We start from the raw sequence: 57671 nt of genomic DNA, 5'->3' as shown, positions 1-57671 counted from the left end.
TATATTATTTCTGAATAGTTATTATTTCTTTATATCTAACAGCCAAATCAATTAAATCAAAACGCAAAGCTCCAAAATTTTTTGCTTGTAAATCCTGAGCAATCTTAGAATTTTCAGAAGCATAAACGATAAAACCATCTAAATAATTATCTGGTATTTTTAAAATGTCCCGATAAAATTCTTGTGAAAAAACAGATTTAAGACGGTTCTTATTTATCTCACTCTGCTCTACCTTTAATTCTTTCTTCAACATAGCTGTTCTTCCTGATATTTGATTAATCAAACCTGTCATACTCATACCTCCTACAGGAATTAATAAAAAACTATACCACTTAAAACTACCTGCTTCTAAAAGCTTTCTTTCAGCTGGCGTATAACTTTTTACATTTTCAGTTATAATTCCTAATTTTTTAGCCGAAATAGTTTTAACAACCACCTCTTCCATTTCAACAACTTTTACTTTTACTTTTACAACAAAAGGGTTTTGTTTAAAAGAATTTGAGTTAAGTCGAATTTCTAATGGTTCTATTTTAGAAGAAGTAAAAACTAACAAATTATCAGAATTTGCTTGTATTTTAAATTTACCCTCTGAACTTGTAGTTGTTGTTTCTTTAGTAGTTCTATTTATTACGATAATTTGATCTAAAGGACCTAAATCAGATTGCACTATTCCATCTAATAGAATTTTATTCTGTGCAAATCCAAATTGAGAAATAGCAAATAAAACCCATAGTACAATTTTACTTTTCATTTTTATTCAATTCATTAAATTTAAAAACGAGTTCCACTAATCGAAGTTTTAAATTTGTAAGATCTTTTTCTTGTAAAATTTTATCTATCAAAAAATCCTCAGAAGCCAAAACTAGAAAACCTTCTAAATATTCTTTTTCTATCTTTAATGTAAAAAGAAAAAAATCTTCTGTTAATTTATTAAGAAGCTTAACTGTATTTGATTCATATTTTTCATTTTCGAGTGCTTTTTCAAACATTTTAGTCTTTCCTGAAAATGTATTCAAAACACGATCAAAAGACACTTTAGAGCTCAACCCATAAAAATTTTGATCACCACCTCTTGCGGCATATAATTTCCGTTCTATTGAAGTATATGTCTTCTGATCTTTATTTACAATTCCTAACGATTTAGCTGAAAACCTTTTAATATAAACTTCTTGTAATTCTTTTATTTTGGGAGAAACAGACAATAAAAGAATATTTGTTTTAAATGAATTTAAATTTAACCGTATTTCAAGAGGTTCTATTGTAGGAGAAGCAATAAGTAAAACATCTTCTGGACAAGCCGCTAATTCAAACTCTCCAATAGGATTTGTATAAACCCATTGACCTGTAACCCTATTAACAACCATGAGACTATCTTTCTTAATCAAATCTACTTCAACTTTTCCTTTTATATTTTCTTGAGCAAAGATATTTTGTATACCAAAAAGCAAAAGTACAATCTTTTTATACATATTTTTTTTGTAAAAATAGTTTCTCTACTAGCTAATAAAGTACTAATAGAATAGTAAAATTTTGTTAATTCTGTATATTTGAATCAAATTATAAAAAATGAAAAAAGTTATTTTAGCAAGTACATCCACTTTATATAGTGGTGGTTATTTAGAATATTTACTTCCTACTTTATGTAATCATTTTAACAAAGTAAAAACTTTGCTTTTCATACCGTATGCACAACCAAGCGGAATAAGTTATGAAGCATATACAGCAAAAGTAGAAGAGGCTTTTGCTAAAATTGACATTTCAGTAAAAGGAATACATGAATTTAAAAATCCAATAGAAGCAGTACAAAATGCTGAAGGTATTTTTACAGGAGGTGGCAATACTTTTTTATTAGTATCTAAACTTTACGAAAAAGGTCTCGTATCAGTTTTAAAAGAAGTAATTGAAAAAGGGACTCCTTATTTAGGTACAAGTGCAGGAAGTAATATTGGAGGAAAAACAATGAACACTACTAATGATATGCCTATCATTCTTCCTCCAAGTTTTGAGACATTAGGCTTAATTTCATTCAACTTAAATCCGCATTATTTAGATCCTGTTGAAGGTTCTACTCATATGGGAGAAACCCGAGAAACACGTATTAATGAATTTCACAAATTAAATACAACACCAGTTTTAGGACTACGTGAAGGAAGTTGGTTAGAAGTATATAATTCAGATGTTTTTTTAAGAGGTGATCTCACAGCGAGACTTTTTAGACCAAATGAATTTGCTGTAGAAATGGCTCCTGGAGAAAATTTAAATTTCTTAAGTTAATTTTAAAATATTAAGACCTTCTAAAAAGAATAAAAAATAATTTTCTAATAAATATTAGAAAAAATGAATAAACTAAATTCATATAACACATTCGATCATTTTTTAGACGGTCTTATACCTTTAAATATAAAACGAAAGACTTCATAAGATTTATGAATTCTATTATATAATTAATTTCATAATAACCAACTGGTTATAAAGAAAAACATAATTTATTTGTATCTATAAACTTTGATTAAGAAATCATTAAGATTTAACAGACGAAATATAACGTAAAAAAGTTTTAAAAAGAAAAAGCCCAAATTTTCATTTGGGCTTTTAACTAGAGCGGAAGACGAGGCTCGAACTCGCGACAACCAGCTTGGAAGGCTGGAGCTCTACCAACTGAGCTACTTCCGCATTGCGAGTGCAAATATAAGCATGTTTTTTGTTTCTCCAAATTTTTAAAAATCTTTTTTTAAAAAAAATCCGATCAATAACCCATTTACCCGATAAAAACCCATTTCCGAAATAAATCTCTTTCTAATAAAACCGTACTTTTGTGTAACATAACTAACTATTAAAAGAATTTTAAAAAGAGAACATACATCATTATAAACGATGTACTTAGAGCTGGAAAACTACTAGCTGATTATTCTTTTAAAGGTGATTAATTAGATATTCATTGATTTGAAAAGGCAGTCTAAAAGCAGTTATTTCAGTCTTTCTTCATCAAAATAATTTATGTAATTTTATTAGTCAATATCAAACAAGAAGAATGGCTATTTTAAAAAATGATGGAACTAAAGACTATGAAGTATTATTAAAGCATTTGGAACAATTTTTGAAAAGAGAATCCATAGCGTCAATTTCATTTAATGCAATAGGTTTTATAAAAAATCAAACACCAAAGAATAGGTGAAGTATTTAATACAATAATATAGGCTTACACTGTCTTATGTACAAAGAAATTAATATATGAAAAAAATTTACCCATTATTCATTTCTATCTTAATTTATTTAGGTTGTGCTAATAACACTAACCCTAAATTTTTTTCAACAGAAGAAAGCATTAAAAATGCTTTACAAAATGAAAGTCTATTAGAAAATTGGGATATAGACGAAAATAGAATAGCTCTATTGGAAGCCATAAGAAAATCAATAGAAGAAGGATTGTTTCCTGAAGATTATCATTATTCAGAATTATTAAAATACGAAGATTCAATAGTACTAACACCTGATCAAAAAGAAAACTATCATAAATTACTAACGATTGCCTTAATTAAATATAGTTCTCATTTAAAAAATGGAAAACTTGATGCTAACGAAATTTATTCAGATTGGGAAATAACCCCTAAACCTATTGTTACAGATTCTATATTAACTACCATTTTAGCAAAAAAACAAGTAGACAGCTTAATTAATAATAGCAAACCTCAACATTATATTTACAAAGGACTTAAAAAGGCTTTATTAAAAATTAATACTATGCCTAACGAAATCTTTGATACAATAAAACCTAAACTGAATGAAAAATTATATTTTGGATTAAAAAACAGCAATACAATAGCCAAAATAAAAAAAAGATTAAGACTATGGGGTGATTTAAAACCTAATGATACTCTTTCTAACAAAACCTTTGATGAAAATTTAAAAAAAAGCAATCATTCAATTCCAAAACCGTCATGGTTTACAAACAGATGGACGAATAGGCTTAGGTACTCTAAAAGCTTTAAACCATAGCAAAGAATATCGCAAACAACAAATCATGGTAAATCTTGAAAGATGGAGATGGTTTCCTTCTGATTTAGGAACCAATTATTTAGCTGTTAATCTTACTGATTTTCAATTACAAGTTGTAGAAAATAATGATACTACAAAAACTTATCGAGTAGTCATTGGTCAACCTAAACGTAAAACCCCTATTCTTTCTTCAAAGGTTGACAATATCATTTTCAACCCTACTTGGACAGTTCCTCCTACGATTATTAAAGAGGATTTGATTCCTGCTGCTACAAAAAATAGAAGTTATTTTTACAAGAGCAAAATCAAAATTTTTAATTCTAAAAATAAGGAAATAGCGCCATATGAATGGAAACCTGAAGATGCTTTAAGTTATAAATATGTACAAAATCCTGGTTATAATAATTCTTTAGGCTTAGTAAAAATAAATTTTAGCAACAAGCATTTAGTGTTTATGCATGACACAAATCATAGAGACCTTTTTGAGAATCAATATCGAGCTTTAAGCTCTGGATGTGTTAGAATAGAAAAGCCACTACCTTTGGCTGAATATTTACTAAAGGATAAATTGAAAAAACAATATATAAAAGAAGAAATTATTCAAAAAAATAAACCTAAAGGCTCTACTCCTATATTCAAGAAAAAACTCATAGAAGTTCCTACTTATTCACTGGCTGAAATAGACACTATCATTCAAAAAAAAGAGACAAAAGCTGTAAAAGTAAGTCAGAATTTTGGAATTCATTTTCTATATTTTACAGCTTGGTCTGATAAGGGAATTTTGCAATTTAGAAACGATATTTATCAATATGATTCTGAATTATACACACGATTAAGCAGTCAATTTACTAGCGATATCATAAGCTCTAGTCGGATGATAAATAAATAAACACGTTTTTCCTTTTACTGTATTAATGACATCATATTTTATCGCTTCAGGTATAGCAGGACATCCTTGACTTCTACCTAAGTAACCTTGCATTTTTATTACACCTGGATTAGCATATTCTGCTCCGTGCATTACAACTGAACGATTTCTAGCATTATCATTAATACCTCTTTCTTGACCATCTAATTTAAGAGATAATCCATGTTTTCCTACATAGGTTTCTCCTGTTATATAAAACCCTAAACTACTCTTACTAGAATTTAATTCGTTTGAAAAACTATTAGCAAACTCTCCTCCTGATTTCATTCCGTGTGAAACCAAATTATTAAATAAGATTTTATTCGAAACCAAATCAATAACCCACATCCTTTTTTTAGTTGATGATAAACTAAAATCAATTACAGTCAATACTTCTTTTTCTATTAAACCTTTTTCTTTTAATGAATAATATCCTAACATGGCTCTCTTAAAACACTCCATAGGCGGTAATGCCAAATGGTTTGTATTTAAAGAAAAATAGATCATCTCAATTTTGGCTAACTTAGCATTAGCGCTTTCATTCGTTACCAAATCACAATTCACGTTATCAGTAGCCTTTAGGGAAAAAGACATTAAGAATAACAAAACAAGGGGCAAAAATCTGTAAACCATTGACAATCTTTTAATTACATTGTTATTACTACAATACAAATATTATAAAAAAAAACAGATAGAACAAATTATTTTTGCATTTTATCGGTTTTTTTTGCTTTTCATCGATTTATTAGATTAAAATATCCCCTCTTAATTTTAAACAATGTCCATTATAAAATATCATTATGAAACTATAATATTATAATCAAATTAGATAAAATTCTGTGTTATTCAAGATATGTATTTCGTTAAATCATTAAAAAAATAATTATTTTATATCAACAAAGTTATTTTTAATAATTTCTTTTCTCTACAACATTATTAAGATATTAAAGCTAAAAATATGTTATTGAATTAGTTTACCTAAGAGTAATTTATTGAATCCGCTATTTAAAAATATTTTTAAATTAATCGAATATTGTTTTAGCATTTCCCTTTTTCTAAGATAAAAGATATCTTGAATTAGAGTTCTTAATTTAGTTCATATTTTTTTCAACTTAGTCACAAGATTAATTCTATCGGTAAAAAGTTATTTACGCCAATCTCCTTTATTCCCCAATAATCATTCGTTATAGGGTGTACTCATAATTCTATCTGCTTAACAAACGGTATAGTAATTATTAATAATTCAAATACGTTTTTTATAATACATACAGGGGGAACAAATGTTTTAACATCTGATTTACATAAAAAACAATCTATAATAGTCTTATTTTATAATCCATTAGAATTAAAGATCATATTTGATTTCAAATTCCTATTTTTGATATTTCAAATAACATTTCTAACAAGATGAATAAAAAAGTAATTTTAATGATTCTTGACGGCTGGGGAAAATCGCCAGACCCTAAAGTATCAGCTATTGATCAAGCACATACCCCTTTTATAGATAATCTTTACACAAATTTCCCCAATGCCACATTACGAACTGACGGACTTAATGTAGGATTACCAGAGGGACAAATGGGAAATAGCGAAGTAGGCCATATGAATCTTGGAGCAGGAAGAATAGTATATCAAGATTTAGCAAAAATTAACTTAGCTGTTCAAAACAAAACATTAAACAATGAAAAAGTATTAATAGAAGCTTTTGAATATGCCAAAAATAACAATAAACCTATACATTTCTTAGGCTTAGTATCAGATGGAGGAGTTCACTCCCACACAGATCATTTAAAAGGGTTATTGGATGCTACAAAAGATCATAATGTAGAAAAAGTTTTCATTCATGCCTTTACAGATGGTCGTGATGTAGATCCTAAATCAGGAATAAAACACATAGAAGAATTAGCTGAATACTGTACTCATTCAAGTGCTAAAATTGCTACTATTACAGGACGCTATTTTGCTATGGATCGTGACAAACGATGGGAACGTGTAAAAAAAGCGTATGATGTTATGGTACATGGAATTGGTAAAAAAGCAACAGATCCTACAGCTGCTATAAAAGAAAGTTATCTCAATAACATTACAGACGAATTTATTGAACCCATTGTATTAGTAGATAAAAATGAAGAGCCTTTAACAACAATACAAAATGGGGATGTTGTTATCTTCTTTAATTTCAGAACTGATAGAGGCCGTGAATTAACGGAAGTACTTTCTCAAAAAAATCTTGATGAACACAATATGCGTCATTTAGATTTATATTATGTTACCATGACTAACTATGACGATACTTATAAAAATGTACACGTTATTTATGACAAAGATAACATTACAGAAACCTTAGGGGAAGTAGTAGCGAAAGCTGGCAAAAAACAAATCAGAATAGCTGAAACAGAAAAATACCCACATGTTACTTTTTTCTTTTCTGGAGGACGAGAAGAACCTTTTGAAGGAGAAAGTCGCATTTTATGTCCATCTCCTAAAGTTGCAACATATGACTTACAACCAGAAATGAGTGCTTTTGATTTAAAAAACGCATTAATTCCTGAATTACAAAAAGAAGCTGTAGACTTTGTGTGTCTTAATTTTGCAAACGGAGATATGGTAGGACATACAGGAGATATGAAGGCAGCTATTAAAGCCTGTGAAGCAGTAGATCAATGCGTAAAAGATGTTATTTCAACTGCTTTAGAACATAATTATACAACCATATTAATTGCTGATCACGGTAATTGTGACACTATGATAAATCCTGATGGAAGTCCTAATACAGCTCACACAACAAACCCTGTTCCTATTATACTAATAGATAAAGAATTAAACAATATAAACAGTGGGGTTCTAGGTGATATAGCTCCTACTATTTTAGAATTAATGGGGATTCCGAAACCATTAGTTATGACTAGCAACTCACTTTTATAAATTAATAAAAACGGTAAAAGAAAATTTGACTTTAATCAATTAAATACAAAAGGAGTCTATCATTGAATATTATATGATTAGACTCCTTTTTTTAATCAGTTAAAAAGCTTTAGTCTTTTTATTAAATTATTCCTTTTTATTATTTTCTAATCTTTTGTTCCCACTCCCAAGCACTTGTCAATGCTTCTTCTAGAGTAGATTTAGATTTCCAGCCTAAAACTTCATTAGCCTTTGCTGTATGTGCGTAAGCTTCTGTAATATCACCTTCTCTTCTTCCTACAATTTTGTACGGTAATTTTTGACCTGATACTTTTTCAAAAGTAGAAATTACTTCTAATACAGAACTTCCTGTTCCAGTCCCTACATTAAAAATTTCAACTTTTTCTTGATTCTCTTTACCTAATAAACGTTCTAATGCTACTACGTGTGCTTTAGCTAAATCTACCACATGAATATAGTCACGAATGGCTGTTCCATCTTCTGTAGGATAATCATCTCCAAAAACTGATAATTCTTTTCTTAGACCTATTGCAGTTTGTGTAATAAAAGGAATTAAATTTTGAGGAACTCCCAGTGGTAATTCTCCTATTTCTGTAGAGGGATGTGCCCCAATTGGATTAAAATAACGTAATAAAACAGCATTAATATTAGAAACTTTAGCAACATCTGTAATTATTTCCTCTCCTATTTGCTTAGTATTCCCATAAGGAGATATTGCTGATTGAACAGGAGCATCTTCTGTTATAGGCATTTTTTCTGCTTGACCATAAACTGTACACGAAGAACTAAAAATAAAATGCGCTTCTGGCTTTTGTTCTAACTCTTGTAAAAGATATACTAAAGCATTAATATTATTTTCATAATATAACAATGGATTTTCAACACTTTCTCCAACTGCTTTGCTAGCAGCAAAATGAATAACACCATTTACATCTGAATATTTTTGAAAAAAGTCTTGAACTGATTTTTTATCGCGCAAATCAATTTTTTTCAAAAATAGGCTTCTTGCCTGTAATATTTTGAATTCCTTCTAAAACATCTATAGATGAATTTGATAAATTATCTATTACTATAACTTCAAATCCTTTATTTTGTAATTCTACTACAGTATGAGATCCTATAAACCCCAAACCTCCAGTCACTAATATTTTCATATGATTTAATAATTTGTTTATTGTTTATTGTTTATTGTTCTAAAATTAAATTGTATAGGCGATATTATCCCACAAAATCTAAAACTACATCAGTAATAAATTTTATCTGTTCATCATCTAACTCCGTATGCATTGGTAAAGCTATCACCTCTTTTACTAACTGATTTGTTACAGGAAAATCGGTTTCATTATAACGCGAATCTAAATACGCTTTTTGGCTATGTAAAGGAATTGGATAATAGATTGCACATGGTATTTGTTTTGACTGTAGATATTCTAATAAGGCATCACGTTTTCCATTTGTTACCCTAAATACATATTGATGAAATACATGATCATCATTATTAATATCAAATTGAGGTGTAACTATGTTAAGATTTGAAGCTAAAGCTTGATTGTATTTATAAGCAGCCTCTCTACGTGCATTATTATAAGTATCTAAATGTGGTAATTTTGCTTTTAAAACAGCTGCTTGAATAGTATCTAATCGAGAATTTACTCCTACAACATCATGGTGATAACGTATATACATTCCATGATTCACAATACCTCTAATAACATGAGCTAGTTCATCATCATTAGTAAAAATAGCTCCACCATCACCATAACACCCTAAATTTTTAGAGGGAAAAAAGGAAGTTGCTCCTACATGACCTATTGCTCCTACTTTCGCTTTAGATCCATTTTTAAAAGTATAATTAGCACCTATAGCCTGTGCATTATCTTCAATAACATATAAATTATTTTCACTAGCTATTTCCATTATTTCATCCATGTTTGCAGCACGACCAAACAAATGTACAGGGACAATGGCTTTTGTTTTAGGGGTTATTACTTTTTTAATTGCTTCAATAGAAATATTCATTGTATCCATATCTACATCAACTAACACAGGGGTTAACTGTAACAATGCAATAACTTCTACGGTAGCTGCAAAAGTAAAATCAGCTGTTATTACTTCGTCTCCTGGTTTTAACCCTAATCCCATCATAGCAATTTGTAGAGCATCTGTTCCATTAGCGCATGGTATTACATGTTTAACTCCTAAATATTTTTCTAAATCTGCTTGAAATTGATGAACTAAAGGTCCATTGATATAGGTTGTAGTATCTAAAACTTCCTGAATGGAAGTATTAACTTCTTCTTTTATTTTATCATATTGGCTTTTTAAATCAACCATTTGTATCTTTCTCATCTAATAAAATTTAGGTTACAAATCTACTAATTTAATAGCTTTTCTACTAAATTTTAGAAAACTAATGTATTTTAGCATCATTAAATTATGACTATGCTTTTTCTATACAATATAATTATCTATTTAGTACAGTTTCTTGTAAATATTATTGCTTTATTTAATCCAAAAATTAAATTATTTACTGAAGGACGAAAAAATGTTTTTAAAACCTTATCTTCTACGATTAATCCCACAGACAAAACAATTTGGTTTCATGCTGCATCTTTAGGAGAATATGAACAAGGACTACCTGTCATAGAAGAAATAAAAGAAAAATTTCCTTCTCATAAAATAATATTAACTTTTTTTTCTCCTTCAGGTTATGAGGTTAAGAAGAACAGCTCTATTGCTGACATTACAATATACTTACCTTTAGACACTAAAGCAAATGCCAGCCATTTTTTAGAATTAGTACATCCTGAAAAAGTTTTTTTATTAAATATGAGTATTGGCCTAATTACTTGAATGAATTAGGAAAAAGAAAAATTGAAACTTATTTAATTTCTGGTATTTTTAGAAAAAATCAATTATTTTTCAAATGGTATGGTGGTTTTTATCGAAATGCTTTAAAAAATTTCAATCATTTTTTTGTCCAAAACAGTTCTTCTAAAGAGTTACTACAAACAATCATGTTTCAAAATTGTACTGTTTCAGGTGACACTCGTTTTGACCGAGTACTTACTATTTTAGAAAGAGATAATTCATTAGATTTTATTAAGCAATTCAAAAATAATAAAACAACAATTGTTATAGGTAGTTCTTGGCCAAAAGATGAGGAATTACTAACTGAATATATCAATCAATCTCCAAACGATATAAAATTTATTATTGCTCCACATAATATTAAAACAGCACAGATAGCACTTCTTAAATCTCAAATAAAAAAATCAGTCGTATTATATTCTGAAATGAATAATCAAAATCTTACTGATTTCAATGTTTTTATTATTGACACTATTGGAATTCTAACTAAAATTTATTCTTATGCTGATATAGCATATGTAGGTGGTGGTTTTGGCAATCCAGGTGTACATAATATTTTAGAACCTGCTACTTTTGGAATTCCGATTATAATTGGCCCTAACTATTCCCATTTTGCAGAGGCTACCGCTTTAGTTCATCAAAAAGGTTGTATTTCAATTTCTAATCAAGCTGAATTAAACCAAGCTTTTGAGCTATTATTTCAAAACGAAGACGAAAGACATGAAAAAGGCCATATTTGTCAAACTTTTGTACAAATGAATGCTGGAGCTACTAAAACCATTATATACGCTATTTCTAAATGACTCATTTTAAACTTATAGAAAAAAATCAAATTAACGTAGCAGTTAAAATGATGCAGGATTTTTATGCTATTGATAATTATCCTATTAACCCTTTAATTTCCTCTACCTTATTTGATCAATTTATTTCCAATAAAAACTTAGGAAGATGCTGGTTTATATATGACGATAATGAAATTATAGGATATATTATTCTGACTTTCATTTTTAGCTTTGAATACCAAGGCATTTTAGCTTTTATAGATGAATTATATCTAGCACAACACTCAAGAGGAAAGGGTATTGGAAAAAAAGCATTAGATTTTATAAAAAAGGAAGCATTAATACTCAATGTAAAAATGATCTATTTAGAAGTAGAAGAACACAATATGAATGCTCAAAAACTATACATTTCAAATGATTTCATGATTCATAAAAGAAAAATAATGAAATATAAACTGTAATTTAAAAAATCACTAAACACATTTTAGGATAGTGTCGGATAGTGTCAAAATCTAAATTATAAACTCATCTTTTCTTTAAATAAAATAGATTGCCTTCTTGATATTTCTATTTTTTGATCATCAAAAAGCTGTATTAATAAATTACCACTAAACCATAAATCAATATTTTTAATGTAATTTACATTAATTATTTGATTACGATTAGCTCGAAAAAATCTTCTGGAAGTTTTTTCTCAATTTGGTTAAGAGATTTATTTAATATAGCTTTTTGATTATTAAAAAAACTTTGGTATAATTCCCCTCTACTTCGAAAAGATAAATATCCGCCACTTTTAACAACCAACATTTTTCACCCTCTTTTATAAAAATTTGATTCGAAACATCTATTTTTTGTTGATTTTTAATTGCTTTATTTTCTATTTTTTGCCTAACCTTATCTATTGCTTTTGAAAATCGATTAGGACTTATAGGTTTCATTAAATAATCTAATGCGTTATATTCAAATGATTTTAAAGCATACTCATCAAATGCCGTGGTAAAAACTGTAACAGGAACGTTATCGAGCATTTCTAATAGTTGAAAACCGTCCTTTTCAGGCATATTTATATCTAAAAAAAGTAAATCAGGATTCAAAGAATTAATCAATTCATATCCTTTATCTACATTCTCTGCTTCTGCTAAAACTTCTATTTCAGGGAAGCTTTTAATCAATTCTTTTAATTCATTCCGAGCTAATCGAGAATCTTCAACTATAACTGCTTTAATTTTCATGATCTTACACATCAAATAGGAATTACAACTTTAGCTTTTACAATGTTATTTTTTTCTATAATTTCAAAAGTAGCTCTATTACCATATAAAAGAAAAAGCCTTTCTTTTATATTTTTAACGCCTATTTGAGTAGAAGTACTATTTTTTTTTAGAAAACCTGTATTTTCAACAATTAAATGAAGCTCATTTTTTATAATACTTGAAATTAATTTTACAATCCCTCCCTCTTTTATATTTGAGACACCATGTTTTACCGCATTTTCAACTAACATTTGCACGATCATAGGTGGAATAGAAAACTGTAAAGTATCAGATTCTATTTCTGTTATATATTCTAACCTATCTTCTAATTGTATTTTAGAAAGAGCTATATAATTACCAACCATTTCTATTTCTTCTTCTAATACAATTTTATTGATATCATTTTTAGTTAAAGAATAACGTAACATTTCTGACAACCTAGTTAACATTTCTCTAGATTTCGAAGGGTTTTCAAGAATTAGTCCACGAATATTATTTAAACTATTAAACATGAAATGGGGATTTATTTGACCTTTAAGGGTATTTAATCGTATTTCCCTCAGATTCGTTTCTAACTCTAATTGTTTAATTCTAATTTCTTTTAAATATTTAACCGTCTTATAGGTCATAACAATAAAAAACCAAATTAAAAAGATACAGCAAATACAGGAATATTTGCTAATTTCATAAGAAAAGTCAATGTGTTTTCTCTATGTAAAAAATATTCTAAAGGCACAGATAATACAGGCCATAGTAAAAGATGGTAAAATATTTGAGATAATACAAAAACAGAAACAATTCCTAAAAAAGATTTCTTTGTAATTTTTCCAATCTGAACTTTGTAGTCTATATATACCAGAATAATATTAGATAAGAAAAAACCTAATAACCCACATAAAAAACCTTCTGCGATAAAATAATACAACGTATTCCATTGAGAATCATTCCACTTTTCAACTTCAGAAAGTCTGTAGGATAGTTTTTCAAACGTTAAGATAGATAGTAAATAAACTTGCCATCCAATAAAATTCAAAATATGGTATTTCCAATTTTTTATTAGTTTCATTTAAAATAAAATTGACATAATTAAATCTATCAACTTTGTTATCAGATGTAATATAAATTGTATCATGTTATTATTTTTAATCTCTAGTAAAAATTATTTAAACTAAAGATAGCTTAATCAATATTTCTTATATTCAAACTGCGATAATACAAAAGTTATCACATTATAAATATTTTTTAAAAACTCATTTTTTAACTAATAGGGATTCAATAGCATAACTAATAATACCTAATTCCCTATATCATTTGTAATAAACATACTGTTTAGAATATCTTAGCTTTATGAAAATATTATTTTTCAAAAGCTGTCACGAGAGGTTCTTTCCTAAAAATAGTAACAAACCCAAACTCGATATACAAACATTTTCTATTCTATAGAAAATAAAAAAATAAGCTACAGTCTAAATCAACTATGATGTCTTTTCATTTTATAACCCTATTAAAATAAATAATGATCTCTATTCGTTTTTTGATTGATGATTGACGACTAGTATTTGCTTTTTGACTAATTTTTAATATTATTTATATTAAGACTAGCCATAGACTTAAGTTTAATTAATTTAAAATTAGAAAACAGTCCACATAAAGAGCCAATACAAATTACAACATATGTTCATTAATAATCTTATATGTTCTATACTGTAAAGATAAAACAATACTATTTCATTTTTTATGAAAAAATGATAAACGGTAAATATAAAACGACAAGAGGTATTTCTTAATCAAAATATAAAAAAAGTACATAATTCCTTAAAAATTGTAACTTGCACGCGCTATAAATATATATTATGAAATTTTTACGACTACTTCTTATTTTAGTGGTTTCTCCCATTTTTGCCCAACAAGGTGGAATGTGGATACCTTCCTTATTAAAAGGAATGAATGAAACCGAAATGAAAAATCTTGGAATTAAGATATCAGCAGAAGAAATTTATTCAGCAAACAAATCAAGTTTAAAAGATGCAGTACCTCATTTCGATGGAGGCTGTACAGCTGAAGTTATTTCTCCTAAAGGATTAATTCTAACCAATCACCACTGTGGATATGACAACATACAAAGTCATTCAACAGTAGAACATGACTATTTAAGTAATGGCTTTTGGGCTTATAAAATGGATGAAGAACTTCCTAACAAAGACTTATTCGTAACCTTTATTGTTCGTATTGAAGATGTAACTTCTAAAGTTTTAGAAGGAACAGGATCTATATCATCTGAAATAGAGAAACAAAAAAAAATTCAGGAAAATATCTCTATCTTATCGAAAACATTACCTAAAGAATCTTGGCAGGAAAACCAAATTAAAACTTTTTATGATGGGAACCAATATATTCTATTCGTAACAGAAACTTTTCGCGATATACGTTTAGTAGGTGCCCCTCCAAGCTCAATAGGTAAATTTGGTTCTGATACAGATAACTGGGTTTGGCCTCGTCATACAGGAGATTTCTCATTATTTCGCATTTATGCTGATAAAAACAATCATCCTGCTGAATACTCAAAAGAAAACATTCCTTATAAACCAAAACATTTCTTTCCTATCTCTATAAAAGGAGTACAAGAAAACGATTTTACTATGGTTATGGGTTATCCAGGTCGTACCCAAGAATATTTACCTAGCTATGCTGTTGAACAAATCATAAACGATTTGAATCCTGCCCGTATAGAACTTCGCGATGCAACTTTAAAAACTCAAAATTCTTTTATGCGTAAAGATCCAGCAATCAAAATACAATATGCTGCAAAAAATGCTTCAATTGCTAACGCTTGGAAGAAATGGATGGGAGAAATTAAAGGACTAAAAAAAGCAAATGCTCTTGAAGCTAAACAAAAATTTGAAAATGAGTTAACTGAAAAAAATCAACAAAGCAGGTAAACAAATAGAATACGGAAATTTACTAAATGAGTTTAAAACAAATTATAACAACATACGTGAATATGCTATTGCTCGTGATTATTTTTCTGAAGTAGTATTGCGCAATTGTGAACTTTTAACTTTAGGCTATCGTTTATATCAATTAGAACAAGTTTTAAACACGAAAGGAGAACAAGCTTTTAACGATAAAAAAAACAGTTTTATAACAAATTCAGAAAGCATCTATAAAGATTTTAATGCAAATGTAGATGAAAAGGTTTTTGAGCAATTAATTAATATTTATGCAACAAAATCACCTAAACAATTCTTACCTAGTTCACTAAACAACATCAATGCTTCCCAACTAGCATCTGATATTTTTCAAAATTCAAAACTAACAAGTTATACAGGTTTAAAAGAACTATTAAACGGAGATACTAAATCAGTTATCTCAAAAATCAATCAAGATAAAGGCTTTATTTTAGCAAAATCAATAGCAGAAGCATATGATAAAAATGTAGCTCCTAAATTTAATGAAATCAACCTAAAAAATATTGCATTACAACGTACTTATATGAAAGCAATATTAGAATTAAGCCCTAAATCTGCTCGTATATTCCCAGATGCTAATAGCACGCTACGTATTACTTATGGAAAAATAAAAGGATACAAACCATCTGATGCCGTAACTTATTCCCCTTTCACAACTTTAGATGGTGTCATGGAAAAATATGTACCTGGAGATTATGAATTTGACGTACCTAAAAAACTAATTGAATTATACAACTCTAAAAACTTTGGTCAATACGCAGACAAAAATGGCAAAATGCCTGTTGCATTTATTGCTACTAATCACACGACAGGAGGTAATTCAGGTTCCCCCGCATTAGATGCTAACGGAAATCTAATTGGATGCAACTTTGATCGTGTATGGGAAGGCACTATGAGTGATATTTTTTATAGTCCTGAAATCTGTAGAAATATTATGGTAGATGCTCGCTATATTCTTTTTATAATAGACAAATTTGCAGGTGCACAAAACCTGATTGAAGAAATAAAAATCATTCAGCCAACAGCAACCTCTAAAAACAAATAAACATACTGATTATAAAGCCTTTTTCTTACAAGAAAAAGGCCTATAAATTTTGGCACATATATTGTAATAATTCCTTATGCTGACAAAGATTATTTTTTTTAAAAAAAAGTTTACAAAAAAGTTTTACGTAATAAAAAATTTATATCTTTGCGACACGAATTAATAATTAACCTTTTATAATTAAGTAAGATGAAAAAAGTTGTTTTAACTATGGCTTTAGTTGCTATGATGAGTGTTTCTTGTAAAGATCAAGCTGCTGCTACTGAAGAAACTGCTGTAGAAGCTGTTGATACTGCTGCTGTTGAGGCTGTTGACTCTGCTGCTGCTGTTGACTCTGCTGCTGCTGCTGTTAAAGAAGAAGTAAAAAAATAATTAGATAAAATCTAATATTTTTCAAAAGCTCCGATTTTCGGGGCTTTTTTATTTTACAACAAAAACCCCATCCTGAACATTCATCCAAAACAGAGTTTCCCCAAAAAAACTCTCAAACCTCAACAGCAAAAACCTCCAACTCCGGAAACACAAACTCATTAGCTGCAAAATCTAACACCTCTGCAAAAACAGCAGACCGCATCATCTCATCTACCCCACGCTGCATCAACAACTGAGTAGTATACTTACGACTCGTAGCCATCTCTCGCTTATCCACAATCAAACGAAAATAAAACTTTCCACTAGGCGTCTTAAAACGCATTATCGTTGCTTGTTCCAAAGACAATTTTAATCGATCTATATCCTCCTCACACTCAAAACGCAGCTCATAACTATCACTAGTCATTATCGTCTTACCTTTTCTAGAAACAAATTCAAATTTATAATAACCATCCAAACGCTTACTAATCACAAAAGTTGCCATACAACACCAAAAAACTTAACCCAAAATTAAAACCCAAGAAAACAAACTAGATCATCCCAAAAAGAAAACCCACTTGTTTTCTTTTCAAAAAACAAGCAAATCAACTTTATCAAAATTCACAAACTAAAACTTTAAATAAAAAAACAATCAACACCCTTCACACATCCTTAAAAACAATAAAGAAACAATATTCACCAAAACAAAAAACAACTTTAAGAAGCCAGAATCAAAAACAATAAAACCATTCCCTTTAAATTAGCCCCCAAGTCAAAACCCTCTCATTTCAAATATCTACAAAATAAAAAAGCCCTGATTTCTCAGAGCTTTCTTGTTGGTCTACAAGGATTCGAACCTTGAATGACTGAACCAAAATCAGTAGTGTTACCGTTACACCATAGACCATTAAACCTACAATACTTCCGTTTTGCGAGTGCAAATATACAAACTTTTTTTAATTATTTCCAACTTTTTTTCCCAAAAAAACAACACTAAATCAACACCAAACACAATATGCTTAAAACCAAATATTTACAAAAAAAAAAAAAAAAAACATAAACTTCATTTTCTCCAAACCAATCGAAGTACATGGTTAATTTCCAAAATTACACAAAAACACAACCCAACATTTCAAAGGATCAAAACAAAAAAAGCCCTGATCACTCAGGGCTTTTCTGTTGGTCTACAAGGATTCGAACCTTGAATGACTGAACCAAAATCAGTAGTGTTACCGTTACACCATAGACCATTAAACTCACAAGACTTCCGTTTTGCGAGTGCAAATATACATCCTTTTTTCAGTTCTACAAAAGTTTTAATGAAAAAAATTAAAAATTTTATTTTTAACCTTTTCTTTACACAAAAAATAGTTTCTTTGTGTTAAAATTTAAAAACACTTAACTATTTATATGTCATTCAACTTCAAAAAATGGAACACCCTACTAGGTTGGGTTACTTTTTTTATTGCACTGGTTGTTTATTCACTAACCGTTGAACCTACAATGAGTTTTTGGGATTGTGGAGAATACATCTCTACTTCTGCTAAACTAGAAGTAGGACACCCACCAGGAGCTCCTTTATATCAAATGCTCGGAGCTTTCTTTTCCATGTTTGCAATTAACAAAGAAAATATTGCTTTAATGGTAAACATGATGTCAGTGGTATCAAGTGCATTTACTATCTTATTTCTATTCTGGTCCGCAACAATTCTTTTAAGAAAATTTATTAGTTCTGAGAAAGAATTAAACAAAACCAATAGCATTGCTATTTTAGGAAGTGCTTTTGTAGGAGCATTAGCTTTCACTTTTTCCGATAGTTTTTGGTTTAATGCTGTAGAGGCAGAAGTATATGCAATGGCTACCTTCTTGATTTCTATTTTATTTTGGCTTGGACTACGCTGGGAAGCAGACATGGATCAACCAAAAGGAAATCGCTGGTTATTACTAATAGCATTAGTAGTAGGATTATCGTTTGGTGTTCACTTTATGGCTTTATTAACCATTCCTTCTATTGGGTTTTTATATTATTTCAAACACTATAAAAACGTAACAATAAAAGGCTTTATAATTGCTAATATTGTAGTAATTTCTGTATTATTATTCATATTCAAATTACTATTACCTTGGACAATGACTTTCTTTGGAGCCACCGAAGTCTTCATTGTAAATAACATAGGACTCCCTTTTAATTCAGGAACTATCCTAGCTACTGTAATTTTAATTGCTTTTTTCTACTTTGGATTAAAATATACTCAACAAAAAGGAAAGGTTCTTTTTAACACTATTCTTCTAGCCATCTTATTCATATTCGTAGGTTTTTCAACTTGGTTAATGCTTCCTATTCGTGCTAATGCAGATACTCCTATCAACGAAAACAAACCATCAGACGCTCGGGAGCTTTTAGCATACTATAACCGCGAACAATATGGAGAACAAAAACTCTTCTATGGCCCTCAGTTTTCAGACACTTATGCCGGATTAGATGAAAACAACCCGTATTTAGATGAAAAACCTAATTATGAACGTGATTATAAGACTGGTAAATATGTAATTGTAAATGACTACAAAAATGCTATTCAAAATACAGATGATAATCATAAAGCAATATTACCTCGTCTATGGAGTAGTGAACATAATGTAAATTATATGAAATTCACTTCACCTCTTGAATTTTCAGTAAAAGAAGAATACAATCAAGAACAAGAATTACTACAAGTTGTATCTGAGTTCAGAAATGCTTTTAGAGCTGGAAAATTAGATTTAGAAGATTACGATAAATTCTTAAAGTCATATGGAGAATACTTAAATATCGAAAAACCTAGCACTTTTGACAATCTTAGATTTATGATTGAATATCAGTTTGGGTATATGTATTGGAGGTATTTAATGTGGAATTTTACAGGACGCCAAAATGACGAACAAGGAAATTATGACCTGAAAGATGGAAATTGGTTAAGTGGTATATCATTACTTGATAATGCACGCCTTACAAAACAAGATAATTTACCTGCTGATTGGAAAAATAATAAAGGACGAAATGTATATTATTTTATTCCATTTATCTTAGGATTGATGGGGTTCTATTTCCATGCTAAAAAAGATTTAAAATCTTTTTACGTTTTACTCTCTTTATTCTTATTCACAGGTTTAGCACTTAAAATATATTTGAATGAGCGTCCTTTTGAAGTTCGTGAACGTGATTATGCCTTAGTGGGTTCTTTTTATGTATTTGCAATTTGGATAGGTCTAGGTGTTTATGCTCTTTTTGAATCTATCAAACAATACATACAACCTAAAATTGCACTACCTATAAGCCTAACAGTTTCTTTATTAGGAGCACCTGTTTTAATGGCCTCCGAAAACTGGGATGATCATGACCGCTCAAACAAATACACCGCTGTAACAGATGCTAAAGCATATTTAGATTCTTGTGATAAAAATGCAATCTTATTTACTATTGGTGATAATGACACTTTCCCTTTATGGTATGTACAAGAAATAGAAGGCTATAGAACAGATGTAAGAATTGTAAATACTAGTCTATTAATGACCGATTGGTATATTGATTCTATGCGTAAAAAAGCATATGAATCAGACCCTATTCCTTTATCTTTTGAACACAAAGATTATGTTGATGGCAAACGTGATTACCTAATTTATGAAGAAAGAACAAAAGATCGAATCAGTATTGATGAATTTATGGAATTCGCCCATAGTGATGACCCTAGAACGTTAATTGAATTAAGAAACGGTCAGAAAGTACAGTTTTATCCAACTAATAAAATTAGAATCCCTGTAGACAAAAAATCAGTAATTTCTAATAAAATAGTAAATCCAAAAGACAATGATTCTATTGTTCCATATATTGATATTGATATTAAAGGAGGAGCTTTATACAAAAATCGTCTTATGATGTTAGATATTGTCAGAAAGAATAACTGGAAACGTCCTATTTATTTCTCAACAGGAGCTTTTGGTGATGATGACTATATATGGATGAAAGAGTATTTACAGTTAGATGGTATGATCTACAAATTAGTTCCTATTAAAACACCTCTTCCTAAAGAAGCATATAATTTTGATATGGGACAAATGGATACTGATAAAACATACAATATTTTTACTAAATTACAATGGGGCAATGGAGATAGCCCTTCTATCTATCACGATCCACAAACACGTAAAAATTGTATTTCATATCGTACCCATATGGCACGTCTAATGACGAACTTAATTAATGAAGGAAAAACAGCTAAGGCTGAAAAGATAATTGACTTGGCTTTATCAAAAACACCTATCGAATATTATGGATTTTATAGCTTAATCGATCCTTTTGCGGAAGGTTATTACAAACTGGGAAAAAAGAAAAAGCACACGAAATAATAAAGAAAATAGCGTTAAAATATCAAGATGAATTACGCTATTATAGCGAATTGCCTCAAAGTGATCAACGTCAATTCTTTGCTAGTGACATTTATACGGATTTAATGCGTTACAAAGGATTACTAGAAATCACTAGAACATACAAAGACAAAGAATTTCATAATCAAGAAAAAGAAGCTTTCAACAATCTTAATAAACGCTTCCCTTTCTTTGAAGTAGAAATGGAATAAAATCAGTAAGGGCATCTCAGTGTTCTAAAAACAAAAAATGTATATTGAACACTGAGTTCTCCTTACCAAAAACTAAAAAGCAAAATGTTTTATTGGATAAAAACACATCGTTTGATTAAATGGCTATTTAATAATCAAATATGGTCTATTCCTAATAAATCTAAAACCATTTACCTCACTTTTGATGACGGTCCTACTCCTGACGTTACAGAATGGGTTTTAAACCTTCTAAAAGAAAACAATATCAAGGCAACTTTTTTTCTGTATTGGAAAAAACATAATACTTTACCCAGGAATTTTTAAAAGAATCTTAAAGGAAGGCCATACGGTAAGCAATCATACTTATAATCATAAGAACGGATGGAAAACTAATTTTCAAGACTATATCGAAGAGGTTTATTTATGTGAAAGAGCAATCTCTGATTTTCAAAACAATAAACAGAATTTTGCATACCCAAAACTATTTCGTCCTCCTTATGGAAAAATCACACCTAAACAATCTAAATTTCTTCGTAGTAAAGGTTATAAAATTATAATGTGGGATATATTAACAGCTGATTTTGATCCATCTATTAGCAATGGTGAATGTATAAAAAATGCTACCCAAAAAGTAGAACCAGGTAGCATTATTGTCTTTCATGATAGCCAAAAAGCTTATCATCATTTAAAAAATTGTCTTCCAAAAGCTTTAGCTTTTTATAAGAAAAAAGGCTTTACTTTTGATGTTATAAGAAATTAAAACTGTTCTTGGACAAGATTAATAATAGTATTAGCATCTAATTCACCTGACTGACGCCATTTCATTTGCCCATCTTTATAAATCATCAAGGTCGGTAATCCTTTTATACGAAGTGCTTCTGCTAATTCTTGATTTTTATCCACGTCAATCTTTATCACTTTGGCCTTATCTCCTAATGCTGCTGCTACATCTTTTATAACAGGGTGCATAGACTGAGAAGCTTCGTTCCAATCAGTATAAAAATCAATTAAAACAGGAACATGAGCACCTATTAACTCACCAAATTTTGACATATACGTACTTTTTAAATACAATTTGCATTACAAATATACTATTTTTAGTGATTTATGCTAATTTTTGAGACTTTTTTAACTGAATGACTGTTATTTCTGGCATAATACCTACTCTTCCTGGATATGCATGAAATCCAAACCCTCTATTTACATAAATATAACGACCTAAATATTCATAACAACCCGCCCATTGTTTATACATATACTGTGCTAAACTCCATTTAAAATAACCTGGAATTTCTATTCCAAATTGCATTCCGTGTGTATGTCCACTTAATGTTAAATGAAATTTCTTATCATGGTGCTTCACTACTTCTTCCCAATGACTTGGATCATGACTCATCAAAATTTTAAAATCCGCTTCTGTTAATCCTTCTGATGCTTTATCTATATCACCTATCATCCCAAAATGTTTCCCCCAATTTTCAACTCCGACTAAAGCGAACTCTTGATCTCCTTTACGAATCTTAATATGTTCATTTAATAACAATTTAAAATCTATTTGTTTATGCAATCCTTTTATTGCTTCAAAATTTTGAACTTTTGCCTCTTGTGAATCCCACTCTACATAAGCTCCATAATCATGATTTCCTAAAACAGAAAATTTACCAAAACGATGTTCTTTAATACCCTTAAAAGTAGAAATCCAAGGGTACATTTCTTCTGCTTTTGCATTTACTATATCACCTGTAAACAATAAAATATCAGAATCTTGCCTATTAATCAAGTCAATTGCATGCTGTATTTTTTCTGGATCATCAAAACTACCAGAATGAATATCTGAAATATGGGTAATTGTAAACCCATCAAAAGCATCTGGCAAATCATCAAAAAATAAATTTTGCTTAAAAACTTTAAAATTATATTTCCCTTTTGTAACGCCATAAATCAATGATAAAAAGGAATTGCAGCCATTCCTAAAGCTACTTGGCTAACAAATTTTCTTCTTTCAGGTAAAAAAGTATTTCGGCTATCATATTCAATAAAGTAATTAGTAACCCCTGAAATAAAACGAAAAACATCTTCGCCAAACATAAAAAGAGCTAAAACAATTTTTGGCAAATAAACTGTAAGCAACAAACCAAGCGCAAACAAACTTTGCTTTGTTTGTCCTACCTTACGATCAAAATTAAAAACGGTATAAAATATAAATATATAAATTAATACACTTATGCCTACTCCTCCCCAAAATATCCATTTTGAACGAATTAAAGTTCGAAAGGCTTGCAATGAATAAATTTCTACAAGTAACAATAAAACCGCAACCACTATAAATCGAAACAACATCTTAAATCATTTTCAAGCAAAGTAACAAAATCATGTTTAAGTTTCTATTACCTTTTAACAGAACTTTCATATTTTAAAACTAAAATAAACTTCTGCTAATTCACAAAACACTCATTACCAGAAACATGTATTCTAATCAAAACTACACAAATCAAAACTAAAGCTATTGTTTAGGAGAGATAACCAGATGAGATCTAAAAAATAAATTGTAAACCTAGGTTAATATCTAACAATATTTCATTATTTAATTTCTATTGAAAACAAATTTAGAAGTAAGTTTGTTTTCTATTTCTTTTAGAAATAAACTCACTTCTAAACATGTTTACACCCATCAAAAAATAAAAACCTACTAATTCACGAACAAAGATCCTTCTTTCAAAAAAATAACAATTAGATTATTACAATTTATGCAATAGAAAAATTATAGTAAATGAACTAAAATAATTTATATGTCATTAATCTCTATTATTAAGTAAAAAAATAAAATTATTAAGGTAAAATATTTTTAATCATAAATTCTCTATTTAACAATTAAGGTCATATTAGGAGTTATTATTGCATCCGTTGTACCTCCTGTGTAACGTTGACCATAAACTTCTATATAATCATTATTAGAGAGTTCTACAGAAGCATTTAAAGGCAAAACAACTATATCATTAGTCGCCAATCCTCTTCCATATATCTTATACTGAGAAATAACGGTACCATTCTTAGCAATATAAATTATATAGGTTCCAACAGCTGGCACTTGAAAAGAAATTGAGCCACTTACTTGAAAGATTCTTTTCTTTTTCCCTGAGTATCGCAATCTATTACTTACTCCACTATCTGTAGTAAATCGGAATAAATTAGTAGAAGTTGAGACTCCTTGAATCTTCACAATATTACTAGGATTAGAAGTATTAAATGATGTAGAGGCACCACTCCCTACAGGATAATCAACTGCAAAATCACCAACTGCTGAAGCATCAGTTTCGGTTGGAATACCAGGACAACGAACATTCCAATTATTGTTAAAATTATAGCCTGTATAACCTCCCACCGTATAAGAATTAACATACTTACCTGTTGTAAGAGTTCCTGTAAAAACAGTGGATTCTAATGTTGCATCACCTGTAATAACGGGATTTGAAGAGACATCAAATCCTATACTCGCTCCTGTAACTTCACTAAACCCTCCTTGTTTTGCAGCTAATGAAAATGTACCATTTAATTTTTCATATATTCCTCCATTATTACTAAACCAGCCTGTATTACTAAGTAGTAATCTTGCTACATTTTCATAAACTACTCCATTTGCATTTCCATAATATTGAACAATGCTCAAAAAAACGATTGAAAAATTCTTTAACACACCAACAGATGTAGAACTTGCTACTATACAATCTCTAAAAATAAGACTTGCCGTTCCTCCTCCATCTATATTAAAAACATTTCCAGAAGGAGCTGATAAAGTTAAAATCCTAATACTTCCTCCTGTAGTACCTACAAAAAGATCCCCTGAAGACCTTATTAACTTATCCTCTCCTGAATCTTGACCACTGACATAAGCATTATTTATTTCTATTGGAAAATTTAGATTGATTGTACCATTTATTTCATATAAAGTTGCTGAATCTAAAAGATATTTAGAACCTCCACCAGCACTAAGTTCATCTGCTAAAACAGTAGCTAAAACATCTGTAGACTTTATTAATTTATATTTTAGACGACCATCTGAATTTGTATTAATTCTGACCCAACTTACAGATGTTGTATCATAAAAGTAAAGTGATTTTAAATCCGTATCATAGACAAACAATCCGTTTGCAGGACTGACAATTGCCAACCTTTGAGCTGTTGTCATTCTAGGGGTTAGCATTCCTTTATCACTAGATACTATATCTAAAATAGAACTAGCATCAGGTGTCATTGTACCAATTCCTACTTGAGCTAAAAAATTAGTGCTTACAAATAGGAAAAACAACAAGTAGGTAATCAATGGTTTCTTTAGGGCTTTTATTTTTTCCATTATTACATAAATTAATTTCAAATATTTAGAACTACTTATAAAATTAACTCTTTTTTTTTATAGAATAAAATAATCATCCTAAAAAAACAAAAACTTAACACACCATTTATAGCCATATCACAAAAAAATCAAATAAGATTTATAAAATCTTATTTTGTAATTAAGTTCAGTATGTAACAAGTTTTGTATTTTTGAATGCTTACAAAATAATAATCATGTCAACACAAAAACGTTTATTTCTTCTTGACGCTTACGCGCTTATTTTTAGAGGTTATTATGCTTTCATTAAGAACCCTAGAATTAACTCTAAAGGATTAGACACTTCAGCCATTATAGGCTTTATGAACTCCTTAATGGATGTTATCAAACGAGAAAAACCTGATCATTTAGCAGTAGCATTTGATAAAGGAGGTAGTAATTATCGTTTAGAAATGTTTACCGAATACAAAGCTAATAGAGATGAAACTCCTGAAGCAATAAAAATTGCAGTACCTTATATACAAGAAATCCTAAACGCCATGCACATACCTATTATAGAGGTTAACGGATATGAAGCTGATGATTTAATAGGAACTTTAGCAAAAAAAGCAGAAAAGGAGGGGTATCAGGTATTTATGGTTACACCTGATAAAGACTTTGGACAATTAGTTTCTGAAAACATTTTTATGTACCGTCCTTCACGCGCTGGAAACGATATTGAAATCTGGGGAATAGAAGAAGTAAAAGCAAAATTTGAAGTACAAGATCCTTTACAAGTTATTGACTTTTTAGGAATGATGGGAGATGCTGTAGATAATATTCCTGGCTTACCTGGAGTAGGAGAAAAAACAGCCAAAAAATTATTAGCTGAATATGGCTCTATGGAAAACCTTTTAGCCAACACAGATCAGTTAAAAGGAAAAATGAAAGAAAACATTGAGAACAATAAAGAAAAGGGAATTCTTTCTAAAAAATTAGCCACCATCCTACTAGATTGCCCTGTAGAATTTGACGAAGAAAGTTTTGAACTTTCTAAACCCGATATTGAAAAAACAGATGCTCTATTTCAAGAATTAGAGTTTCGCCAGATGAAAGCTCAGTTTGACAAGCTTTTTGGAGGAGGAAAAGAATATGACGAAATAGACACTAATGATTCTTCTACTAAAAAAGTTCAAAAAAAACGCCTGAAAATCAAATGGATTTATTTGGTTTTTCCGACCAAGAAAACAATGAACCTACTTCAGGTTTTCAATACACAAATCTAGAAAACACACCTCATTTTTACCAAATAGTAAATGGCAATTTACCTACGAACTTACTACTACAAAATCTATTACAACAAACGGCTGTATGTTTTGACACTGAAACAACAGGAATAGACACAACAAATGCTGAATTAGTTGGTCTAGCTCTTTCATGGGAAAAAGGAAAAGGTTTTTATATTCCTTTCCCGGAAAATCAGGATGAAGCCAAAGAATTAATTCATAAATTCAAACCTTTTTTCGAAAATGAATCTATTACTAAAATAGGACAAAACATTAAATACGATTTAAAAATTTTAGCTAATTACGAAATTGAAATAAAAGGGCCTTTATTTGACACAATGATAGCCCATTACTTAATCAATCCTGATATGCGTCATAATATGGATGTATTATCAGAAACATACTTACAATACAGTCCTAAACCCATCGAGGCTTTAATTGGAAAAAAAGGAAAAAATCAACTATCAATGCGTCAAGTAACACTGGAAAACATTAAAGAATACGCTGTAGAAGATGCTGATATTACATACCAATTAAAGGATCATTTTCAACCTATTTTAGAACGAGTGGGCACTAAAAAACTATTTGATGAAATAGAAATTCCCCTTGTACAAGTTTTAGCCGATATGGAACGAGAAGGCATTAACCTAGATCAAGAGTTCCTAAAACTAATGTCTTTAGACATGCTAAAAGAAATTGAAACAATTGAAAATAATATATACGAACAAGCTGGTCAAAAATTTAATTTAGCTTCACCTAAACAATTAGGAGATATCCTTTTTGAAAAACTTCAAATTGGAGGAACAAAACAAAAAAAAACAAAAACAGGACAATATGCAACAGGCGAAGAAGTACTAAGCTATCTTGCTAATGAACACAAAATAGTACAAGACATCCTAGAATGGCGTCAGCTTGTAAAATTAAAAAGTACTTACGTAGATGCTCTCCCCCAACAAGTTAACCACAAAACAGCGCGTGTACACACTGATTACATGCAAACAGTGGCAGCCACAGGAAGATTAAGCTCAAACAATCCTAACCTACAAAATATCCCTATAAGAACAGAAAGAGGTCGTCAAATTCGAAAAGCTTTTATTGCACGTAACGAAAACTACACTTTACTTTCTGCCGATTATTCACAAATTGAGTTACGCATTATAGCGGCACTTTCTGGTGAAGACACTATGATTAATGCTTTTCAAAACAATGAAGACATTCATAAAAGTACTGCCGCAAAAGTTTTTAACGTTACGTTAGATGAAGTAACAAAAGAACAACGTAGTAACGCGAAAACCGTAAACTTTGGAATCATCTATGGCGTTTCTGCATTTGGCTTAAGCAACCAAACTTCATTATCAAGAAAAGAAAGTGCTGAGCTAATTGATGCTTATTACAAGACCTACCCTAAACTAAAATCATACATTACAAATCAAATTGATTTTGCACGCGAAAATGGATACGTTGAAACCATCTCAGGTCGTCGTCGTTACTTAAAAGATATTAATTCAGCGAATGCTGTAGTACGTGGTGCAGCAGAGCGTAATGCCGTAAATGCTCCTATACAAGGAAGTGCCGCTGATATCATTAAGATTGCAATGATCAATATTCACAAACGTTTGAAGGAAGAAAACTATCAATCAAAAATGTTACTACAAGTTCATGACGAATTAGTATTTGATGTACATAATTCAGAATTAGAAAAAATTCAACCTATGATCAAAGAAGAAATGGAAAATGCTTTTAAACTTACAGTTCCATTAGAAGTAGAAATTGGATTAGGAAAAGACTGGTTGGAAGCCCATTAAAAAGTATCGTTTAATGTGAATTTGTGTAAGTCTAAAGTCACAAATTATAAAGTTTGAAAGTGTAAAGTTTTGCGTCCGTAAAGAAAGAGTCTCTTCAGAAAAACAAAGAACCAACACTCAGTTTATGACTTTAAAGCTAGGGGAATCTCAGAATCAAAATTATGTGATTTGCTTCACAACCGATACACTAATCTGTTTCGTGTGCCTTCTAGATAAAACAAAACCAGCAATTTTAAAAGAGTTGCTGGTTTTATTATGTAAGAGAGGATTCTAATAAAAAAGCAAGAGCCATTCATAGTTAAATTACAGTTGGTTGTTAGAAAGCTTATGGATTAAATTTGTTTACTTGATCCACGCGAAAGAATTTGGGGAGCCTTTAGATTTGCTCTTTGAAAAATTATATATGTTATAATTTTAAATTTCTATTTTTGAAATGAGAAACAATACGAAAAGCGAACTTCGTTTTTAGTATGGTTTCAATAAAATCAATAAACAAAGAAATAAATAAGATTCATCTATTTATGAGTTAGCAGATATTTTTTAAAAACCTATATGAGAAAAAACATTTACTTACTATTTTTAATTTTCACTTTTACAACATTTATTGCGCAAGTAAATCCGAATTACAATAGTGTTAGAGGTTACTATAAAAGTAACGGAACTTATGTTGAGCCATATAACCGAACTAATCCTAATAACACAAATACCGACAATTACTCAACTCGTCCTAATATCAATCCTTGGACTGGCAAACGCGGAACCATAACGCCAGATTATGAATATAATACAAAAACAAATTATAATTATTCTAATAACAACAATTCGAACACAAATACATACAAAGAATTAAATTCTTCTGTTAGTGTGTATTCAAATTACGGTGAATCTGGTTATATAAAAATTTGGATTGATGGAGTTTATGCAGGTTATTTAGAAAGCCATTTCAAAACAGGAACTCCTAATTGTGGACAAGACGGCACAATAAAACTTCCTATAACAAGCGGAAGTCATAGTTATATTGCGAAGGACAATGCAGGATTTAAGTGGTCTGGTAATTTTAATACCTCACCAAATAGTTGTTTTTCACTTGGTTTAAACACATCTGCCGAAAGAAGATTTGAATTAGGAAAAATTAACGCAAAAGAAAATTATCAAATACCCTTCCTAAATTATGTTGTACCATTTACTATGACTGCTTTAGATTTGCAACTTGGTGCAGTTACAACACTAACAATTGATTTGTTTCCGCCAAGTATTAATAAATCAGGCGATAAAAACTTTGATAAAGGATACCGTAGAATTGCAAGGAAAAAGAAAATAATCACTACGCTGATAAGTTTCGGTTTAGGTGCTTTAACAAATATTGGACTAAAAGAAGCCACTAAAAGACCAAACCAATGAAAAATAAAAAACTGGTGCTAACACTAAGGTTTCGTTGCGTGCTAAGCACGAACGATGAAACCGATGTTGAATGAAACCGATTGAAACAAGAACTTCTTCTTGTAAGGTGATTTCCAAGCCTTACATTTGGCTATCAAATCGGGAACTCCTAATATATTAATTGTTCGTTTGATGCTGTAAACCAACATAATCAGGCTGTGTATCCTTTTCATTATTATTTTCTTGGTCAGGTTGAGCTACAATCGTGGTGATGTTGTTATTTGTGCAGGTTTCTATCTCTCTTCCTGTGTGATAGCCTTTGTCGTCTAAAACGGTAAAAGGTAACTGCTTCTAGGTTTTCTTTGGCTTCCAAAGCTATGGTTAAAAGTGTATTTTTGTCCTTTCGATTAATGGTGTGAGTGGCAACTACTAAGTTATGTATGCTATCAACCGCTGTTTGTATCGAAAAGCCACTGCATTTCGATATTGCGAATATATTCTTTTCTAACTTTCTTGAGCTACGCATGTTGTTTAAATATCCATATAAATAGATTTTAAGAAACACTTCGGTTTTTTAAAGTAACGGGCGTAAATCCAATTTTTTCAAGATCAATAAACTCTACAAATGCTTCTATAAAACATACAGGATTATCAAAGCTTATTTTGTCTTCTAAGCTGAACAAATGTAACTGATTACGGGAGATTCCTTGGATGTGTTGCCTATTTAAAAATGCTAAAACTTAATTTTTTCAACAAACTATTTTAGCTATATTTGACAGAGTTTGTGAAGTTTTTTCACAGACTGACGTTAGAAGTAATGTTAAAAAAACGAAGTCTATAAGTATCAGGAACAAAAAATATTGAGTTAATGAAAATAAAACTTAAACTTTTAGTCCTCACATTATTTGCTATTATAATTACAAGTTGTGACCCACCCCACTACATTGATTTTATTAATAATAGTGATTCAATAGCTAAAGTGAGATTAAATTTAAAATCAAAAGTTGAAAGTTTTGATTTAGAAGAAATAGCAACTGGTGATTCAATCGTTTTTAATTTAAAGTCAAAAGATACAGCTAACATTCATTTTGGAATTGGAGAGTGGTCTGATATTAGTATTGAAGAAGTAACTAAATCAGTAAAAAGTATTGAAATTGAAACTCAAGAAATTAAAACCATATATAAAACTGAAAACTCAATAAAAAATCTTTTGAAAAAAAAACAAACACGGTTTTTTCTTTAAAACTAAAATCAAAATCGAGATAGAATAAACACTACTACTAACCGCAGTAACTGTTGTACAACTACCATTTTTAAAATAAAACTTCAAAAAAGCATATCTTAAAACCTCTTTTAAAAGGTTTTAAAAGAGGTTTTATTTTTAGGCACTCAAAGTAACTTGCTATATTCTTGGCATAATCAGCATTTCGGGTCAGTTTTTGATGCGTTTTATGGTAGTATTCCTTGTGTATGCTGTCGTCTATCTTTTGAACTTGGTGGTTTTTCCACAACATTAAGCTCTTAAGGGACAGTTTTTACAGTCGGGTTCACTGCTTCGATAGGTGGGCTAATGGTACTGTGACAAGGTAATTCTTTATCAATATCGTAGCCTAAAAATAATCGGATAGACAAACTATCTGAGTAATAAGGAAATCAGTCCTGTATCACTATCAATATTGTTTAAATAACCAATCAATAAAATCTTGAAAACACCACAGGATCAATGCTTTCCTGACCTTCTGTACCATAATAGCCTTACGTGGCTTTTCGTAAAAAATGAAAATCTATGGATTCTTCTAAAGTTCTGTAAAAATTATCCTTTGCCTAAATTGACTGTGGTAAATAACTTGGGGGTAAATCTCTTTGTGACTTGTATAATTAAATATACAAAAAATAGTATATTTGAGTTGTGCAACAGGCACAGTGGTTTAGCAATATGACGGCCGAAATGCTTCTAAGACAATTTGGTGTTTAAAGTGAAGATTACACTTTCTACTCGTACTCTACTTGAAAAGCTGCCACATCGCCAAGCAGCAAAACGTTAGGCGATATTGAAAAAAAAACGGAAAAGATTGACTAAATTTTACAAAAAAATATTTAAATTGAAAAAAATAATTATATATTCAAAATAACACTTATAATCTCAATAATATTTATTGGCATTTTAATTATTCTTCTTAATTCTACTTTTGGAAACTATACTGCAACTGTTTATGATTTATTTTTAAACCCTTTCTTGTTTTTCATTTACTTTACTCTATCATTGATTTTTATTAATTGGACAAAAAAACATCTACAAAACAAATACATTTACTTATTATTTATTCCACTTATTTTTACATTATCAGCATATTTATGGAAACAAAACTTCCATAAGAATATATATTTGAAAGCTATTATGGAAGAATCAAAAGGTTCATTAATAACCTTATTTGACGATAATACTTTTGAAATAAAAATTCAATATCAGCATGGTGCTGATTACAAAAAAGGAAATTATAAGAAAAAGGCAAGGAAATATTTTTAAAAGAAAACGACATCACTAATATTACAGATAGTCTTTTCACACAAAAATATTACATTCTGAAAAACGAAAACCTAATTGCTTTGGATAATAAAAATTTTAAACCGTTAACTATACTAAAGCCTTAAAGAATATTATGTTCATTACAGAGTTAGTAGAACAATATTACCTATTTGAGTAGACTACCCTGCACGTTAAGAACAAGGAGAGCCTCTCACACCACCGACCAGATCGCGCAGTAATAACACAAAGTTATTCTCAACACAAACGTTAGCGCGATTTTGTAAATCGTGGCACAACAGTTAGGCGCACTGTATATGAAAACAAGCCAAAACAGATGGCGCAGGTTTATACTCTCAGTTCCCGTGTAACGGATGTCATTAAGTTGATAAATATCCTAATCCCAGTTTAGTGAGATCTAACAGCTTTTAAAAACCTGTTAGGTCTGAAATAGAAATAACTAGTTGAATTAAGTTCCTTTAAGGTAAGGACGTTGCGCACGAATCTCTAGGATGCATAACTAAACAAATTAAGTCAACAAGCCTTCTAAAATAGCACAATATTTTTTGTCTGTAAGCCAAGTATTTATTTTAAAAATGTAAATAAATTCATATTTTTAAATCCTAATATGCAAAACTTAAAAACTAAAACTATGGCATCCACATCAGAAACAGGACACGCAAAAAATGTTGCAAATTTTCAAGATTTAATTTCATTTTGTCAAGGCTACGGCGCCACTTACAATCCAACCAAAGACAGCCTTAAAATTCCACAATTGCAAAGTCTGTATCAAACCGCAAACGAAAAAATAGCATCGGTCAAAACCGCAAAAACCAGTTTTGATAATGCGACTAACGACCGAAAAACCAGTTTTTCAGACCTCAAACCCTTGGCTACAAAAATTATCAATGCTTTTGCCGTTTCAGGTGCCGATAATTTAGCCCTAGCCGATGCAAAAGCAGTCAACAAAAAAATACAGGGTTCCAATAGTAAAAGTACCAATAGCGCAAAAGCCAATACTGAAAATCCACCAACGACCACCAGTATTTCTACATCACAACAATCTTACGACCGCCTGATAGACCATTTCGCTAATCTAATTCAGGTTTTAGAACAAAACACCGCATACAATCCAAACGAAACGGAATTACAAGTGGCTTCGCTACAAACCAAATTAGGGGCTTTGCAAACCAAAAACACCAATTTAATCAATAGCTATACGCAATATAGCAATGCAATGATTGATAGAAACCAAACACTTTATAGTCCTTTAGCAGGGTTAATACAAACTGCCAAAGAAGTAAAACTGTATATAAAAAGTATTTTTGGTGCCAACAGTCCGCAATACAAACAAGTAAGCGCCATCGAGTTTTCTAAAGTAAGATAAAGCCATACAGCCCCTAAAGTAGTTTTTAAAATTGCAGTAGGGGTTTTCTTTTTTACAACCGTGAAGTATAAAATTTGTAACAGGGTTTTCAAAATAGATACAGCGGTTTATACTTTTAGCACAGCGGTTTATACTTTTCGTACATCGGTTAATACTTTTAGTGCATTGGTTTATAGTTTTAGTACAGCGGTAATTGTAAAAGGTTCAAAGATCTTTTATGATTGCAAAGCTATCAAATCGGTGGAAATCTGTGATATTTGCACCAATTCTTTTGGTTTGCCTTTTAAGCTAATTATTTCGAACAGTGATGTAAGTGTGTACTAAAATCATCCGCTTCTTAAAAATGAAAGACTGTAACAGACGTTTATAGTTGATGTTAAGTGGTTAGTTTAGGGTGTTTTTTTAAAATAAGGATCTTCTGATCTCAAAGTATTGTGTTTGTGTTACAATGCAAATTAGTCTCTGAATTAAGGTAGTCAATAGTAAAAAACTGCAACTATTTGATAAGCAGTAAAAAAGAAAATTACCAATCCTATTTGCTTTATAAATAAATAATTGTACTTTTGCGCTCCCTTAATTGGGAATGGAATGTTTAATTAAAAAGTAATTATTGTGAACACATTAAGCTACAAGACAGTATCAGCAAACAAAGCCACTGCAGATAAACAGTGGATTGTTGTAGACGCTGAAGGTCATAACTTAGGTCGTCTTGCATCAAAAGTTGCTATGCTTTTAAGAGGTAAGTACAAACCAAGTTATACGCCACACGTGGACTGTGGAGATAATGTAATTATTATCAACGCGGAAAAAATTAACCTTACTGGTAACAAACTAGACGATAAAGTATACGTTCGTCACACTGGTTACCCAGGAGGACAAAGAACATTAACAGCAAAAGTAATGCAACAAAAAAACCCTGCATTATTAGTAGAAAAAGCTGTAAAAGGAATGTTACCTAAAAATAAATTAGGTGCTCAATTATTCCGTAATTTGAGTGTAAATGTAGGTCCAGGGCACAAACATGCTGCTCAAACACCTAAAACCGTTAACCTAAACGATCTTAAGTAATGGGAGTTATTCACAAAATCGGTAGAAGAAAATGTGCTGTGGCACGTGTTTATGTATCAGAAGGTACAGGAAACATCACTGTAAACAAAAAAGCATTTGAAACTTACTTCCCTACTGCGACTTTACAGTATAAAGTTATGCAACCATTAGCAATGACTGACAACGCTTCAAACTTTGACGTAAAAATCAACGTTTATGGTGGTGGTACAACAGGTCAAGCAGAAGCTGTACGTATGGCTATTGCTCGTGCTATGTGTGAAGTAGGAGAAGGTAACAGAGCTATCTTAAAGCCTGAAGGATTATTAACTCGTGATCCTCGTATGGTTGAACGTAAAAAATTCGGTCAGAAGAAAGCTCGTAAGAGATTCCAATTCTCTAAACGTTAATATTTATTATTATTTATTAAAAAAACTAAGTTATGTTGCTTTTCCGTGCTGAGGCCGGAGATTAGTTTAGCATCTAAATGGGTTAAGATTACAGAATATATTCTAATCTAAATTTAAAACACATTGCTAATTCAACAGAACGTAAACTATTTCTAAAATGGCAAATAAAGTAGAAGTTAAAGAATTACTAGAAGCAGGTGTTCACTTTGGACACATGACTAGAAAGTGGGACCCAAACATGGCTCCTTACATCTACATGGAGCGTAATGGTATCCACATTATCAACCTATATAAAACTGCAGCTAAAATTGAAGAAGCGAATGAAGCTTTAAAGAAAATCGCTGCATCTGGTAGAAAAAATTTTATTCGTTGCTACCAAAAAACAAGCAAAAGATATCGTAGCTGAGAAAGCTAAAGCGGCTAACATGCCTTACATCACTGAAAGATGGCCAGGTGGTATGTTAACTAACTTCGTTACGATCCGTAAAGCTGTTAAAAAAATGGCTTCTATCGACAGAATGAAGAAAGACGGTACATTTGACACTTTATCTAAAAAGAAAAGTTACAAATCGAGCGTTTACGTGCTAAGTTAGAAAAAAACTTAGGATCTATCGCTGATATGTCAAGATTACCAGCTGCATTATTTGTAGTTGATATCAAAGCTGAACACATCGCAGTAAAAGAAGCTCAAAAATTAAACATTCCTGTATTTGCAATGGTAGATACTAACTCTGACCCTCGTCAAGTTGATTATGTTATCCCTGCAAATGATGACGCTTCAAAATCTATTGATAAAGTTTTATCATTAGTAACTGCTGCTATCACTGAAGGTTTATCTAACAGAACTTCAGAAAAAGAAGTAGAAGCAACTGAAGAAGTAAAAGCAGCTCCTGCAGCTACAACTTCTGAAGAATAATATTTCCAATTCCAATCGCAGTTCCAAATTCCACAGAATTATTTAATTTAATAATTTATTAAAATTGGAATTTGGGGTTAGCCGGTTGGAATTTTTTACTTTTTAAAAATTATTAAATTTATTAAAATAAAATAGTATGTCAACAATCACTGCTGCAGACGTAAATAAATTAAGACAAATTACAGGTGCCGGAATGATGGACTGTAAAAAAGCATTGACTGAAGCTAATGGAGACTTCGATTTAGCTATCGAAAACTTACGCAAAAAGGTCAAAAAGTAGCCGCTAACCGTTCTGACAGAGAATCTACTGAAGGAGCTGCTATTGCTGCTGTAAACGCAGATAAAACAGTTGGTGTAGTTATTACATTAAACTGCGAAACTGACTTCGTAGGAAAAAATGAAGGTTTCGTAAAATTAGCTACTGATTTAGCAAACCAAGCTTTAGTATACGCTACTAAAGAAGAATTATTAGCTTCTGATTTTGGAGGTATCACTGTAGCTGACAAATTAATTGAACAAACAGGTGTAATCGGTGAAAAAATTGAAATCGGTTCTTTCGAAAGATTAGAAGGCGCATTCATTGGTTCTTATATCCACGCTGGAAATAAAATTGCTACTTTAACAGCTTTATCTGCAAATGTAGACGGTGCTGAAGAAGCTGCAAAAAGCGTTTCTATGCAAGCTGCTGCAATGAATCCAATTGCTTTAAATGAAGAAGGTGTTGACGCTGCTTTAATTGAAAAAGAAATTGAAATTGCAAAAGACCAATTAAGAGCAGAAGGAAAACCAGAAGCAATGTTAGACAATATTGCCAAAGGTAAATTAAACCGTTTCTTTAAAGACAATACTTTAATAAACCAAGACTTCATTAAAGACAGCTCTATGAGCGTTGCTCAGTATGTTAAAACAGTTGATGCTAACTTAACTGTTACTGGTTTCAAAAGAGTTGCATTAGGATAATCTCCTAAAAAACACTATAACTTAAAAGCCCCTCAAATAGGGGCTTTTTTTATTACTTTTCATGAAAAACAAAATACATTTTTTTAACTGTTTCCCCTACAAAAACACACTCTTTTAACAACTTAAGCAGAATTATTATTAAATAAAAAATAAATATTGTTTAATTATTACTTTTAAATATCTGTTTTTTTGATTAAATTTAACAGTATATTAACCAAAAACACACGCTTATGTCAGATTTTTTACAACAATTCGGTGAGGATTTAAAAAGTAATGTACCAGGTTTTATTGCAGTAGCAATAGCAGAAATTAAAAGCGGTATATCGTATTACACACTATCAACAAATCCAGATTTTGACCCTGAATTAGCTTCGGCCTTTAATCTAGAAGTCGTAAAAGCTAAGTTAAATGCTATAAATGCCCTTGGTCTTAATGAAGAGATAGAAGATATTATGATCAATCTAAAAAGTCAGATTCACATCATAGACATATCCGATAATAATGAATACTTCATATACTTAGCGGTTGACTCAAGAAAAGCCAACCTAGGAATGACCAAAGCTTTATTAAACAAATATAAAAAGGACATCACAAAAAAAATGTAACACTCTTGTTTCAACTAGGCATTCAACAATAACTGAATGCCTAGTCTTAATCAAATCAGATTTTCTCAAAAACAATCTTAACTAAAGCTATAAAAAACACTTCATTTCAATTTTATTATTAAAAACAAAAACTCTGACAATCATTTTATAATTAAAAGCCCTTTTCTTTTTGTTCATAAAAATAAACTTTCAAAACCACTGGTACTACAATCTAAAATCTATTAAATTATAATTATTGTTTCTTAAACAAAGTACAAACATAACTTACAAGTAATATTCTACGCTAATTTTAAACATAATAAAACCTTTTCAGTATGTTTAAAGGAAATAGTCTAAAAAACTAAAAAAAACATTATTTTCCACAACTTACATCTTAAAAACAGTCTTTTTACAAATAAATCTTATTTAGAAATAGTAAAAATTAACAAAAGTAGAATTTTTTCTACAGGTTTAAAAAAACAAAAAATCAGATTACTAATTAATTTTACTTTGAAATTTAACCCTTAATACTTATTTATATGTCAGATTTTTTAAAACAATTTGGAGAAGATCTTAAAAACAATGTACCAGGATTTTTAGCTGTTGCAGTCGCAGAAATCAAAAGTGGAATTTCATATTACACATTATCTTCTAATCCGGATTTTGACCCTGAATTAGCTTCTGCTTTTAACTTAGAAGTAGTAAAAGCTAAATTAAATGCCATTAGTGCTTTAGGTCTAAACGAAACGATTGAAGATATTATGATCAACCTAAAATCCCAAATCCACATTATTGATATTTCTGAGAATAATGAATATTTTATTTATTTAGCTGTAGATTCAAATAGAGCCAACTTAGGAATGACGAAGGCTCTACTAAATAAATACAAAAAGATATTACTAAAAAAATGTAATATACCGCTATCAAATCAACTCCCATAAACCATCTTCCTACAGATGGTTTTTTTTATTTTTAAAAATCAAAAAAAACACATAGAAAGCTTTCTACAATTAATATTTGAATACCCGCTCATATTATCGTATATTTGAAGGCATAAACTATACTCTTAAAATACTCATATATGTCTGATTTTTTAAAACAATTTGGAGAAGACCTTAAAAAAAACGTACCTGGTTTTATTGCAGTAGCAATTTCAGAAATTAAAAGCGGAATTTCATACTATACATTATCAGCAGATCCAAATTTTGATCCTGAATTAGCTTCTGCTTTTAACTTAGAAGTAGTAAAGGCTCAATTAAATGCGATTAATGCACTAGGGTTAAATGAAACGATCGATGACATTATGATCAATTTAAAATCTCAAATTCATATTATTGATATTTCTGAAAATAATGAGTATTTTATTTACCTAGCTGTAGACTCTAACAGAGCGAATCTAGGGATGACAAAAGCTTTATTAAACAAATACAAAAAAGATATTACTAAAAAAATGTAATAATATTCTCCCAATCTAAACCATCTCAAAGAGATGGTTTTTTATTTCTGAAAAACTCTTACAAAAGATATCCACTTATCTTCATAAAAACAATAAAACCTCCGTATGTATCTAAATAACAATACATTATAAAATACACACAAAGTCTAATATTTAAATACATCACTTTTGGGGATAAAAAAGTCAATCTAAAGTAAATTACAAAGCAAAACTTATTTAGAAAAAATAAAAATTAAGACCAAAAAATCTTTTTTCATTTATTGTTTTCAAAAAAAAGATTTTATTATATAACTTTGTGTTATAAACTTAACCCCTATATTTATTTAAAATGTCTGATTTTTTAAAACAATTTGGAGAAGATCTTAAAAGTAATGTCCCTGGATTTTTAGCTGTCGCTATTGCAGAAATTAAAAGCGGAATTTCATATTACACATTATCTGCTGATGCTGATTTTGACCCTGAATTAGCATCTGCTTTTAATTTAGAAGTAGTAAAAGCCAAATTAAATGCAATTGAGGCTTTAGGACTAAATGAAACCATAGAAGATATCATGATTAACTTAAAATCTCAAATTCATATCATAGATATTTCTGAGAATAGCGAATATTTCATTTATTTAGCCGTAAATTCAACAAAAGCAAATCTAGGAATGACCAAAGCTTTGCTAAATAAATACAAAAAGATATTACTAAAAAAATGTAAAACATTTAATACTTAATTTCTTTAAATAATAGGCTGTAAAGGATCTTTTACAGCCTATTTTATTTAAAATGCTATAAAGCAAACGATTCTGCTTAGACTACTCTAGAAAAATAAAGTTTAACAAAAACAGAAAGTCTAGACTGTAATATAATTATTTACACTTAATTGATATGAACCTCAGAAAAAGCAGATTCTTTAGAATCTAATTACTAAGTATTTATCTTTTTTAGTATCTTTGACTTACCCCTTTCTTCCCCAATATTTACTATTCAATCTACTTACTGTAGTAAAACTAAACTTTTAATAATATTTATTGAAAGATCAATTTTATAAAATCAAATAGCCGCATGAAAAAAAACATTTTCCTTTTGTCAACACTCATTATTATTGGATGTAAAACAAATAATAAATCCGATGAAAAAAGCGAAGTATCAAAATCTTCTCCTTCAAAAGAAGTAGCAACTACAACTGATGAGACTAATAATGAAAAAGACGCTTCATATTTAGTTCCTTCTGAAAAAGAAAAATTTCCTTTCATCATCGACCAAAAAGTTTATGATGAATTAAACGATTCTGAAAGTCAATACATTGCTATTAAAGACACTAATGTTATCAATAAACTATTAATTCCAGTTTATAAAAAGGAGCTTATTTCACTAAATAATAATCCAGATTTACTAACAGACTATACCTTTGCTAAGATTGGAGAAAGAAAAATTAAAGATTTTAAAATCACATTCTTTACAGCTAGCTATCATGGAGATGGTGATTTTGTTACAACTTTTGCTAATGTAACAAAAGAGGGCTCTAATAAGATTATAGATTCAAAAAAAAGTATGTGATTACCATTCTTATCTAGGAGGAGACCAACTAATGACTCTAGTAATGGATAAAACAGGTAAAATGGAGGTAACTACTATAATTGACAAAAACAAACCTACTATAAAACATTTAATAATTGAAAATAACGGAAAAATAGTGAGTAAAAAATAACACTAAATCTATAGCTTACTATTCCGGAAAATAAATATATCAGGAATAGTAAGCTTTAATGTTTATAGTTTTATCTCCACTAAAATTGATATGAAATATAAAAAAACTCCTTTAGTATAAAAACAATTCTGTATTTTACATTTAGATTATATAATATAAAAACTAAATATTTAGTAAAATTAAATTATAATCTATTAAAATAGATTATAAAAACGCAATATCTTCATTAATATTATCAATTAATTGTCTTCAATCAATATTTATTTTTTTTAAAACAAACACAATTCATCGATATTTCAAAAACAAAACAAGCCCGATAATAATCGGGCTTGTTTTGTTTTAATATTAGCTTTAAGCTATCATTTCTGTCTAAAATAAAGTTTAGAATCTATACTGAACTGCAAAATTCCAAGTTCTTCCAAAACCAAAGAAAGCAGTATTAGCACCGTTAACTCCTCTAAAATTAGCAGGGTAACGATCACCGTAAGTTGAATTTGTATTTGGAATTATTTGTTTGTTTCCAAAACTTCTTGTTGATTCGTTAATGTAAAGGGTATCAAAGATATTATTCATGGATAAACCTACATTCACTAAATCATCATTATTAAGTCTAATTTTATATTTTAAACTAGTATCAAATAATAAAAATGATGGTAGTTTTAAATCATATTTAGCATATGAATCAGGATACCATACTGGATCATATTGTTCAGCTGGTGTGTTACTATAAAAATTATCATGATATTTCCCTGTAACAGTAAAAGATAATCTTCTAACAGGTTCTACCATTAACGACAAACTACTCATCCATTCAGGAACACCTCCAATTTTTAGATCTTTTACGAACAAATCTGTGGTTTTATTATTATCATACTCCGTATATTTGGCATCCTTACCATATGTCCCTTCTCCATAAGTATGGCTACTATAAATAGTAAATCTATCAAAAGGTTTGTATGTAAAATCTAATTCAAGCCCTGAATTTCTCTTGCTTAAATCATGTGTAAATCCTGTAACACCATAACCTGTTTCAAACAACTGTTCTGTAGAATTATCTAAATAATTAGTATAAGCAATAAAATTTAAGTTAAAATTCTTACTTAAAAAAGTATATCCTGCTTCAATTGATTTAAAATCTTCATTCTTATAACCTGGCTTTATTTTGTTTGTACTAAAATCAAAAACATAGTTTAAAATAGGAACTCTAGATACTAAACCAGCATTTAACCAAATATTATTTTTAGTATTAATATTCCAGTTAGCACCAAATTTTACGTTATAAGAATCTAATTTAACATGTTCTGAAGTCTCTGATAAGTTTGTATTAAAGATATCATAGGTAACCTTACTAAAGTCATTTTCACTATATCCCCCTTGAAGTAAGAAGTTAAAGTTTTTAAGATTTAGCTGCAACTGCGAATAAGCGCCATAATACCATGTATTATTTTCTTTATAAAAATCAACTTTTGTCGTATTAATTTGTTTAAAAGGATTGTAAAGATTGTCCTTTAAAGAGAAAGTTTCTGTTGTAAAAATTGATTTATTTTGTAATTGATCAATCAAATAACCATCTGCACCAAATAAATTATTTAAATACTTAGTATTTTTAGAAGTTGATTTTCTAACATCAATACCTATGTCAAACTTAAGTTTAGAAGTCAGGTTAGTTGAGTAGTTTAATAGAGTTCCATACAATAATTTTTTACTAAAAATTTCTGTTTGAGAAACACCTGCCGTTTTAGCATTCCATTCACTAGAATTTAAATATAAATTTTTACCATTTACAGTATAAAATCCGCGAGTGTAGCTTACAGGATTATCATTTTCATCTTTTAAAACATTTGGAGCTAAACCTCTATTATACGCTTCAATATAATTATAATCAATTGTATTATTAGAATTAAAAAATTGGCTAAAATCATTAAAAATATCGCTTCCTGTATAATCTTTAAAAGAATTATTACCATAAACACCATATGTCTTTAAAGCAAAAATATTATTATCATTTATTTTATACTGCCATTCTAAACTCAAAGTAGGTGTATGATTAGCACTTGTATTTAATGGGATATTTTCACCTCTATAATTATTATATGCTACGTTGTATTTTGGATTAATTACTAACGCTTTGTTTGAAATATCAGCAATAGTAGCTATTCTAGTTCTAAAATCACTCCAGCTTGGCGCACCTAACAGTTTTAAAGTAAATCTATGTTTATCTGTTTTATATCCTAATCCTAAATAATATCCTGTAGCATTAAAAGCCGTACCTGGAAAATATCCTCCACCAGAGGTATTAGATAATGACAGATTAAGTCCAAATCCTTTATCAACATTACCTGTATTTAAACTCAAACTATACTTTTTGTAATCATTATTTCCTGATTCCGCTAATATATAGTTATCATATTTTCTAAAAGGATCTCTTAATAAGAAATTGATTGTACCAGCAACTGATGCGTTTACAAGTTTAGAAGATCCTAATCCTCTTTGAATTTGAATAGCATCTAAAGCATCATTTGCAGGAGCTATAAATAACCAATTTACCTCGCCACTTTCGTAATCTCTTAAAGATATACCATCTAATAAAGGTGTTATATTGTTTTGATTATAACCTCTAAGACGAATTCTACTTTGTGCATAACTTCCTCCTAAAGCAGTAGTATATATACCAGGTAATAAAGATGTTCTTTCTACGAAATCTTTATTACTATTATGGTTAAATTCAGTACTTTCAAAAATAGTATTTGTAGCTGTAGGTGATTTTCTTAAAAATGCTAAATCGACTAGCGCTGACTCTGTTTCTAAACTTTTTAATAAGTCTTCTTCTAGATAAATAATTCCTACGTCTAATTTATTCTGAGTAAATTCTATAAATTTATAAGTAGTCTTGTAACCTGGCAGTTTTAAAATTAACTTACCTGTTTTTTCTTTAGAATTTAAAACAAAATTACCTGATTTATCTGTGTGAACTTGATGAATATACTTTTTTTCATCTGCACTTGCTAAAATAACTTTTACAGAAAAAAGGTTATCATCATTACTATTTCTAATATTACCAAAGACCTTAAATTGAGCGAAATTGGCTTGATGAAATACTAAACTCAGAAAGAGTAGGAGTTGTAATTTTTTATTCATGTTTCTATTTTTTTAAAAATAAGAGATTTTAGGGTTAATTAGCAAGCTTATGAGACAAATAATTAACCAGTTTAGCTTTGTTTGTATTTTTGCAATATAAAAATTTTTTTCTTTGAGTTAGCTTCTAAATTCTTAAGAATAAAGGTTAAAAACTTATTTCCAATTGAAAGTTCGTATTTAGAATAATATGTAAGAACCTTATCAGCTTCAATGTTAGCAGACGCAAGGACTTGATAACGATCGAATTTTTTATCTAAACTAATTTGATGATTTTCAAGATCTTCAATTTTTACAGGATTAAATTCTAATTCGATAGTTCCTCCATTAAATAAAGCATAAGAAGCCCAAGCTGATTCTCCTGTTAGATAAATATTTTTTTTATCTCTCATTTCGTCATTATAGTAATAGAGCTGCTTAATATTTTCATTTAATTTTAAAGCTTCTGCTTTTTTAAATTCATCATTTAAAAAAGCTAACTTCTGAAAATCACTATTAGGTATAACTGTTACCTTAAAGCCATCTTTTTTTGTATAGCTACAAAAGGTAGTCTCATTTTGATTGATATTAACTAGTGCAGCATCATCTTTATCTTCCTTTTTCAATAATCCTTCAAAAATATATTCGCAACTTTTTTGATTGTTTAAGAAATCAATTCTTGAAATATTTTTCATCAAAAGTTCTTTTTGAATGGTAATCATTTCCATTTCAGAAAACAAATCTAAATCGCTGATTAAAAATATTTTATCAGAATCTACATTTTGTTCTAATTTAATTTTTTGACTATTTGTAATAATTCCTGCTACTATCTTTTTTATCAGACCAGCTCGATTCTCGTTAGAATCTAAAACGATAGGATCTGACCAAAAACCCTTTAGCTTAAACTCAGATGCAGCTTCAGGTTTAGATTCTATAACAAGTACTTTTATTTCCTTATTATTAAACTCAATACCTGCTATTTTTTTTTGAGCAAACCCTAAAGATGCTACTAAAAACATAATAATTAAAAAAAAGTTTTTTTTGCCCATAATAAAAACAAAAGAATATCTAAAATTAAAAACTAGCTTGTCACTCTTAAAGTATAATTTACTTTGGTGTTAATAAAAAGGATAAACTTAAAATAGATTAATTGTAGATATTCTTTTTGATTAGTTAATTACCATATTTTTTTAATCTTGTTTGATCGATCAACTATATAAGAAACCAACCATGCTGTTTGTCCTTGTTTAGCAAAAAATAATTTCTTCTCATTAACATTTGGTATATCTTCTAAACAAACTAAAAGAAGAGCTGATCCTGCTATTAAGTGTTTTTGAGAATATGTTTTTAAAACACGTTCTACTTCTTTATTTTTTTTAGCTAGCTCTTCATATTTTTGAAAATTATTTTTAACTACAGCATCATAATTTATAACGTCTTCTAGGGTAAAGCTATTAAAATTTTCCTTTGCTTCATTGCCATTATAGAGTGTATAAAAAGCCCATACTGCACCACCGGACATATAAACATTTTGTTTTTCTAAAGCTTGAGGTTTAGAGTTATACATCGCTTTTATTTGTTCTCTTAACATAGGTGTTAAACCAAACAATTTCTCATTGTACTCTCCTATACTTTCGTTTTTTGCTTTCTTTTTAACCGTTTCTGTTAATGTTATGCTTCCATAATCAAACGAAAGAGGGAAGAAAACAAAGTTATCGTTATTAAAAGTATCTACATATCCTCCTTTTGTATTTCCTCCACCTATATCTAAGACTGTTGAATTTAAATAATTTACAGGAGGAATACATCCTTTTAGAAGCATCTTCCCTTCTGCTTGCGCATCTATAAAGTCAAGTTCTTTATTTGTTAATTTTTTCACTGAATCTACTAATTCTTTAGTATTAGTAGCCATTGCTACTCCAGAAGATCCAACAATAAAGATATTTTGTTCAGTAACTTTAAATTCATTCTTAATTCTTAAATAATTTCTGTAAACTACTTCAGTAGCTTTTTGAATATCTTCAGGTGCTAATTTGCCATCAATAGCAATACCACGTGCGATACCCACATTTTCTGTCCAAAAGGATTTTATTTCATAATGTCCTTTTTAATGTTATCAACATCTAGAACTGAAATTTTAATTCCTTTACTTCCAATTTCAATTCCTCCAAAAAGGCTATCATCATAAGATGCAAATACAAACTGAGCAAAAATAAATGATAATAATAAAAATATTTTTTTAACTCTCATAGTGAAAATATTAAGTTGTTACCCATACTAAAAACAAGACGCAATTTACGCGTCTTTATTGAAAAATTAATGTAGAAAGAAATCTACAAAAAAACCCAGATAAAGTTAAGTATATAATAGAAGAAAAGCAATGATTTTTATCTATTTTAAAAATCATTGCTTTTAAATTTCTAATTAGACTTTCATTATTTCTGCTTCTTTGATAGCATATAATTCATCTACTTTTTTGATATAAGCATCTGTTAGTTTCTGAACATTATCCTCTGCTGTTTTGCAGATATCTTCTGAAGTTCCTTCTTTTTCTAATTTTTTAATATCGTTATTGGCATCTTTACGAGCATTTCTAACACCTATTTTAGCATCTTCTGCCTCTGATTTTGCTTGTTTTGCTAATTCTCTACGACGTTCTTCTGTTAAAGGAGGTACTGATATAATGATATTATCTCCATTATTCATAGGATTAAAACCAATATTTGCAATCATAATAGCTCTTTCAATAGGTTGAAGCATATTCTTCTCCCAAGGCGTTACGGTTATAGTACGCGCATCAGGAGTATTAATATTAGCAACCTGAGAAAGAGGTGTTTGAGATCCATAATAATCTACAAAAACACCACCTAACATCTGTGGAGAAGCTTTTCCTGCTCTAATATTTAAAAACTCTTTTTCTAAGTGTGTCAAAGAACCTTCCATAGATTCTTTTGTACTATCTAATATAAAATTAATTTCTTCAGTCATTTATTATAAGTTTATTAATTCAAATTTATGCTAATAGATGAATTACAAATACTAAATATTAACAACAGTTCCTATATTTTCTCCTTCACAAATTTTCAATAAATTTCCTTCTTTATTCATATCAAACACAATAATTGGTAATTTATTTTCTTGACTTAATGTAAAGGCTGTAGTGTCCATTACATTTAACCCTTTTGCCAATACATCATCAAAAGAAATATAATCAAATTTTACTGCATCTGGATTTTTTTCTGGATCTGCATTATAGACTCCATCTACTCTAGTTCCTTTTAATATGACATCAGCATCTACTTCTATTCCTCTCAAAACAGCAGCTGTATCTGTTGTAAAATAAGGATTTCCTGTACCTGCCCCAAAAATTACAATTCTACCTTTTTCAAGGTGTCTAACAGCTCTTCTTTTAATATAAGGTTCTGCTATAGCCTCTATTTTTAAAGCAGTTTGCAAACGGGTTAACATCCCTTTTTCTTCTAGAGCACTTTGCAAAGCCATACCATTTATAACGGTAGCTAGCATCCCCATATAATCTCCTTGCACTCTATCCATACCATTACTAGCTCCTGCAACGCCTCTGAAGATATTACCACCACCTATAACGATAGCTATTTCCACCCCTAGGTCATGTATTTTTTTATTTCCTCAGCATATTCCGCTAATCTTTTTGGTTCTATTCCATATTGGCGCTCACCCATTAAGGCTTCCCCACTTAATTTTAAGAGTATTCTTTTATATTTCATTACGCTTTAATTTGCTCTGCAAATATAAAAATTAAATCTTTATTTCTTTATTTAGGAGGTATAGCAATTTTAACTAGAAGTTTTTAGAAGACTTTTTTTTATATATTTTATGACAAAAATCAGTTTTTCTATTTTTTTTAGCCGTAACTTTACTGATGTAAATAAGCAAATTTGGATTAATTATGGATTTAGAAATCAAAAAGCCAGTACCTATAAACGAAGAGGTAGTCTGGGACACGACTAAAACTATTATGAGTAAAACCGACAGTTATGGTACCATTGAATACGTAAACGAAGTATTTGCGGAGGTTTCAGGTTATCAAGAATATGAATTAGTAGGTCAACCTCATAGTATTGTTAGACATCCTGATATGCCTCAAATAATTTTTAAAGTATTATGGGACAATATTAAAAAGGACATAAATTTCATGGAATTATCAAAAACCTTTCAAAATCAGGACGTTATTATTGGGTGATAACAGATTTTGATTATGTAGTAGATGAGAATGCCAATATCCTTAAATACATCGCTAGAAGAAAAGCGGTACCTAAAGAAGTGGTTAAAAAGATAGAAGATTTATACACAAAATTATTACAAATTGAACAAGTAAGAGGAATTGATGGAAGTGAAAAATTCTTAACGGGATACTTAGAGGAATTAGGTATGACCTATGTTCAATTAATAACAAAAATAATGGTCGATGAGGCTAATGAAGAAGAGGAAAAACAAGAATTAGAAGTAGCAAAAACAAACGATGACTTAGAACATGTACGTAGTGGTTTCTTTTCTAAGTTTTTCGCAACAAAACTTAACTTATTCTAATCTTTTATGGAATTTATAAAAAGAAGTAAAATACACTTTAATCTAGAAATAAAGGTAATTGCTTTAATCACATTAATTAATAGAATGGGAGCCGTAGTGGTTCCCTTTTTATCAAAATATCTTAACGAAACATTAGGTTTCACTTATTCACAAATAGGATGGATAATGGTTTGTTTTGGTATTGGTTCATTAGTGGGTACTTTTGCAAGCGGTCGTTTATCAGACATAATAGGATCTTACAAAGTAATGATTTTTAGTCTTTTTACTAGTGGTATCATTTTTTTCGTTCTTAAACACGTAAAGAGCTTTGAAGCAATTTGTGTAATAGTTTTTTTACTAACAACAATTGCAGACATGTATCGTCCAGCAATGATGCTTACTGTTAATAATTATGTGAGCAAAGAAATGAAATTACAATCTTTATCCTTGATTCGCTCGGCTTCTAACTTAGGTTTAGTATTTGGCCCAGTAATTGGAGGATTGATCATATCTTATTGGAATTACGATGTTCTTTTTTGGGTAGATGGAGTAACTTGCTTACTTGCAATTTCAATTTTTGCATTATTAGTAAAAGAACGTAAAGTTCCATTTGACTTGAATCTAACAAAAATTAACCTAGACAAATTAGCACCTATTAAAGATATCCCCTTTATATTAAACTGGGTCATTGCAATGATTACGGGTTATTTGTTTTTTCAAGTATTCACTATTTTACCCTTATTCCAAAAAAATGCTTTTCATATAAAGGATGTAACTACTGGAATGCTTTTTGGATTTAGCGGGCTTTTATTTATACTTTTTGAAGTACGTTTAATTAATAAAATGCAAATAAAAAGAGTCAATGAAACTTTAGCAATCGCTATAGGATTAACCTTATTTTCTTTAGGCTATTTTTCTTTATACTGCATACATAAGAGCTGGGTTTTATGGCTTTTTATGGCGTTTATGACTTTTGGTAATATGCTAACTTTTTCTTATGCAAGTGGTTTAGTATTAAAAAGGAGTCACAAAAACCATGAAGGAATATTCATGTCAGCATTTCAAATGAGTTATGGTTTTGCCCATGTTTTAAGTTCAAAAACGGGACTATCCATAGTACAGGACATTGGCTACCAAGCAAACTGGCTTATAAACTCAATAATATCATTACTTGGAGTTGGATTAACCTACTACATGTATCTAATATTAAAAAGGAACAAATTTCTCTAAAAGAAAAAATTGCAGAGAAATTATTCGGTTAAAGACTAATTGTTTATGGTGTGATTGTAGGTGTCCTAAAAAGAATTATAAAAACATAAACAGAACTAAGTCTTAATAAATTAAAAGATTTGTTCCATTTTATGATAAGTAATTCTATTTTAGGACTCCTTTCTTTTATAAACTAATACTTTTCTTATGCTTATTCAACAAAGCTTTAGTCATAGTTAAGTTAGCTTCTGAAGCATCAACAACAAGATAAATTAAAAACTCATGATTTTGAGAAATATCAACAATATGATATTGAGAAGTTAATGTAATTGTAATATCTTGAATTTGTTGTGTTTGCTTTAGAGCATGAATACCATTAAGTTTAGCACGAACCATCTCTAAAATATAATTTGAATCAAGATCTATATTATAATCTGGCAAGACAGATTTTGAATGATAAATGATTCCTTTATAAATATCAAGAATACTGACAGCAACAAAGCCTGGTAGGTTTTTAGAAATAGAATCACTAAATTCTGTAAGTAGATCAGCCATTTTAAATTATTTTTTTGGGTAGCAAATGTAAGGAATATGATTTTTTTGGAGCCTAAAGTTTTAATTCATTTTTCAAGAATCATCCCTAAGATATTTTTTTATCAAATAATGACTTAAATAAATTAAAGGCGTGAGCAAGATTGCTAAACTCAATTTAAAGGTATACCCTGTTAGTGCTGAGGATATAAATGTTTCAAAATTTATTTTTCCTGGCAACCAAAATGCGATTCCTAAAACGACAAAAGAATCTACAAGTTGTGATATCATAGTAGATCCTGTTGCTCGTAACCAAATTTTTGAGTTCCCTGTTTTTTGTTTTACAAAATGAAAAATACTTACATCTATTAATTGAGAAAAAATAAAAGCAATAATACTACCTATAATAATCCACATACTTTGTCCAAATACCGCAACAAACTGTGCATCATTAACAGGGCTAATTCCTGCGGAAGGAATAGAAATTGCTAAAAAAGGATCAAAAAGGCATAAACGATGAGACTAGCAGTTATATAAGAAAGTTTACGAACTCCTTTTTCTCCAAAATATTCATTAATCAGATCAGTTGTTAAAAAAACGACAGGCCATGGAAGTATACCAATACTCATTACAAAGGGACCAATTTGAATAAGTTTCCCCCTATCAACTCGGCCACGACAGCATTTGTTATAAATATACCAGCTAAAATAGTAAATAAAACTTCTTTTTTATTTTGAAACATGTACAGTTTATAATTTTAGATCAAAAAAACGGAAAGTTTTGACTACCAAATTTTCTTTACTTTTTTAGAATATTCCGCCACATAGGATACTAACCAAGCAATATGTCCTTGTTTAGCAAAATACAATTTCTTTTCATCAATATTGGGTATTGCCTCAAGAGCTACAATCAAAATATTACTTCCTGATATTAAATGTTTCTGTGAATATGTTTTTAATACACGATCTATTTCTGGATCTTTCTTAGCCAACTCTTCAAACTTTTTGAAATTATTTTTCAAAATAGCATCATAATTAATTACATCTTCTAATTTAAATTCATTAAAATTTTCTTTAGCCAAACCATTATAAAGCGTATAAAAAGCCCATACTGAACCTCCTGAAAGATATACATTAGGTTTATCTAAAGCATTTTTTCCTGAATTATACATTGCTTTTACCTGTTCTCTTAATTCTGGTAAGATACCAAATGATTTTTCACTAAATTCAGAAAGTGAAGCTGTTTTAGTTCTTTTATTAACCGCTTCTGTAAGGGTTATGGTTCCATAATTTAAATTAATAGGAAAAAACACAAAATTCTCATTATTAACGATATCAATATAACCTCCTTTTGTATTACCTCCTCCAATATCTAAGACCATAGATGTTGGATAATTTTCTGCTGGAATTAAACCTCTCATCAACATTTTCCCTTCATTATTAGCAGTAATAAATTCTAGATCTTTGTTGATAGCCGTTTTTATTTTTTCCGTTAACAAATTAGTATTTTTCGCTTGCGCAACTCCTGAAGACCCTACTACAAAAATATTTTCTACAGGTACTTGAAATTCATTTTTTATCTTCAAATAATCAGCTGTTACAACTTCAACAGCCTTTGTTATATCTTCATTGAGTAAATTACCATCTATAGATATTCCTTTTGCTATACCAATGTTGTCAGTCCAAAAGATTTTATTTCATAATCTCCTTTTCTAATATTATCAACATCAATAACTGATACCTTTACGCCTTTTCCTCCTATTTCTATTCCTCCATAAAGATTTTTACTCTGTGCAGAAGATAAAATAATACTTGCAAATAAAAAAAAATGTGTAATTAGTTTTTTAATTTTCATACTCTTGAATTTCATGCTCAATTTTAAGCAAATTTAGATATAAAAACAAAAATAATAGTAGAAATATTTCTATAGTTTTTATAGGATTTTACATCATTTCCTTTTTAAATTTGCCTAACGTTTAAACTTAACTTGTATGAATTCAATCCTGAAAGACTTCAAAACTTTACCTAGAGAAGTTTGGTTTTTTTTCTTCATGATATTAATCAACAGAATGGGAGCTATGGTTGTTCCCTTTATGTCTAAATACTTATATGAAGATTTAAAATTTACTTACACAGAAATAGGAACCATCATGATGTGTTTTGGTGCTGGATCTATTGCCGGTACTTTTCTTGTGGGAAAAATCTCTAAAAACATTAGTAGTTACAAGCTCATGATCTACAGTATGTTTTTTAATGGTGTTATTTTATTTAGTTTACAATTTGTAAAGAACTTCTATTCTTTATGCTTCACTGTTTTTCTTTTAAACCTTGTAGCAGACATGTTTAGACCTTCTATGATGGCTACATTAAAGGATTTTGTTAAAAAAGAAGATCGTGTTAAGGCATTTTCTTTAATGAGAACAGCATCTAATTTTGGTTTTATAATATCACCTATTATTGCAGGTATATCAATTGCCACAGTTGGTTACTACTTATTATTTTATATTGATGGTCTGTCTTCTGTTTTAGCTGTCTTGTTTTTTATAACTTTTGTAAAAGAGAAAAAATTACTCCACAAATTAACCTTTTCTAATCTAAATGAAGAAAAATTTGTTTTTTTAAAGGATAAATTACTACTATTACACTGCTTAATAACAGTTATCACAGGAATTATATTTTTCCAAATATTTTCTGTTCTACCATTATATTATACAGATGTATTAAAATTAGCCACCACATTTAACACTTACACACTTGTGTTTTATGGATTAATTTTATTCTTATTAGAAGTAGCAGTTGTATCATTTATTAAAAACAAAGGAATAAAAGCACTAAATGCTATTCTCTATGGATTACTTTCTATGTCTTTTGGTTATTTAATTTTAGTTGTTTTACAACAGACAGCAGGAGTATTCCTTGCATTAATATTTATCAGTTTTGGTGTTATGCTTACGTTCCCTTTTGCAGCTGACTTTGTACTTGAACGTTCTTATAAGAAAATGGAAGCTAAATTTTTATCTTATTTTCAAATGTGTTACGGAATAGCACAGTTTTTAAGCGCCAAACTGAGTTTGTTCATAATCCATAAATTAGGATATAGTACTAACTTTATTTTAAATATTTCACTAGGAATAGTAGGAGCATTACTTTCATATCTCTTAATTGATTTAGTAATAAAAGAAAGACGAGATAAAAAAGCAGCTATTGTAAACTCACTCTTTAAATAATAAAGATTTAAACAAACTATTATGCTTGGGGAAATCCGTGAAGTAGGAATTCAAGAATTTGCCAAGGTTGAAAATATTATTTTAAAATCAGGGCTTGTTTTAGACGAGTTTCTTGGAGGAGGCAATGGTTCTCTTCCTTTACTTCAATACAAACTAGAACGAAATCAATGTAAAATTTTTGTATATATAGTTGAAAAACAAATTGTTGGTTTTATCTTACTATTAAGTAAAAGGAGTATTATTTCAAAATTAGCATATGACTGGCACATTGCTTATTTACATGTTGATGAAAACATGAGACGCAAAAAAATTGGTGAAGCCTTATTAGATCGCACTATTCGATTTGCATCATCAACTAAAGCAAATGAATTGTCATTACATACAACGAAAGATAATCTTTCTGCTATACAATTATATAAGAAAAAAGGGTTTTTAGAAAGTAACTTTTTAGCCAATTACCTCACTTTTAAATTATTTTTAAATGACTATAGGTAAGAATTTTGTATTTTAGGTTTATGTTTGTTCAAAAGCTAATTAGATTCTAAAAACTTTTTAAAGTCACCTAAAATTAGGTGACTTTTTTTATAGAAATCTTTCTTATATTTGATTTAAAACATTAAATTCTGCCTTTCATGAAACGCTATGTCGTATTTTTATTACTCATTATTACTACCGTTTCCTGTGGTCCAAGAAGACTAAAATGCGGACCAAAACGTTGCGAAATTCATAATCTTAATAATTTTTAAATGAAAAAAATACGAATCTTATTCACAATACTTTTTACGTTTAATCTATCAGCACAGGAAAAGAAAAAGAACTAAAGAACCAAGATGTAGAAGCTTCATGCGGGCTATGTCAATTAGGAACTAAAGACAAAGATTGCAGTTTAACTATTCGCTATAACAATAACGTATACAAGGTTATTGGAACGAGTATAGATGACCACGGAGATGCACATGCCACTAATGGCTTTTGCAACAGTATAAAAAAAAGCAAAAGTTTCTGGGACATTAAAAGAAGGAAAATTCTTAGTAAAGAAATTTCGCTTAGTAAATTTAAATGAGTAATTTATTTTTTAAAAGCTAAAAATTAGAATCATCATTTAAATGTTACTTTTTTTCGGAACTTTGCAAACCTTTTTCGGTAATTTCCGAAACCTATGTTTTTAGCAATGAAAAAGAAGATTGAAATTTTAGCTCCTGCAAAAGATTTAACAACAGGTATCGCTGCAATAAATGCTGGTGCAGATGCTGTATATGTAGGAGCACCACAATTTGGAGCACGTTCTAATGCTCACAATTCCATTGAAGATGTTGCTGCATTAGTTCAGTATGCACATCTTTATAATGTTCAGGTTTTTGTAGTAATCAATACTATTATTTACGATGGTGAGTTAGAAGCTTGTCGTCAATTAATTTGGAAACTATATGAAATAGGCGTAGACGCTCTTATTGTTCAAGACATGGGAGTATTAGAGCTAGACTTACCTCCTATTCCTCTTCATGCAAGTACGCAAGCTAATAATCGTGACCCTAAAAAAATTAAATTCCTAGCTGATGCAGGTATTCAACGTGTAGTTTTAGCACGCGAATTGAATTTACACCAGATAAAAGAAATCAGTGAAGCAACAGAGGTTGAGTTAGAATTTTTCGTAACAGGTGCCTTATGTGTTTCTTTTAGTGGAAACTGTTACATGAGTGTAGCAAATGGAGAGCGTTCAGCAAATAGAGGTTCTTGTGCTCAAAACTGCCGTTTGCCTTACAACCTAATTGATGGGAATGGAGACACTTTAATAAAAAACAGTCACTTACTTTCTATCAAAGACTTTGATGTAACGGATCAAATTCCCAACTTAGTAGAAGCAGGAATTTGTTCATTCAAAATCGAAGGCCGTCTAAAAGATGTTGTGTACGTTAAAAACAATGTGTCTTTCTTACGAAAAAAATTAGACACCTTCCTTGCAGAAAATAGTGACAAATACATCAAAGCCTCTTCTGGAAGTTGTATGTATACTTTCGATTCAGAATTGACACGTACTTTCAACCGTGGATATACAGATTATTTTGTAAACGAAAGACATCAATCAATTGGTTCTTGGGACAGTCCTAAATCAAAAGGGCAGTACATTGGTAAACTAACCAAGACCGTTGGTAATTCCTATATCATTGAAAACGGTGAATTGTTAAACAATGGTGATGGGCTTTGTTTTATTAATGAAGATAAAATTGCTGAAGGCATTTATGTAAACAAAGTAGAAAATGGTATCGTTTACCCTAATGTACTAAAAGATATTACACCAGGTACTGAAATTTATCGTAATAATGACGCTGCCTTCATTAAATTAGTTGAAAGAGAAGACAGTGCCATCCGAAAAATTAGTACATCATTATTGTTAAAAGAAAATGAAAATGGCTTCGAATTAATTGCTACTGATGAAGATGGAAATATAAGTACCGTTACCTTAGTACATCCAAAAGAAAAAACTAAAAATGGTGAATCTATTGAAGAGAACTTTAAAGTAAATTTAGCCAAAACAGGTTTTACACCATATACAGCAGATGAAATTACCATAGCATTTTCAGAAAACTGGTTTTTACCTATTTCAAAAATCAATGAAATGCGTAGAAATGTATACGAAAAATTATCAGAAATTCGTTTACAAAATTACGACCGTAAAGAATTTCAATTAGAAAAAACCACTCATCCTTACCCTGAAACTAAATTAGATTTCACCTATAATGTAGCGAATAAAACTGCTCGTAAATTCTACGAACGTCACGGTGTAACTGAAATTGAAAAAGCATTTGAATTACAGTGGGATCCAGGAAAATCACGTGTAATGACGACTAAGTATTGTATTAAATACGAATTAGAGCGTTGTCCTAAATACCATCGCGAAAATATGGATCAAAAATTGAAAGAACCATTAGTATTAAAACAAGGTGAATTAGAGTATAAATTAAAATTTAACTGTAAGCCTTGCGAAATGGAAATTTGGGAAAAAGATGCTGAATTTGAAATCGAAGAAGATCATTTCCACTAATATAGTGAACACCGATACCTTAAAAGTATCGGTTTTTTTTATACTATCATTTTATAAATTTAATTTATACTTTTTAACAAAATAGAGCTTTTTTTATAATACATTTGTATATACAAATGTATTATAAAATGAAAACAATTTTACATAGAGCTAATGAAAGAGGACATGCAAACTACAACTGGTTAAACGCTTATCATAGCTTTAGTTTTGCCAATTGGTTTAATCCTGATAAAATTCAATTTGGCATGCTACGAGTACTAAATGATGACACCATTGCAGGCGGAATGGGTTTTGGAACACATCCACATGATAATATGGAAATTATCACTATTCCGTTAGAAGGCGATTTGGCTCATAAAGACAGCATGGGCAATTCTTCCATTATTAAAAAAGGAGATATACAGGTAATGAGTGCGGGAACTGGTATTCAGCATAGCGAGTTCAATCCTAATCAGAATCAATATACCCAATTATTTCAAATTTGGCTATTTCCAAAATTCAGAAATGTAACCCCTCGTTACCAACAAATCACTTTGGATGTGGCCAATCAAAA

General features: G+C 29.7%; 43 protein-coding genes, 3 tRNA genes and 14 pseudogenes (1 of these 60 running past the window's edge). 34 read left to right on the top strand and 26 right to left on the bottom strand.

Annotation, left to right across the window (positions count from 1 at the left end; translation table 11 throughout):
* Positions 1-4: 4 nt before the first annotated feature.
* Entirely contained in the window at positions 5-751 is a 747-nt protein-coding gene (locus JJC03_RS07715) for a hypothetical protein (protein ID WP_235874277.1), read from the bottom strand.
* Positions 741-1469: a hypothetical protein gene (locus tag JJC03_RS07710; protein WP_088398234.1), complete on the bottom strand. Its 729-nt coding sequence runs from the start codon at positions 1467-1469 to the stop codon at positions 741-743. Before JJC03_RS07710 ends, JJC03_RS07715 begins: the two co-directional genes overlap by 11 nt.
* Positions 1470-1566: 97 nt before the next feature.
* Between JJC03_RS07710 and pepE the strand changes: the two genes are divergently transcribed.
* Positions 1567-2274: a dipeptidase PepE gene (gene pepE, locus JJC03_RS07705; RefSeq protein WP_088398233.1), complete on the top strand. Its 708-nt coding sequence runs from the start codon at positions 1567-1569 to the stop codon at positions 2272-2274.
* A gap of 326 nt (positions 2275-2600) precedes the next feature.
* Here the strand turns inward: pepE and JJC03_RS07700 are convergent.
* Positions 2601-2673, bottom strand: a tRNA-Gly gene (locus JJC03_RS07700).
* Positions 2674-3231: 558 nt separating this feature from the next.
* Here JJC03_RS07700 and JJC03_RS07695 point away from each other — a divergent pair.
* Together JJC03_RS07695 and JJC03_RS07690 are read left to right on the top strand one after the other, a co-directional pair.
* Positions 3232-3996, top strand: a complete 765-nt coding sequence (locus JJC03_RS07695) for a L,D-transpeptidase scaffold domain-containing protein (protein WP_235874276.1) — start codon at positions 3232-3234, stop codon at positions 3994-3996.
* Complete coding sequence (locus JJC03_RS07690) at positions 3917-4885, top strand: L,D-transpeptidase family protein (protein WP_374226264.1); 969 nt, start codon at positions 3917-3919, stop codon at positions 4883-4885. Before JJC03_RS07695 ends, JJC03_RS07690 begins: the two co-directional genes overlap by 80 nt.
* Here JJC03_RS07690 and JJC03_RS07685 read toward each other — a convergent pair.
* A complete protein-coding gene (locus tag JJC03_RS07685) occupies positions 4829-5536 on the bottom strand; it encodes a murein L,D-transpeptidase catalytic domain family protein (RefSeq protein ID WP_165624271.1) in 708 nt (235 codons plus the stop codon). The genes JJC03_RS07690 and JJC03_RS07685 overlap by 57 nt on opposite strands.
* A gap of 774 nt (positions 5537-6310) precedes the next feature.
* Between JJC03_RS07685 and gpmI the strand changes: the two genes are divergently transcribed.
* Positions 6311-7828 carry a 2,3-bisphosphoglycerate-independent phosphoglycerate mutase gene (gpmI, locus tag JJC03_RS07680; RefSeq protein ID WP_088398230.1) on the top strand — a complete coding sequence of 506 codons (1518 nt, stop codon included), beginning with the start codon at positions 6311-6313 and terminating at the stop codon, positions 7826-7828.
* Positions 7829-7967: 139 nt separating this feature from the next.
* On the opposite strand, the pseudogene galE reads toward gpmI, so the two are convergent.
* A pseudogene (galE, locus tag JJC03_RS07675) lies at positions 7968-8982 on the bottom strand (UDP-glucose 4-epimerase GalE).
* Positions 8983-9046: 64 nt separating this feature from the next.
* Positions 9047-10177: a DegT/DnrJ/EryC1/StrS family aminotransferase gene (locus JJC03_RS07670; RefSeq protein ID WP_088398228.1), complete on the bottom strand. Its 1131-nt coding sequence runs from the start codon at positions 10175-10177 to the stop codon at positions 9047-9049.
* Between the two features lie 93 nt (positions 10178-10270).
* On the opposite strand from JJC03_RS07670, the pseudogene JJC03_RS07665 reads away from it, so the two are divergent.
* Together JJC03_RS07665 and JJC03_RS07660 are read left to right on the top strand one after the other, a co-directional pair.
* Positions 10271-11502, top strand: a pseudogene (locus JJC03_RS07665) (3-deoxy-D-manno-octulosonic acid transferase).
* Positions 11499-11942, top strand: a complete 444-nt coding sequence (locus JJC03_RS07660) for a GNAT family N-acetyltransferase (RefSeq protein WP_235874274.1) — start codon at positions 11499-11501, stop codon at positions 11940-11942. The pseudogene JJC03_RS07665 and the gene JJC03_RS07660 overlap by 4 nt, the downstream one beginning before the upstream one ends.
* A gap of 56 nt (positions 11943-11998) precedes the next feature.
* Here the strand turns inward: JJC03_RS07660 and JJC03_RS07655 are convergent.
* The 3 genes and pseudogenes from JJC03_RS07655 to JJC03_RS17630 all read right to left on the bottom strand — a co-directional run bounded on the left by JJC03_RS07655 (position 11999) and on the right by JJC03_RS17630 (position 13800).
* A pseudogene (locus JJC03_RS07655) lies at positions 11999-12716 on the bottom strand (LytR/AlgR family response regulator transcription factor).
* A gap of 8 nt (positions 12717-12724) precedes the next feature.
* Positions 12725-13246, bottom strand: a complete 522-nt coding sequence (locus JJC03_RS17635; RefSeq protein WP_258932557.1) for a sensor histidine kinase — start codon at positions 13244-13246, stop codon at positions 12725-12727.
* A 134-nt stretch (positions 13247-13380) separates the two neighbouring features.
* Positions 13381-13800 (bottom strand): hypothetical protein, encoded by a 420-nt coding sequence (locus JJC03_RS17630; protein ID WP_258932556.1) that lies wholly within the window; start codon positions 13798-13800, stop codon positions 13381-13383.
* Between the two features lie 787 nt (positions 13801-14587).
* Between JJC03_RS17630 and JJC03_RS07645 the strand changes: the two are divergent.
* Together JJC03_RS07645 and JJC03_RS07640 are read left to right on the top strand one after the other, a co-directional pair.
* Positions 14588-16748: pseudogene (locus JJC03_RS07645) on the top strand (S46 family peptidase).
* Positions 16749-16937: 189 nt separating this feature from the next.
* Positions 16938-17120: a hypothetical protein gene (locus JJC03_RS07640; protein WP_235874273.1), complete on the top strand. Its 183-nt coding sequence runs from the start codon at positions 16938-16940 to the stop codon at positions 17118-17120.
* Between the two features lie 112 nt (positions 17121-17232).
* Here JJC03_RS07640 and JJC03_RS07635 read toward each other — a convergent pair whose 3' ends face one another.
* From JJC03_RS07635 to JJC03_RS07625, 3 genes are all read right to left on the bottom strand, one after another.
* Positions 17233-17604 (bottom strand): YegP family protein, encoded by a 372-nt coding sequence (locus JJC03_RS07635; protein WP_235874272.1) that lies wholly within the window; start codon positions 17602-17604, stop codon positions 17233-17235.
* Between the two features lie 331 nt (positions 17605-17935).
* A tRNA-Gln gene (locus JJC03_RS07630) sits at positions 17936-18006 on the bottom strand.
* Positions 18007-18278: 272 nt separating this feature from the next.
* Positions 18279-18349 (bottom strand) — tRNA-Gln (locus tag JJC03_RS07625).
* Positions 18350-18509: 160 nt separating this feature from the next.
* Between JJC03_RS07625 and JJC03_RS07620 the strand changes: the two are divergent.
* The 4 genes and pseudogenes from JJC03_RS07620 (at position 18510) to JJC03_RS18745 (ending at position 22451) form a co-directional block, all read left to right on the top strand.
* Positions 18510-21712, top strand: a pseudogene (locus JJC03_RS07620) (glycosyltransferase family 117 protein).
* An 84-nt stretch (positions 21713-21796) separates the two neighbouring features.
* Positions 21797-22015, top strand: coding sequence for a polysaccharide deacetylase family protein (locus tag JJC03_RS18755; RefSeq protein ID WP_309597770.1), 219 nt, complete (start codon positions 21797-21799; stop codon positions 22013-22015).
* A pseudogene (locus JJC03_RS18750) lies at positions 21954-22184 on the top strand (polysaccharide deacetylase family protein); the annotation flags it as partial. The gene JJC03_RS18755 and the pseudogene JJC03_RS18750, both read left to right, overlap by 62 nt.
* A 63-nt stretch (positions 22185-22247) precedes the next feature.
* Positions 22248-22451, top strand: a complete 204-nt coding sequence (locus JJC03_RS18745) for a polysaccharide deacetylase family protein (RefSeq protein WP_309597769.1) — start codon at positions 22248-22250, stop codon at positions 22449-22451.
* On the opposite strand, the gene JJC03_RS07610 is transcribed toward JJC03_RS18745, so the two are convergent.
* From JJC03_RS07610 to JJC03_RS07600, 3 genes and pseudogenes are all read right to left on the bottom strand, one after another.
* The gene (locus JJC03_RS07610; RefSeq protein ID WP_088398220.1) at positions 22448-22744 is read right to left on the bottom strand and encodes a thioredoxin family protein; all 297 of its coding nucleotides are present in this window, start codon (positions 22742-22744) and stop codon (positions 22448-22450) included. The two genes, JJC03_RS18745 and JJC03_RS07610, sit on opposite strands and share 4 nt — an antisense overlap.
* Positions 22745-22796: 52 nt before the next feature.
* Positions 22797-24031: pseudogene (locus JJC03_RS07605) on the bottom strand (metallophosphoesterase).
* A gap of 520 nt (positions 24032-24551) precedes the next feature.
* A complete protein-coding gene (locus tag JJC03_RS07600) occupies positions 24552-26042 on the bottom strand; it encodes a phage tail-like protein (RefSeq protein ID WP_088398218.1) in 1491 nt (496 codons plus the stop codon).
* Positions 26043-26257: 215 nt separating this feature from the next.
* Here JJC03_RS07600 and polA point away from each other — a divergent pair.
* The 3 genes and pseudogenes from polA (at position 26258) to JJC03_RS07585 (ending at position 31714) form a co-directional block, all read left to right on the top strand.
* Positions 26258-29091 (top strand): annotated as a pseudogene (polA, locus tag JJC03_RS07595) (DNA polymerase I).
* Positions 29092-29643: 552 nt separating this feature from the next.
* Entirely contained in the window at positions 29644-30492 is an 849-nt protein-coding gene (locus tag JJC03_RS07590; protein WP_235874271.1) for a hypothetical protein, read from the top strand.
* 847 nt (positions 30493-31339) lie between these two features.
* Positions 31340-31714, top strand: coding sequence for a hypothetical protein (locus JJC03_RS07585; protein WP_235874270.1), 375 nt, complete (start codon positions 31340-31342; stop codon positions 31712-31714).
* Positions 31715-32037: 323 nt separating this feature from the next.
* Here the strand turns inward: JJC03_RS07585 and JJC03_RS19415 are convergent.
* Positions 32038-32347, bottom strand: a pseudogene (locus JJC03_RS19415) (transposase); the annotation flags it as partial.
* Between the two features lie 522 nt (positions 32348-32869).
* Here JJC03_RS19415 and JJC03_RS17625 point away from each other — a divergent pair.
* From JJC03_RS17625 to JJC03_RS07535, 11 genes and pseudogenes are all read left to right on the top strand, one after another.
* A complete protein-coding gene (locus JJC03_RS17625; RefSeq protein ID WP_258932555.1) occupies positions 32870-32998 on the top strand; it encodes a hypothetical protein in 129 nt (42 codons plus the stop codon).
* Between the two features lie 649 nt (positions 32999-33647).
* On the top strand, positions 33648-34382 hold the full coding sequence (locus JJC03_RS07580; protein WP_235874269.1) for a hypothetical protein: 735 nt from the start codon (positions 33648-33650) through the stop codon (positions 34380-34382).
* 612 nt (positions 34383-34994) lie between these two features.
* The gene (rplM, locus tag JJC03_RS07575) at positions 34995-35450 is read left to right on the top strand and encodes a 50S ribosomal protein L13 (protein WP_088399494.1); all 456 of its coding nucleotides are present in this window, start codon (positions 34995-34997) and stop codon (positions 35448-35450) included.
* Positions 35450-35836, top strand: a complete 387-nt coding sequence (rpsI, locus tag JJC03_RS07570; protein ID WP_088392417.1) for a 30S ribosomal protein S9 — start codon at positions 35450-35452, stop codon at positions 35834-35836. Before rplM ends, rpsI begins: the two co-directional genes overlap by 1 nt.
* Before the next feature lie 157 nt (positions 35837-35993).
* Positions 35994-36752, top strand: a pseudogene (gene rpsB, locus JJC03_RS07565) (30S ribosomal protein S2).
* A 136-nt stretch (positions 36753-36888) separates the two neighbouring features.
* Positions 36889-37712 (top strand): annotated as a pseudogene (gene tsf / locus JJC03_RS07560) (translation elongation factor Ts).
* Between the two features lie 230 nt (positions 37713-37942).
* On the top strand, positions 37943-38317 hold the full coding sequence (locus tag JJC03_RS07555) for a hypothetical protein (RefSeq protein WP_088399488.1): 375 nt from the start codon (positions 37943-37945) through the stop codon (positions 38315-38317).
* Positions 38318-38835: 518 nt separating this feature from the next.
* Positions 38836-39237, top strand: coding sequence for a hypothetical protein (locus tag JJC03_RS07550; protein ID WP_235874268.1), 402 nt, complete (start codon positions 38836-38838; stop codon positions 39235-39237).
* A 140-nt stretch (positions 39238-39377) separates the two neighbouring features.
* Positions 39378-39752, top strand: coding sequence for a hypothetical protein (locus JJC03_RS07545; protein WP_088399484.1), 375 nt, complete (start codon positions 39378-39380; stop codon positions 39750-39752).
* 328 nt (positions 39753-40080) lie between these two features.
* Positions 40081-40470, top strand: a complete 390-nt coding sequence (locus JJC03_RS07540) for a hypothetical protein (RefSeq protein ID WP_235874267.1) — start codon at positions 40081-40083, stop codon at positions 40468-40470.
* 331 nt (positions 40471-40801) lie between these two features.
* On the top strand, positions 40802-41296 hold the full coding sequence (locus JJC03_RS07535; RefSeq protein ID WP_235874266.1) for a hypothetical protein: 495 nt from the start codon (positions 40802-40804) through the stop codon (positions 41294-41296).
* Between the two features lie 532 nt (positions 41297-41828).
* On the opposite strand, the gene JJC03_RS07530 is transcribed toward JJC03_RS07535, so the two are convergent.
* The 6 genes and pseudogenes from JJC03_RS07530 to pyrH all read right to left on the bottom strand — a co-directional run bounded on the left by JJC03_RS07530 (position 41829) and on the right by pyrH (position 48307).
* On the bottom strand, positions 41829-44585 hold the full coding sequence (locus tag JJC03_RS07530; protein ID WP_088399478.1) for a TonB-dependent receptor: 2757 nt from the start codon (positions 44583-44585) through the stop codon (positions 41829-41831).
* Between the two features lie 71 nt (positions 44586-44656).
* Entirely contained in the window at positions 44657-45580 is a 924-nt protein-coding gene (locus JJC03_RS07525) for a hypothetical protein (protein WP_235874265.1), read from the bottom strand.
* 158 nt (positions 45581-45738) lie between these two features.
* A complete protein-coding gene (locus JJC03_RS07520) occupies positions 45739-46629 on the bottom strand; it encodes a Ppx/GppA phosphatase family protein (protein ID WP_258932554.1) in 891 nt (296 codons plus the stop codon).
* A gap of 20 nt (positions 46630-46649) precedes the next feature.
* A complete protein-coding gene (locus JJC03_RS17620; RefSeq protein ID WP_258932553.1) occupies positions 46650-46811 on the bottom strand; it encodes a hypothetical protein in 162 nt (53 codons plus the stop codon).
* Positions 46812-46985: 174 nt separating this feature from the next.
* On the bottom strand, positions 46986-47549 hold the full coding sequence (gene frr, locus JJC03_RS07515; RefSeq protein ID WP_088399472.1) for a ribosome recycling factor: 564 nt from the start codon (positions 47547-47549) through the stop codon (positions 46986-46988).
* A 51-nt stretch (positions 47550-47600) separates the two neighbouring features.
* Positions 47601-48307 (bottom strand): annotated as a pseudogene (gene pyrH / locus JJC03_RS07510) (UMP kinase).
* Positions 48308-48489: 182 nt separating this feature from the next.
* On the opposite strand from pyrH, the gene JJC03_RS17615 reads away from it, so the two are divergent.
* The 3 genes from JJC03_RS17615 to JJC03_RS07500 are packed head-to-tail and all read left to right on the top strand — an operon-like array spanning position 48490 to position 50339.
* Positions 48490-48783, top strand: a complete 294-nt coding sequence (locus tag JJC03_RS17615; RefSeq protein ID WP_258932552.1) for a PAS domain S-box protein — start codon at positions 48490-48492, stop codon at positions 48781-48783.
* A complete protein-coding gene (locus JJC03_RS17610; RefSeq protein ID WP_258932551.1) occupies positions 48780-49130 on the top strand; it encodes a hypothetical protein in 351 nt (116 codons plus the stop codon). Before JJC03_RS17615 ends, JJC03_RS17610 begins: the two co-directional genes overlap by 4 nt.
* A gap of 6 nt (positions 49131-49136) precedes the next feature.
* Complete coding sequence (locus tag JJC03_RS07500; protein WP_235874264.1) at positions 49137-50339, top strand: MFS transporter; 1203 nt, start codon at positions 49137-49139, stop codon at positions 50337-50339.
* Between the two features lie 165 nt (positions 50340-50504).
* Here the strand turns inward: JJC03_RS07500 and JJC03_RS07495 are convergent, their stop codons facing one another.
* The 4 genes and pseudogenes from JJC03_RS07495 to JJC03_RS17605 all read right to left on the bottom strand — a co-directional run bounded on the left by JJC03_RS07495 (position 50505) and on the right by JJC03_RS17605 (position 52718).
* Positions 50505-50873, bottom strand: a complete 369-nt coding sequence (locus JJC03_RS07495; protein ID WP_088399464.1) for a hypothetical protein — start codon at positions 50871-50873, stop codon at positions 50505-50507.
* A gap of 72 nt (positions 50874-50945) precedes the next feature.
* Positions 50946-51591, bottom strand: a pseudogene (locus tag JJC03_RS07490) (queuosine precursor transporter).
* 42 nt (positions 51592-51633) lie between these two features.
* Positions 51634-52470, bottom strand: a complete 837-nt coding sequence (locus JJC03_RS07485) for a Ppx/GppA phosphatase family protein (RefSeq protein WP_258932598.1) — start codon at positions 52468-52470, stop codon at positions 51634-51636.
* 41 nt (positions 52471-52511) lie between these two features.
* Positions 52512-52718 (bottom strand): hypothetical protein, encoded by a 207-nt coding sequence (locus JJC03_RS17605; RefSeq protein ID WP_258932550.1) that lies wholly within the window; start codon positions 52716-52718, stop codon positions 52512-52514.
* 121 nt (positions 52719-52839) lie between these two features.
* Between JJC03_RS17605 and JJC03_RS07480 the strand changes: the two genes are divergently transcribed.
* From JJC03_RS07480 to JJC03_RS07460, 5 genes and pseudogenes are all read left to right on the top strand, one after another.
* On the top strand, positions 52840-54075 hold the full coding sequence (locus JJC03_RS07480; protein WP_235874263.1) for an MFS transporter: 1236 nt from the start codon (positions 52840-52842) through the stop codon (positions 54073-54075).
* 21 nt (positions 54076-54096) lie between these two features.
* Positions 54097-54570, top strand: a complete 474-nt coding sequence (locus tag JJC03_RS07475; protein ID WP_088444728.1) for a GNAT family N-acetyltransferase — start codon at positions 54097-54099, stop codon at positions 54568-54570.
* Between the two features lie 298 nt (positions 54571-54868).
* Positions 54869-55138, top strand: a complete 270-nt coding sequence (locus JJC03_RS07470) for a DUF6370 family protein (RefSeq protein ID WP_258932597.1) — start codon at positions 54869-54871, stop codon at positions 55136-55138.
* Positions 55139-55246: 108 nt separating this feature from the next.
* Complete coding sequence (locus JJC03_RS07465) at positions 55247-57118, top strand: peptidase U32 family protein (RefSeq protein WP_088399504.1); 1872 nt, start codon at positions 55247-55249, stop codon at positions 57116-57118.
* A gap of 128 nt (positions 57119-57246) precedes the next feature.
* Positions 57247-57671 (top strand): annotated as a pseudogene (locus JJC03_RS07460) (pirin family protein); it runs 290 nt beyond the window's last position.

Origin of the sequence: Flavobacterium oreochromis, from assembly GCF_019565455.1 — a bacterium.
GTDB lineage: Bacteria > Bacteroidota > Bacteroidia > Flavobacteriales > Flavobacteriaceae > Flavobacterium > Flavobacterium oreochromis.
The sequence above is the reverse complement of the archived record's forward strand: the minus strand, read 5'-3'. Positions and strand labels throughout refer to the sequence as shown.

What these genes read in the sequence shown, in the direction of transcription:
- JJC03_RS07715 (WP_235874277.1), bottom strand. Translation starts at nt 751, where the DNA reads ATGAAAAGTAAAATTGTACTATGGGTTTTATTTGCTATTTCTCAATTT.
- JJC03_RS07710 (WP_088398234.1), bottom strand. Translation starts at nt 1,469, where the DNA reads ATGTATAAAAAGATTGTACTTTTGCTTTTTGGTATACAAAATATCTTT.
- pepE (WP_088398233.1), top strand. Translation starts at nt 1,567, where the DNA reads ATGAAAAAAGTTATTTTAGCAAGTACATCCACTTTATATAGTGGTGGT.
- JJC03_RS07695 (WP_235874276.1), top strand. Translation starts at nt 3,232, where the DNA reads ATGAAAAAAATTTACCCATTATTCATTTCTATCTTAATTTATTTAGGT.
- JJC03_RS07685 (WP_165624271.1), bottom strand. Translation starts at nt 5,536, where the DNA reads ATGGTTTACAGATTTTTGCCCCTTGTTTTGTTATTCTTAATGTCTTTT.
- gpmI (WP_088398230.1), top strand. Translation starts at nt 6,311, where the DNA reads ATGAATAAAAAAGTAATTTTAATGATTCTTGACGGCTGGGGAAAATCG.
- JJC03_RS07670 (WP_088398228.1), bottom strand. Translation starts at nt 10,177, where the DNA reads ATGAGAAAGATACAAATGGTTGATTTAAAAAGCCAATATGATAAAATA.
- JJC03_RS07660 (WP_235874274.1), top strand. Translation starts at nt 11,499, where the DNA reads ATGACTCATTTTAAACTTATAGAAAAAAATCAAATTAACGTAGCAGTT.
- JJC03_RS17635 (WP_258932557.1), bottom strand. Translation starts at nt 13,246, where the DNA reads ATGTTTAATAGTTTAAATAATATTCGTGGACTAATTCTTGAAAACCCT.
- JJC03_RS17630 (WP_258932556.1), bottom strand. Translation starts at nt 13,800, where the DNA reads ATGAAACTAATAAAAAATTGGAAATACCATATTTTGAATTTTATTGGA.
- JJC03_RS07640 (WP_235874273.1), top strand. Translation starts at nt 16,938, where the DNA reads ATGAAAAAAGTTGTTTTAACTATGGCTTTAGTTGCTATGATGAGTGTT.
- JJC03_RS07635 (WP_235874272.1), bottom strand. Translation starts at nt 17,604, where the DNA reads ATGGCAACTTTTGTGATTAGTAAGCGTTTGGATGGTTATTATAAATTT.
- JJC03_RS18755 (WP_309597770.1), top strand. Translation starts at nt 21,797, where the DNA reads ATGTTTTATTGGATAAAAACACATCGTTTGATTAAATGGCTATTTAAT.
- JJC03_RS18745 (WP_309597769.1), top strand. Translation starts at nt 22,248, where the DNA reads ATGTGGGATATATTAACAGCTGATTTTGATCCATCTATTAGCAATGGT.
- JJC03_RS07610 (WP_088398220.1), bottom strand. Translation starts at nt 22,744, where the DNA reads ATGTCAAAATTTGGTGAGTTAATAGGTGCTCATGTTCCTGTTTTAATT.
- JJC03_RS07600 (WP_088398218.1), bottom strand. Translation starts at nt 26,042, where the DNA reads ATGGAAAAAATAAAAGCCCTAAAGAAACCATTGATTACCTACTTGTTG.
- JJC03_RS07590 (WP_235874271.1), top strand. Translation starts at nt 29,644, where the DNA reads ATGAGAAAAAACATTTACTTACTATTTTTAATTTTCACTTTTACAACA.
- JJC03_RS07585 (WP_235874270.1), top strand. Translation starts at nt 31,340, where the DNA reads ATGAAAATAAAACTTAAACTTTTAGTCCTCACATTATTTGCTATTATA.
- JJC03_RS17625 (WP_258932555.1), top strand. Translation starts at nt 32,870, where the DNA reads ATGGAAGAATCAAAAGGTTCATTAATAACCTTATTTGACGATAATACT.
- JJC03_RS07580 (WP_235874269.1), top strand. Translation starts at nt 33,648, where the DNA reads ATGGCATCCACATCAGAAACAGGACACGCAAAAAATGTTGCAAATTTT.
- rpsI (WP_088392417.1), top strand. Translation starts at nt 35,450, where the DNA reads ATGGGAGTTATTCACAAAATCGGTAGAAGAAAATGTGCTGTGGCACGT.
- JJC03_RS07555 (WP_088399488.1), top strand. Translation starts at nt 37,943, where the DNA reads ATGTCAGATTTTTTACAACAATTCGGTGAGGATTTAAAAAGTAATGTA.
- JJC03_RS07550 (WP_235874268.1), top strand. Translation starts at nt 38,836, where the DNA reads ATGTCAGATTTTTTAAAACAATTTGGAGAAGATCTTAAAAACAATGTA.
- JJC03_RS07545 (WP_088399484.1), top strand. Translation starts at nt 39,378, where the DNA reads ATGTCTGATTTTTTAAAACAATTTGGAGAAGACCTTAAAAAAAACGTA.
- JJC03_RS07540 (WP_235874267.1), top strand. Translation starts at nt 40,081, where the DNA reads ATGTCTGATTTTTTAAAACAATTTGGAGAAGATCTTAAAAGTAATGTC.
- JJC03_RS07535 (WP_235874266.1), top strand. Translation starts at nt 40,802, where the DNA reads ATGAAAAAAAACATTTTCCTTTTGTCAACACTCATTATTATTGGATGT.
- JJC03_RS07530 (WP_088399478.1), bottom strand. Translation starts at nt 44,585, where the DNA reads ATGAATAAAAAATTACAACTCCTACTCTTTCTGAGTTTAGTATTTCAT.
- JJC03_RS07525 (WP_235874265.1), bottom strand. Translation starts at nt 45,580, where the DNA reads ATGTTTTTAGTAGCATCTTTAGGGTTTGCTCAAAAAAAAATAGCAGGT.
- JJC03_RS17620 (WP_258932553.1), bottom strand. Translation starts at nt 46,811, where the DNA reads ATGAGAGTTAAAAAAATATTTTTATTATTATCATTTATTTTTGCTCAG.
- frr (WP_088399472.1), bottom strand. Translation starts at nt 47,549, where the DNA reads ATGACTGAAGAAATTAATTTTATATTAGATAGTACAAAAGAATCTATG.
- JJC03_RS17615 (WP_258932552.1), top strand. Translation starts at nt 48,490, where the DNA reads ATGGATTTAGAAATCAAAAAGCCAGTACCTATAAACGAAGAGGTAGTC.
- JJC03_RS07500 (WP_235874264.1), top strand. Translation starts at nt 49,137, where the DNA reads ATGGAATTTATAAAAAGAAGTAAAATACACTTTAATCTAGAAATAAAG.
- JJC03_RS07495 (WP_088399464.1), bottom strand. Translation starts at nt 50,873, where the DNA reads ATGGCTGATCTACTTACAGAATTTAGTGATTCTATTTCTAAAAACCTA.
- JJC03_RS17605 (WP_258932550.1), bottom strand. Translation starts at nt 52,718, where the DNA reads ATGAAATTCAAGAGTATGAAAATTAAAAAACTAATTACACATTTTTTT.
- JJC03_RS07480 (WP_235874263.1), top strand. Translation starts at nt 52,840, where the DNA reads ATGAATTCAATCCTGAAAGACTTCAAAACTTTACCTAGAGAAGTTTGG.
- JJC03_RS07475 (WP_088444728.1), top strand. Translation starts at nt 54,097, where the DNA reads ATGCTTGGGGAAATCCGTGAAGTAGGAATTCAAGAATTTGCCAAGGTT.
- JJC03_RS07465 (WP_088399504.1), top strand. Translation starts at nt 55,247, where the DNA reads ATGAAAAAGAAGATTGAAATTTTAGCTCCTGCAAAAGATTTAACAACA.